This window comes from Streptomyces sp. NBC_01445, from assembly GCF_035918235.1.
Taxonomy (GTDB): Bacteria; Actinomycetota; Actinomycetes; order Streptomycetales; family Streptomycetaceae; genus Streptomyces.
Window position 1 is genome coordinate 5,567,501 of the sequence record NZ_CP109485.1, and the last position, 56,795, is coordinate 5,624,295.

Annotated in this window: 53 protein-coding genes and 2 rRNA genes (2 of these 55 running past the window's edge); 25 read left to right on the forward strand and 30 right to left on the reverse strand. The window is 69.5% G+C overall.

The window, feature by feature from the left end:
• Both OG574_RS25385 and rrf read left to right on the forward strand, forming a co-directional pair.
• Positions 1-2,458, forward strand: a 23S ribosomal RNA gene (locus tag OG574_RS25385); it begins 665 nt to the left of the window's first position.
• 89 nt (positions 2,459-2,547) lie between these two features.
• Positions 2,548-2,664 (forward strand): 5S ribosomal RNA (gene rrf / locus OG574_RS25390).
• An 87-nt stretch (positions 2,665-2,751) separates the two neighbouring features.
• Here rrf and OG574_RS25395 read toward each other — a convergent pair.
• The 4 genes from OG574_RS25395 to OG574_RS25410 are packed head-to-tail and all read right to left on the reverse strand — an operon-like array spanning position 2,752 to position 6,398.
• Positions 2,752-3,414: a response regulator transcription factor gene (locus tag OG574_RS25395; RefSeq protein WP_326775075.1), complete on the reverse strand. Its 663-nt coding sequence runs from the start codon at positions 3,412-3,414 to the stop codon at positions 2,752-2,754.
• Positions 3,411-4,661: a sensor histidine kinase gene (locus OG574_RS25400; RefSeq protein ID WP_326775076.1), complete on the reverse strand. Its 1,251-nt coding sequence runs from the start codon at positions 4,659-4,661 to the stop codon at positions 3,411-3,413. Before OG574_RS25400 ends, OG574_RS25395 begins: the two co-directional genes overlap by 4 nt.
• A 37-nt stretch (positions 4,662-4,698) precedes the next feature.
• The gene (locus tag OG574_RS25405; RefSeq protein ID WP_326775077.1) at positions 4,699-5,472 is read right to left on the reverse strand and encodes an ABC transporter permease; all 774 of its coding nucleotides are present in this window, start codon (positions 5,470-5,472) and stop codon (positions 4,699-4,701) included.
• On the reverse strand, positions 5,469-6,398 hold the full coding sequence (locus tag OG574_RS25410; protein WP_326775078.1) for an ABC transporter ATP-binding protein: 930 nt from the start codon (positions 6,396-6,398) through the stop codon (positions 5,469-5,471). Before OG574_RS25410 ends, OG574_RS25405 begins: the two co-directional genes overlap by 4 nt.
• A gap of 104 nt (positions 6,399-6,502) precedes the next feature.
• Between OG574_RS25410 and OG574_RS25415 the strand changes: the two genes are divergently transcribed.
• Positions 6,503-7,075, forward strand: a complete 573-nt coding sequence (locus OG574_RS25415; protein WP_326775079.1) for a GNAT family N-acetyltransferase — start codon at positions 6,503-6,505, stop codon at positions 7,073-7,075.
• On the opposite strand, the gene OG574_RS25420 is transcribed toward OG574_RS25415, so the two are convergent.
• The 6 genes from OG574_RS25420 to OG574_RS25445 form a co-directional block, all read right to left on the reverse strand.
• Positions 7,072-8,637 (reverse strand): TraM recognition domain-containing protein, encoded by a 1,566-nt coding sequence (locus OG574_RS25420; RefSeq protein ID WP_326778614.1) that lies wholly within the window; start codon positions 8,635-8,637, stop codon positions 7,072-7,074. The two genes, OG574_RS25415 and OG574_RS25420, sit on opposite strands and share 4 nt — an antisense overlap.
• Positions 8,638-8,709: 72 nt before the next feature.
• Positions 8,710-10,140 (reverse strand): ATP-binding protein, encoded by a 1,431-nt coding sequence (locus tag OG574_RS25425; RefSeq protein ID WP_100595584.1) that lies wholly within the window; start codon positions 10,138-10,140, stop codon positions 8,710-8,712.
• Between the two features lie 15 nt (positions 10,141-10,155).
• Complete coding sequence (locus tag OG574_RS25430) at positions 10,156-11,715, reverse strand: SCO6880 family protein (RefSeq protein ID WP_100595585.1); 1,560 nt, start codon at positions 11,713-11,715, stop codon at positions 10,156-10,158.
• On the reverse strand, positions 11,712-13,067 hold the full coding sequence (locus OG574_RS25435) for a hypothetical protein (protein ID WP_326775080.1): 1,356 nt from the start codon (positions 13,065-13,067) through the stop codon (positions 11,712-11,714). The genes OG574_RS25430 and OG574_RS25435 overlap by 4 nt, the downstream gene beginning before the upstream one ends.
• Positions 13,057-13,869, reverse strand: a complete 813-nt coding sequence (locus tag OG574_RS25440) for a hypothetical protein (RefSeq protein WP_326775081.1) — start codon at positions 13,867-13,869, stop codon at positions 13,057-13,059. The genes OG574_RS25435 and OG574_RS25440 overlap by 11 nt, the downstream gene beginning before the upstream one ends.
• Before the next feature lie 144 nt (positions 13,870-14,013).
• Positions 14,014-14,322 (reverse strand): hypothetical protein, encoded by a 309-nt coding sequence (locus OG574_RS25445; RefSeq protein ID WP_100595588.1) that lies wholly within the window; start codon positions 14,320-14,322, stop codon positions 14,014-14,016.
• Positions 14,323-14,798: 476 nt separating this feature from the next.
• On the opposite strand from OG574_RS25445, the gene OG574_RS25450 reads away from it, so the two are divergent.
• The 6 genes from OG574_RS25450 to OG574_RS25475 all read left to right on the forward strand — a co-directional run bounded on the left by OG574_RS25450 (position 14,799) and on the right by OG574_RS25475 (position 20,351).
• A complete protein-coding gene (locus tag OG574_RS25450) occupies positions 14,799-15,236 on the forward strand; it encodes a hypothetical protein (RefSeq protein ID WP_326775082.1) in 438 nt (145 codons plus the stop codon).
• 15 nt (positions 15,237-15,251) lie between these two features.
• Positions 15,252-17,516 carry a hypothetical protein gene (locus OG574_RS25455; RefSeq protein WP_326775083.1) on the forward strand — a complete coding sequence of 755 codons (2,265 nt, stop codon included), beginning with the start codon at positions 15,252-15,254 and terminating at the stop codon, positions 17,514-17,516.
• On the forward strand, positions 17,516-18,043 hold the full coding sequence (locus tag OG574_RS25460; protein ID WP_326775084.1) for a hypothetical protein: 528 nt from the start codon (positions 17,516-17,518) through the stop codon (positions 18,041-18,043). Before OG574_RS25455 ends, OG574_RS25460 begins: the two co-directional genes overlap by 1 nt.
• Positions 18,025-18,174 carry a hypothetical protein gene (locus tag OG574_RS25465; protein WP_326775085.1) on the forward strand — a complete coding sequence of 50 codons (150 nt, stop codon included), beginning with the start codon at positions 18,025-18,027 and terminating at the stop codon, positions 18,172-18,174. Before OG574_RS25460 ends, OG574_RS25465 begins: the two co-directional genes overlap by 19 nt.
• A gap of 199 nt (positions 18,175-18,373) precedes the next feature.
• Positions 18,374-19,396, forward strand: coding sequence for a C40 family peptidase (locus tag OG574_RS25470; protein WP_326775086.1), 1,023 nt, complete (start codon positions 18,374-18,376; stop codon positions 19,394-19,396).
• A 235-nt stretch (positions 19,397-19,631) separates the two neighbouring features.
• Positions 19,632-20,351: a phosphatase PAP2 family protein gene (locus OG574_RS25475; protein WP_326775087.1), complete on the forward strand. Its 720-nt coding sequence runs from the start codon at positions 19,632-19,634 to the stop codon at positions 20,349-20,351.
• A gap of 468 nt (positions 20,352-20,819) precedes the next feature.
• On the opposite strand, the gene OG574_RS25480 is transcribed toward OG574_RS25475, so the two are convergent.
• Both OG574_RS25480 and OG574_RS25485 read right to left on the reverse strand, forming a co-directional pair.
• A complete protein-coding gene (locus OG574_RS25480) occupies positions 20,820-22,388 on the reverse strand; it encodes an FAD-binding oxidoreductase (protein ID WP_326775088.1) in 1,569 nt (522 codons plus the stop codon).
• 72 nt (positions 22,389-22,460) lie between these two features.
• Entirely contained in the window at positions 22,461-22,622 is a 162-nt protein-coding gene (locus OG574_RS25485) for a hypothetical protein (RefSeq protein WP_199841879.1), read from the reverse strand.
• A gap of 100 nt (positions 22,623-22,722) precedes the next feature.
• Here OG574_RS25485 and OG574_RS25490 point away from each other — a divergent pair, with 100 nt between their 5' ends.
• Positions 22,723-23,601, forward strand: a complete 879-nt coding sequence (locus OG574_RS25490; protein ID WP_326775089.1) for a hypothetical protein — start codon at positions 22,723-22,725, stop codon at positions 23,599-23,601.
• Between the two features lie 97 nt (positions 23,602-23,698).
• Complete coding sequence (locus OG574_RS25495) at positions 23,699-23,890, forward strand: hypothetical protein (RefSeq protein ID WP_100595594.1); 192 nt, start codon at positions 23,699-23,701, stop codon at positions 23,888-23,890.
• Between the two features lie 93 nt (positions 23,891-23,983).
• Here the strand turns inward: OG574_RS25495 and OG574_RS25500 are convergent, their stop codons facing one another.
• Positions 23,984-24,334 carry a metal-sensitive transcriptional regulator gene (locus tag OG574_RS25500; protein ID WP_100595595.1) on the reverse strand — a complete coding sequence of 117 codons (351 nt, stop codon included), beginning with the start codon at positions 24,332-24,334 and terminating at the stop codon, positions 23,984-23,986.
• 188 nt (positions 24,335-24,522) lie between these two features.
• Between OG574_RS25500 and OG574_RS25505 the strand changes: the two genes are divergently transcribed.
• Both OG574_RS25505 and OG574_RS25510 read left to right on the forward strand, forming a co-directional pair.
• Positions 24,523-25,143, forward strand: a complete 621-nt coding sequence (locus OG574_RS25505) for a DUF47 domain-containing protein (RefSeq protein WP_100595596.1) — start codon at positions 24,523-24,525, stop codon at positions 25,141-25,143.
• 9 nt (positions 25,144-25,152) lie between these two features.
• Positions 25,153-26,151, forward strand: coding sequence for an inorganic phosphate transporter (locus OG574_RS25510; RefSeq protein ID WP_100595597.1), 999 nt, complete (start codon positions 25,153-25,155; stop codon positions 26,149-26,151).
• Positions 26,152-26,258: 107 nt separating this feature from the next.
• Here OG574_RS25510 and pstB read toward each other — a convergent pair whose 3' ends face one another.
• From pstB to mshD, 12 genes are all read right to left on the reverse strand, one after another.
• The gene (pstB, locus tag OG574_RS25515) at positions 26,259-27,035 is read right to left on the reverse strand and encodes a phosphate ABC transporter ATP-binding protein PstB (RefSeq protein ID WP_100595598.1); all 777 of its coding nucleotides are present in this window, start codon (positions 27,033-27,035) and stop codon (positions 26,259-26,261) included.
• A gap of 25 nt (positions 27,036-27,060) precedes the next feature.
• Positions 27,061-28,131 carry a phosphate ABC transporter permease PstA gene (pstA, locus tag OG574_RS25520; protein WP_326775090.1) on the reverse strand — a complete coding sequence of 357 codons (1,071 nt, stop codon included), beginning with the start codon at positions 28,129-28,131 and terminating at the stop codon, positions 27,061-27,063.
• Positions 28,128-29,129, reverse strand: a complete 1,002-nt coding sequence (pstC, locus tag OG574_RS25525; protein ID WP_326775091.1) for a phosphate ABC transporter permease subunit PstC — start codon at positions 29,127-29,129, stop codon at positions 28,128-28,130. The genes pstA and pstC overlap by 4 nt, the downstream gene beginning before the upstream one ends.
• Before the next feature lie 99 nt (positions 29,130-29,228).
• The gene (gene pstS / locus OG574_RS25530) at positions 29,229-30,359 is read right to left on the reverse strand and encodes a phosphate ABC transporter substrate-binding protein PstS (protein ID WP_100595601.1); all 1,131 of its coding nucleotides are present in this window, start codon (positions 30,357-30,359) and stop codon (positions 29,229-29,231) included.
• A gap of 238 nt (positions 30,360-30,597) precedes the next feature.
• Positions 30,598-31,056 (reverse strand): NUDIX hydrolase, encoded by a 459-nt coding sequence (locus tag OG574_RS25535; protein WP_326775092.1) that lies wholly within the window; start codon positions 31,054-31,056, stop codon positions 30,598-30,600.
• A complete protein-coding gene (locus OG574_RS25540) occupies positions 31,053-32,114 on the reverse strand; it encodes a CHAD domain-containing protein (RefSeq protein WP_326775093.1) in 1,062 nt (353 codons plus the stop codon). The genes OG574_RS25535 and OG574_RS25540 overlap by 4 nt, the downstream gene beginning before the upstream one ends.
• Complete coding sequence (locus tag OG574_RS25545; protein WP_442816849.1) at positions 32,095-34,467, reverse strand: RNA degradosome polyphosphate kinase; 2,373 nt, start codon at positions 34,465-34,467, stop codon at positions 32,095-32,097. The genes OG574_RS25540 and OG574_RS25545 overlap by 20 nt, the downstream gene beginning before the upstream one ends.
• A gap of 112 nt (positions 34,468-34,579) precedes the next feature.
• Entirely contained in the window at positions 34,580-35,527 is a 948-nt protein-coding gene (locus tag OG574_RS25550; protein ID WP_326775095.1) for an ABC transporter permease, read from the reverse strand.
• Positions 35,524-36,534, reverse strand: coding sequence for a hypothetical protein (locus OG574_RS25555; RefSeq protein ID WP_326775096.1), 1,011 nt, complete (start codon positions 36,532-36,534; stop codon positions 35,524-35,526). The genes OG574_RS25550 and OG574_RS25555 overlap by 4 nt, the downstream gene beginning before the upstream one ends.
• Positions 36,531-37,451 carry an ABC transporter ATP-binding protein gene (locus OG574_RS25560; protein WP_326775097.1) on the reverse strand — a complete coding sequence of 307 codons (921 nt, stop codon included), beginning with the start codon at positions 37,449-37,451 and terminating at the stop codon, positions 36,531-36,533. Before OG574_RS25560 ends, OG574_RS25555 begins: the two co-directional genes overlap by 4 nt.
• The gene (locus tag OG574_RS25565) at positions 37,448-37,837 is read right to left on the reverse strand and encodes a GntR family transcriptional regulator (RefSeq protein WP_442816936.1); all 390 of its coding nucleotides are present in this window, start codon (positions 37,835-37,837) and stop codon (positions 37,448-37,450) included. Before OG574_RS25565 ends, OG574_RS25560 begins: the two co-directional genes overlap by 4 nt.
• A gap of 135 nt (positions 37,838-37,972) precedes the next feature.
• Entirely contained in the window at positions 37,973-38,905 is a 933-nt protein-coding gene (mshD, locus tag OG574_RS25570; protein ID WP_326775099.1) for a mycothiol synthase, read from the reverse strand.
• 172 nt (positions 38,906-39,077) lie between these two features.
• Between mshD and OG574_RS25575 the strand changes: the two genes are divergently transcribed.
• Both OG574_RS25575 and OG574_RS25580 read left to right on the forward strand, forming a co-directional pair.
• Positions 39,078-40,889, forward strand: coding sequence for a bifunctional metallophosphatase/5'-nucleotidase (locus tag OG574_RS25575; RefSeq protein WP_326775100.1), 1,812 nt, complete (start codon positions 39,078-39,080; stop codon positions 40,887-40,889).
• Positions 40,890-41,016: 127 nt separating this feature from the next.
• Positions 41,017-42,300: an LmeA family phospholipid-binding protein gene (locus tag OG574_RS25580; protein WP_326775101.1), complete on the forward strand. Its 1,284-nt coding sequence runs from the start codon at positions 41,017-41,019 to the stop codon at positions 42,298-42,300.
• Positions 42,301-42,307: 7 nt separating this feature from the next.
• Here OG574_RS25580 and OG574_RS25585 read toward each other — a convergent pair whose 3' ends face one another.
• The 3 genes from OG574_RS25585 to OG574_RS25595 form a co-directional block, all read right to left on the reverse strand.
• On the reverse strand, positions 42,308-43,744 hold the full coding sequence (locus tag OG574_RS25585) for a HAMP domain-containing sensor histidine kinase (RefSeq protein ID WP_326775102.1): 1,437 nt from the start codon (positions 43,742-43,744) through the stop codon (positions 42,308-42,310).
• The gene (locus OG574_RS25590) at positions 43,741-44,472 is read right to left on the reverse strand and encodes a response regulator transcription factor (protein ID WP_326775103.1); all 732 of its coding nucleotides are present in this window, start codon (positions 44,470-44,472) and stop codon (positions 43,741-43,743) included. The genes OG574_RS25585 and OG574_RS25590 overlap by 4 nt, the downstream gene beginning before the upstream one ends.
• Positions 44,473-44,571: 99 nt before the next feature.
• Positions 44,572-45,663 (reverse strand): S1C family serine protease, encoded by a 1,092-nt coding sequence (locus tag OG574_RS25595; protein WP_100595612.1) that lies wholly within the window; start codon positions 45,661-45,663, stop codon positions 44,572-44,574.
• Positions 45,664-46,001: 338 nt separating this feature from the next.
• Here OG574_RS25595 and OG574_RS25600 point away from each other — a divergent pair, with 338 nt between their 5' ends.
• Positions 46,002-47,756 carry a trypsin-like serine protease gene (locus OG574_RS25600; RefSeq protein ID WP_326775104.1) on the forward strand — a complete coding sequence of 585 codons (1,755 nt, stop codon included), beginning with the start codon at positions 46,002-46,004 and terminating at the stop codon, positions 47,754-47,756.
• A 75-nt stretch (positions 47,757-47,831) separates the two neighbouring features.
• Here the strand turns inward: OG574_RS25600 and OG574_RS25605 are convergent, their stop codons facing one another.
• Positions 47,832-48,854 carry a LacI family DNA-binding transcriptional regulator gene (locus tag OG574_RS25605; RefSeq protein WP_100595614.1) on the reverse strand — a complete coding sequence of 341 codons (1,023 nt, stop codon included), beginning with the start codon at positions 48,852-48,854 and terminating at the stop codon, positions 47,832-47,834.
• Positions 48,855-48,877: 23 nt separating this feature from the next.
• Complete coding sequence (locus OG574_RS25610; protein WP_326775105.1) at positions 48,878-49,741, reverse strand: winged helix-turn-helix transcriptional regulator; 864 nt, start codon at positions 49,739-49,741, stop codon at positions 48,878-48,880.
• A gap of 259 nt (positions 49,742-50,000) precedes the next feature.
• Here OG574_RS25610 and OG574_RS25615 point away from each other — a divergent pair, with 259 nt between their 5' ends.
• From OG574_RS25615 to OG574_RS25650, 9 genes are all read left to right on the forward strand, one after another.
• A complete protein-coding gene (locus tag OG574_RS25615; protein ID WP_100595615.1) occupies positions 50,001-50,834 on the forward strand; it encodes an alpha/beta hydrolase in 834 nt (277 codons plus the stop codon).
• 36 nt (positions 50,835-50,870) lie between these two features.
• Entirely contained in the window at positions 50,871-51,125 is a 255-nt protein-coding gene (locus OG574_RS25620; protein ID WP_100595616.1) for a MoaD/ThiS family protein, read from the forward strand.
• 5 nt (positions 51,126-51,130) lie between these two features.
• The gene (locus OG574_RS25625; RefSeq protein WP_326775106.1) at positions 51,131-52,405 is read left to right on the forward strand and encodes a hypothetical protein; all 1,275 of its coding nucleotides are present in this window, start codon (positions 51,131-51,133) and stop codon (positions 52,403-52,405) included.
• Positions 52,406-52,531: 126 nt separating this feature from the next.
• Entirely contained in the window at positions 52,532-53,260 is a 729-nt protein-coding gene (locus OG574_RS25630; protein WP_326775107.1) for an LmeA family phospholipid-binding protein, read from the forward strand.
• 191 nt (positions 53,261-53,451) lie between these two features.
• A complete protein-coding gene (locus OG574_RS52775) occupies positions 53,452-53,532 on the forward strand; it encodes a putative leader peptide (RefSeq protein WP_351257108.1) in 81 nt (26 codons plus the stop codon).
• Positions 53,533-53,678: 146 nt separating this feature from the next.
• Positions 53,679-54,518: a sulfurtransferase gene (locus OG574_RS25635; protein WP_326775108.1), complete on the forward strand. Its 840-nt coding sequence runs from the start codon at positions 53,679-53,681 to the stop codon at positions 54,516-54,518.
• A gap of 49 nt (positions 54,519-54,567) precedes the next feature.
• Entirely contained in the window at positions 54,568-54,855 is a 288-nt protein-coding gene (locus tag OG574_RS25640; protein WP_100595620.1) for a DUF1416 domain-containing protein, read from the forward strand.
• Positions 54,856-55,086: 231 nt separating this feature from the next.
• Positions 55,087-55,470 (forward strand): hypothetical protein, encoded by a 384-nt coding sequence (locus OG574_RS25645; RefSeq protein ID WP_326775109.1) that lies wholly within the window; start codon positions 55,087-55,089, stop codon positions 55,468-55,470.
• Positions 55,471-55,484: 14 nt separating this feature from the next.
• On the forward strand, positions 55,485-56,795 hold the 5' portion of the coding sequence (locus tag OG574_RS25650; RefSeq protein ID WP_326775110.1) for a peptidoglycan-binding protein. 261 nt of this gene lie beyond the right edge of the window; the window shows 1,311 of its 1,572 coding nt (coding positions 1-1,311); its start codon is at positions 55,485-55,487; its stop codon lies off the right edge, out of view.

Genomic DNA, 56,795 nt, shown 5'->3' on the forward strand with positions numbered 1-56,795 from the left:
CCTTTTGAAGAATGAGCCTGCGAGTTTGCGGTGCGTTGCGAGGTTAACCCGTGTGGGGAAGCCGTAGCGAAAGCGAGTCCGAATAGGGCGATTCAGTAGCGCGCTCAAGACCCGAAGCGGAGTGATCTAGCCATGGGCAGGTTGAAGCGGAGGTAAGACTTCGTGGAGGACCGAACCCACCAGGGTTGAAAACCTGGGGGATGACCTGTGGTTAGGGGTGAAAGGCCAATCAAACTCCGTGATAGCTGGTTCTCCCCGAAATGCATTTAGGTGCAGCGTCGTGTGTTTCTTGCCGGAGGTAGAGCACTGGATAGGCGATGGGCCCTACCGGGTTACTGACCTTAGCCAAACTCCGAATGCCGGTAAGTGAGAGCACGGCAGTGAGACTGTGGGGGATAAGCTCCATGGTCGAGAGGGAAACAGCCCAGAGCATCGACTAAGGCCCCTAAGCGTACGCTAAGTGGGAAAGGATGTGGAGTCGCACAGACAACCAGGAGGTTGGCTTAGAAGCAGCCACCCTTGAAAGAGTGCGTAATAGCTCACTGGTCTAGTGATTCCGCGCCGACAATGTAGCGGGGCTCAAGCGTACCGCCGAAGTCGTGTCATTGCGATATATACCCCCAACGGGGATCGTGATGGGTAGGGGAGCGTCGTGTGCCGGGTGAAGCAGCCGCGGAAGCGAGTTGTGGACGGTTCACGAGTGAGAATGCAGGCATGAGTAGCGATACACACGTGAGAAACGTGTGCGCCGATTGACTAAGGGTTCCTGGGTCAAGCTGATCTGCCCAGGGTAAGTCGGGACCTAAGGCGAGGCCGACAGGCGTAGTCGATGGATAACCGGTTGATATTCCGGTACCCGCTGTGAAGCGTCAAACATTGAATCAGGCGATGCTAAGTCCGTGAAGCCGTTCCGGACCCTTCGGGGAAAGGAAAGTGGTGGAGCCGACGGACCAGACTTGTAGTAGGTGAGTGATGGGGTGACGCAGGAAGGTAGTCCAGCCCGGGCGGTGGTTGTCCCGGGGTAAGGGTGTAGGCCGTGTGATAGGTAAATCCGTCACACATTAAGGCTGAGACCTGATGCCGAGCCGATTGTGGTGAAGTGGATGATCCTATGCTGTCGAGAAAAGCCTCTAGCGAGTTTCATGGCGGCCCGTACCCTAAACCGACTCAGGTGGTCAGGTAGAGAATACCGAGGCGTTCGGGTGAACTATGGTTAAGGAACTCGGCAAAATGCCCCCGTAACTTCGGGAGAAGGGGGCCATCACTGGTGAGGAGACTTGCTCTCCGAGCTGGGGGTGGCCGCAGAGACCAGCGAGAAGCGACTGTTTACTAAAAACACAGGTCCGTGCGAAGCCGTAAGGCGATGTATACGGACTGACGCCTGCCCGGTGCTGGAACGTTAAGGGGACCGGTTAGTGCGCTTTCGGGTGTGCGAAGCTGAGAACTTAAGCGCCAGTAAACGGCGGTGGTAACTATAACCATCCTAAGGTAGCGAAATTCCTTGTCGGGTAAGTTCCGACCTGCACGAATGGCGTAACGACTTCTCGACTGTCTCAACCATAGGCCCGGTGAAATTGCACTACGAGTAAAGATGCTCGTTTCGCGCAGCAGGACGGAAAGACCCCGGGACCTTTACTACAGTTTGATATTGGTGTTCGGTTCGGCTTGTGTAGGATAGGTGGGAGACTTTGAAGCGGCCACGCCAGTGGTTGTGGAGTCGTCGTTGAAATACCACTCTGGTCGTGCTGGATGTCTAACCTGGGTCCGTGATCCGGATCAGGGACAGTGTCTGATGGGTAGTTTAACTGGGGCGGTTGCCTCCTAAAGAGTAACGGAGGCGCCCAAAGGTTCCCTCAGCCTGGTTGGTAATCAGGTGTTGAGTGTAAGTGCACAAGGGAGCTTGACTGTGAGACCGACGGGTCGAGCAGGGACGAAAGTCGGGACTAGTGATCCGGCGGTGGCTTGTGGAAGCGCCGTCGCTCAACGGATAAAAGGTACCCCGGGGATAACAGGCTGATCTTCCCCAAGAGTCCATATCGACGGGATGGTTTGGCACCTCGATGTCGGCTCGTCGCATCCTGGGGCTGGAGTCGGTCCCAAGGGTTGGGCTGTTCGCCCATTAAAGCGGTACGCGAGCTGGGTTTAGAACGTCGTGAGACAGTTCGGTCCCTATCCGCTGTGCGCGTAGGAATATTGAGAAGGGCTGTCCCTAGTACGAGAGGACCGGGACGGACGAACCTCTGGTGTGCCAGTTGTCCTGCCAAGGGCATGGCTGGTTGGCTACGTTCGGAAAGGATAACCGCTGAAAGCATCTAAGCGGGAAGCCTGCTTCGAGATGAGTATTCCCACCCCCTTGAGGGGTTAAGGCTCCCAGTAGACGACTGGGTTGATAGGCCAGATCTGGAAGCCCGGTAACGGGTGGAGGTGACTGGTACTAATAGGCCGAGGGCTTGTCCTCAGTTGCTCGCGTCCACTGTGTTGGTTCTGAAACCACGAACAACCCCACGTTTGTCACAGAGCGTGGTGCGGTTGACAGTTTCATAGTGTTTCGGTGGTCATAGCGTGAGGGAAACGCCCGGTTACATTCCGAACCCGGAAGCTAAGCCTCACAGCGCCGATGGTACTGCAGGGGGGACCCTGTGGGAGAGTAGGACGCCGCCGAACTAATTTTGATAAAAAGCCTCATTCCCCGAGTGAAAACTCGGGGAATGAGGCTTTTTTGCGTTCCCGACCATAAAGCAAGCCGCAGATTCACGCCGGCTCCACCAGCTTCGCGTCGTACGCCACGATCACCGCCTGCACCCGGTCCCTTGCGCCCGTCTTTGCCAGGATGCGACTCACATGGGTCTTCACCGTCGACTCGGCCAGGTGCAGGCGTGCGGCGATCTCCGAATTCGTCCAGCCCTGGGCGATGACCGTGAGGATCTCGCGTTCCCGGTCCGTGAGGGCGGCGATGCGCGGGTCGGGGCCCTGGGGCGCGTTCGTGGCCGGCAAGTGCTGGACGTACGCGTCGAGGAGACGGCGCGTCAGGCTCGGGGCGACCACCGCGTCGCCCGTCGCGACCGCCCGGATCCCGGAGAGGAGTTCCTCCGGCAGCGCGTCCTTGACGAGGAAGCCGGACGCTCCCGCGCGCAGGCCGTCGTACGCGTACTCGTCCAGGTCGAACGTCGTGAGGATCAGGACCCGGGTGCGGGCGCCGGACGCGACGATGCGGCGCGTGGCCTCGATGCCGTCGAGGCCCGGCATGCGGATGTCCATCAGGACGACGTCCGGGTGGAGGCGTGCCGTGAGGCGGACCGCCTCGGCGCCGTCGCCCGCCTCGCCGGCGATGGTCAGGTCGTCCTGGCTCTCCAGCAGCATGCGGAAGCCGAAGCGCTGCATGGGCTGGTCGTCGACGATGAGCACGCTGGTCACGGGGAGGGTTCCTTCGGGAGGTGGAGATGGACGCGCCAGCCGCCCGGGGGCGTGGGCAGCGGGCCTGCCTCAAGTGTGCCGCCGTAGAGGGAAGTTCGCTCGCGCATGCCGGTCAGGCCGCGTCCCGCGCCCGGCTCCGGTGAGCGGCCTCCGCGGCCCGTGTCCGTGACGCTGACGCGCACCCCGTCGTCCCCGTACGTGACGTCGACGGCCGCGGAGGCGCCGGGACCGGCGTGCTTGAGCGTATTGGTGAGCGCCTCCTGCACGACGCGGTACACCGTCAGTTCCTTTCCAGGGGCGAGGGAGTCTGGACGGCCGCGCAGCGCGAGGCGTACGGGCAGGCCGGCCGCGCGTACTCCGTCGACCAGTTGGTCAAGGTCCGTGAGTGCCGGCTGGGGGGCCAACTCGGCTGTGGGCACTGCCTCTTCGCGCAGAACGTCGAGCAGACGGCGCAGTTCCGCGAGGGCCTGGCGGCTCGTCGTCGCGATGGCCTCCAGGGCCTGCCCGGCGCGCTCGGGGCTCTTGGCCGCCGCGTAGGAACCGCCGTCGGCGAGGCCCGTGATGACGGAGAGGTTGTGGCCGATGATGTCGTGCATCTCGCGGGCGATGCGGGTGCGTTCCGCAGCCGCGGCGAGCTGGGCCTGCTGGTCGCGCTCGACCTCCAGGCGGCGGGCGCGCTCGACGAGGGACGACGTGTACTCCTGGCGGCTGCGGACCGCGATGCCGAGCAGGGCCACCAGCGTGATGGCCCACACCTGCGGGACGATCTGCTGGTCCCAACTGCCCTTCGGATAGCGGGCGACGCCCACGACGACCGGCGCGATCGTCAGCGCGCAGGCGGCGGCAAGGAGCTTGAGGGGGCGGCGCAGCGAGACGTTGAACACGACGATGAGCTGGACCAGCGCCGCCTGGAGCAGGGCGCCCGTCCAGCTGTTCACGACACCCGCCGCCATCATCACCGCGAGGGCCGTCATCGGGCGCGCGCGGCGCCATAGCAGGGGCACGGTGAGAACGAGGCTCAGGCACAGGATCAGCGGGCCCGGTACGTCGGTGTTGTGGGCGATGTTGCGCCAGCCGCCGCCCGCGTAGTCGATGACGGCGGCGGTCACGAAGAAGCCCGTCAGGTGCAGATCCCAGACGAGCGGGCGGCGCCGGTCGAAGGCGCGCACCCGCTCGGTGAGCCGCTGGACGTAAGCGGTGAGGGGGAAGGGGGCTCGCTCGGGCCCCTGGGTCCTGTCGTCCGTCACCGCTTCATCCTCGTACGGGAAAGGGTTCCGCGGGGCGTCATACGTCCCGGCGCCTGAGGAACAGGGCCGCGGCCGTGAGGACCGCGGCGGCCCACAGGGTCAGGGAGAGGAGTCCCATGGCGGGCGAGACCGCGTCGGCGAGCCGGGTGGCGGAGCCGAGGGATTCGGCGGACTGGGTCGGGAAGTAGTTGACGGCCCTGTCCACGGCGTCGTACGGGAGCATGCCGAGGATCTCGGGGAGGATCATCACGCCGCCGACGAAGGCGCCGATCGCGGCCGGGACCGAGCGGAGCAGGCCGCCGAGACCGAGGGCGATCAGGCTCATCAGGGTGATGCCGGCGGCGTTGCCCGCGAGGGCGCCGAGGACGCCCGCGTCGGTGAGCGAGGTCGCCTTGTCCCCGTCGGAGAGCCAGATCTGTGCGACGAGGAACGTGACCACGTTCGTCACGAAGCTCAGGGCGAACGCGACGGCTGCGAACACGCCGGCCTTGGACCACAGCACGGGCAGCCGGCGCGGGACCGCCGTCAGCGAGGCGCGGATCATGCCCGTCGAGTACTCGCTCGCCGTGACCAGGATGCCGAGGACGGCGACGCAGATCTGCGAGAGCTGGGTGCCGAGGAGGACGAAGACGACCGTGTCGATCTCGGAGTCGTCGCCGTCGTACGTCGAGCCCATGGTGACGCCGACAGTGAGGACGAGGGCGCTCGCGACGGCGAGGGTGATCCACGTGGAGCGCAGGGTCCAGAACTTGTGCCACTCGGAGCGCAGCACGCGGGGCGTGGTGACGCGGTAGGGGACTGCGGTGGTCATGCTGCTGCTCCCGTCAGGGCGGTGGCCTGGTACTCGACCGAGTCGTGGGTGAGGTCCATGAAGGCCTGCTCCAGCGAGGCGGTCCGCGGGGTGAGTTCGAAGAGGGGGATGCCGTGCGTGGCGGCGGTGCGGCCGATGTCCGGGGCGTCGGTGCCGCGGACATGCAGGGTGTCGGGGGACTCGCCGGTGACGTCGACGCCGGGGGCGCCGGACAGGAGCTCGCGCAGGCGTACGGCTTCGGGCGTGACGACCTTGACGTAGGCCGCGCCTGACTCGCGTACGAGGTCGGAGACGGTGGTGTCGGCGAGGAGGCGGCCGCGGCCGATGATGATGAGGTGGTCCGCGGTCAGGGCCATCTCGCTCATCAGGTGCGAGGAAACGAGGACCGTACGGCCTTCCGCGGCAAGGGACTTGAGGAGGTTGCGGACCCACAGGACGCCCTCCGGGTCGAGGCCGTTGACCGGCTCGTCCAGGATGACGGTGGCCGGGTCGGCGATGAGCGCGGCCGCGATGCCCAGGCGCTGGCCCATGCCGAGGGAGAAGCCCTTCACGCGCTTTCCCGCGACCTCGGTGAGGCCGGTGAGCGCGAGGACATGGTCGACGCGGGAGCGCGGAACGCCGTGTGTGTGGGCGAGCGCCATGAGGTGGTGGAACGCGGTGCGGCCCGGGTGGATCGAGCGGGCTTCCAGGAGGGCGCCGACCTCGTGCAGTGGCGCGGCGTGTGCGGCGTAGGCCCGGCCGCCGACGGTGGAGCGGCCCGAGGTGGGGGCGTCGAGGCCGAGGAGCATGCGCATGGTGGTGGACTTGCCGGCGCCGTTCGGGCCGAGGAAGCCGGTGACGGTGCCCGGGTTGACCGTGAAGGTGAGGTCCTGGACGACGGTCTTGTCGCCGTAGCGTTTGGTGAGTCCGTGTGCCCTGATCGTCATGCTTCGAAGGTAGAAAATGAGGCCGGGACGGGGCGTCCGACCGCGGTCCGGAGCTGCGGAAAACGCGTAGTACCCCGGTACGACGGTCCCGTAGGGTCCGCCCCATGGAGCCTGCCGAGAAGTACGTCGTACGCCCTGTCCGGTCACAGGAGTGGGAGGCGGTGCGGGAGATACGCCTCGCGTCCCTGCGCGATCCGGCGGCTCCGATCGCCTTCCTGGAGACGTACGAGACCGCGCTCGCGCGGCCCGAGGAGTTCTGGCGGGACCGGGCCGGACGGTTCGAACTCGACGGTTCCGGACACCAGTTCGTCGCCGAGGGAGCGGACGGCCGGTGGTGGGGGTCCGTGACCGTGCGGGTGGAGGAGGCCGGGGCGCCGCTCGCGTTCGGCGACACGAGCGACGTGCGGCAGGCGCATCTCGTCGGCGTGTACGTGCGGCCCGAGCACCGGAGGAGCGGCGTGACCGAGGCGCTGTTCCTGGCGGCCGTGGAGTGGGCGCGCTCGCTGGAGGGCCTGGAGCGGGTGCGGCTGTACGTGCACGAGGACAACGCGCGGGCGCAGGCGTTCTACCGGCGGTTCGGCTTCGTCCCCAGCGGGGCGAGTGTGGCGGTGCCGTCGGACCCGTCGAAGTACGAGTACGAGATGGTGCTGGAGGGATCCGGGGGCAACGAGGCCTAGGGAGCCGGGAGTTCGGCGTGTGGCCAGCGGGCCCGGCCCTGTTCCCGGGAGCGGAGGAGGGCCAGGGTCGGCAGACCCCGGTCCGCTCCGGTGGACAGCAGCTCCGGCAGCTGGGGAAGCGGAGCCACCGCGGCGACATCGTCGAGGACGAGCGCCATTGGTGGGTCGAGCCGACCGGCAGATGACCGTTCGGCCATGCGCCGGCCGTGCTCGACCACGCTTGAGGCGAGGGCCGTGAGGAGGGGCATCGCGCCCGGGTCCGCCTTGGGATCCTCGATGGCTTCACCCACCACATAAAGCGTGCCCCCTTCATTCACGAAGGAATCCAGGGTGAGCGCATCAGTTCGGTTTGGGGTGCAGGCCTCGCGGATGTGGACCGAGAACAGCGAGGACAGAGCGCGCGCCGTCAACTCCTGTGCCATGTCCCGGCGTTCGAGATGGGAGGTGAGCGCGGCCTCCAGCTCGCCCGCGGCGCCGGCCGCTGCCTTCGGGCTGGTACGCAGAATGCGTACGGCCTCCTGGACCTGACTGCCCTGCGCCCAGCGGTGCACGTGCCGGAAGGGCTTCGCGTCCACGGCTGCGGCGTGCAGAAAGCTCCGCAGCAGCGTCTCCGCCGTGTCGGCGGTGGCCATGTCGAGTTTGGCGGCAGGCCGGATCGGGGCCAGGAGCGCGGCCGCCCGGGACGCGGCCGTGGGCTTGTCCTCGCAGCCCTGCGCCGGGTTCCAGTGGAGGCGGGCCGGGGTGTCGCACAGGTGGGTGGGGTCGTAGACGAGGACGGGGCCGAGCTTCGACCGGGCGTCCTTGGTCTCGGCCCAGACACTCGCCGACGACGTGACGACGAGGACGGGACCCTCGGCGTCCCGGATGGCCTGAATGGCCCGGGGAGCCCGGGTCTCGGCGGGACCGAGGACGAGGGGCCCGCGGGGGGCGGGGACGGCCATGGGGGCGGCGGCCGGGGTGACGGGACTCGCGAGGTGCTCGAGATGCTCGTGGTGCTGGTCGTGTGCGGGGCGCTGGTCGTGCCGGCCGTGCGCGTGGCTGTCAGGGGGTTCCGCCCCAGCTGCCGGGACGACCTCCGAGACTGTGGCCCGGGGAGCGGGCGTGACCGCAGGCGCCGGTTCGGCCGACGGAGCGGCAGCGGTCTCCGCCCGGTCCCTCCGCCGTACGGCCCGCCACCGCGCCACCGTCCCCGCGACGAACACCGCGAGCACGATCAGCACGAGCACCTGGCCGATGAACAGGCCCCAGAACAGCCCGTACCCGGAAAGCTGCCCGTCGGGGGTGTCCGGCCATGCGCCCGGCAGGTCGTGCGGGCGGCCGATGAGGGAGCGCATCGCCACCGGCGTATGGCGGATCGTCACGCCGTCCGGCCAGGCGCCCTTGGAGAACAGACCCGACAGGCCCGTCGCCGTCCACACCATGACGGTCATGCCGAGCAGGAACGCGAGCACGCCGAGGAGCAGCCCGTCGGGAACGCCGCGTTCCCGTTCCCGCGGGGCAGGGCCACCGCGGCCCCGCTCCCCGTACCTGTCGTCCCGCTCGTAGGCGTCGTGCCGCCGCATCCCGCTCTCGCTCTCGCCGAGCCCCACCAGTAACTTCCGGGGCCTCAGACTTCAGGCCTCAGACCCCAGGTCTCAGGCCACCGTCGACTCCGACGAGTCCTTGTACCGGTCGCCCATGTGCTGTTCCACGAACGCGGCCGCCCGTTCCTCCGCCTCCAGGTCGGCGGCGCGCATCGCGTCGTCGTCACCGAGCGTCTCGGCGGAGGACTCCGTCATGGCGCGGTCGGTGAAGACCAGGGGCCGTTCCGTCTCGGTGATGAGGTGCTTCACGACCTGGACGTTCCCGTTCACGTCCCAGACCGCGATGCCCGGCGTCAGCGAGGGGATGATCTCCACGGCCCAGCGTGGCAGGCCGAGTACGAGACCGGTGGCCCGTGCCTCGTCGGCCTTCTGGGCGTAGATGGTCCTGGTCGACGCCATCTTCAGGATCGCGGCCGCCTCCTTGGCCGCGGCCCCGTCCACCACGTCACTGAGGTGGTGGACGACCGCCACGAACGACAGACCGAGCCGCCGCCCGAACTTCAGGAGCCGCTGGAACAGCTGCGCCACGAAGGGCGAGTTGATGATGTGCCACGCCTCCTCCACCAGGAAGATGCGCTTCTTGCGGTCCGGCCGGATCCAGGTGTGCTCCAGCCACACGCCCACGATCGCCATCAGAATCGGCATCGCGATGGAGTTGCGGTCGATGTGGGAGAGGTCGAAGACGATCAGCGGGGCGTCGAGGTCGATGCCGACCGTCGTCGGACCGTCGAACATGCCGCGCAGGTCACCGTCCACGAGCCGGTCGATGACGAGGGCGACATCGAGTCCCCACGCCCGTACGTCGTCTATGGCCACGTTCATCGCTTCCGCCGACTCGGGTTCCGGGTGGCGGAGCTGCTCGACGATGTCGGTCAGGACGGGCTGGCGGTCGACGATGGTCTCGTTGACGTAGGCGTGCGCGACCTTGAGGGCGAAGCCGGAGCGCTCGTCGAGGCCGTGTCCCATGGCGACCTCGATGATCGTCCGGAGCAGGGCGAGCTGCCCGGTCGTCGTGATCGCCGGGTCGAGCGGGTTGAGCCGGATCCCCATGTCCAGAGCGGCCGTGGGGTCGAGCCGGATGGGAGTGATACCCAGCTCCTGGGCGATGAGGTTCCATTCGCCGACCCCGTCCTCACCCTGCGCGTCGAGGACGACGACCTGGCGGTCCTTGAACCTCAGCTGCCGCAGGACGTACGTCTTCTCCAGCGCGGACTTGCCGTTGCCGGATTCACCGAGGACCAGCCAGTGCGGGGCGGGCAGCTGCTGCCCGTACAGCTGGAAGGGGTCGTAGATGTAGCCCTTGCCGGAGTAGACCTCGCGGCCGATGATGACGCCCGAGTCGCCGAGGCCGGGGGCGGCCGTCGGCAGATAGACCGCCTGGGCCTGGCCCGTCGACGTACGCACAGGGAGCCGGGTCGTCTCCACCTTCCCGAACAGAAAGGAGGTGAAGGCGTCCGTGGCCATGGACAGCGGATCCCGCATCTCAGAGCCCTGCCTCTACCGTCGGATGCCGGTCGCGAACGGCAATGTGTTGACGAAGGCCCGGTGGTGCTCGCGGTCGCACCACTCCAGCTTCAGATAGGACTTGCCGGCGGAGGCGCGGATCGTGCGCTTGTCGCGCGCGAGGCTCTCCGGGGAGCGGGAGGAGACGGTGATGTAGCCGACGAGGTTGACCCCGGCCGCGCCGCTCGCGAGGTCCTCGCCGCGCTGGTCGAGGCGGGTGTTGGCGGCGACGTCGCGCGGGTCGACGGTCCGGTTCATCTTGGCGGCGCGGCTGGCGTCCGCCTCGTCGTTCGTCTTCTCGGTGAGCATCCGCTCGATGGCGACCTCGGTGGGTTCCAGGTCCATCGTGACGGCCACGGTGCGGATGACGTCGGGGGTGTGGACGAGGAGCGGCGCCAGGAAGTTCACGCCGACCGGCGTCATCGGCCACTCCTTCACCCAGGCGGTGGCGTGGCACCAGGGCGCGCGCGTGGACGACTCACGCGTCTTGGCCTGGAGGTAGGTCGGCTCCATCGCGTCCAGCTCGGCCGGCCAGGCGTTGCGCTTGGTCATGGCCTGGATGTGGTCGATCGGATGGTCCGGGTCGTACATGGAGTGCACGAGCGAGGCGAGGCGCCCCTGCCCGAGCGGCTGCCGCACCCGGATGTCGGCCTCCTGGAGGCGCGAGCAGATGTCGGTCAGCTCGCGCGCCATGACGACCGCGAGCCCGGCGTCCCGGTCGACCTTGCGGCCGCTGTGCGGACGGGCCGCGCGCGCCATGGCGTGCGCCTCGGCGGCCAGCTCGCGCGTGAAGTGCATGCAGGCCACGAGGTAGGCGCGGTGCTGCTCACTGCTCGTCGACACCATCGACTGGAGCTGGTTGTACGACTGCTGCAGCCAGCCCGGCGTGCGGTCGTCACCGCGCACGGCGACGTCCTTGGCGTGCGCGTCGGGGTCGGCGGGGAGCGTGCGGGCGAGCATCTGCAGCCGCGTGACGAACCCGTCCCCGTTCGCGACGTGCTTCAGGAGCGTCCCGAACCGGTCGACCAGCGCCTCCTGGTCCTCGCTGTCCCGCAGCCCGACACCCGGGCCCTCGATCTCGATGGCGGCGGTGACGGTCCGCCGGTCGGCGTGCAGCAGCACGGCGATCTCGTCCGGCCCGAACGGCGCGGCCAGCCAGGTCAGCCGGCCGATGCCGGGCGGCGGCCCGATCTCCACCTCGCGCCCGTCGAGCCGCACCCCCGCGTCCATGGCCCGCGACCGGTACGTCGTGCCGCGCTTCAGCTGCCGCCTGTAACTGCGGTTGATCTCGAACCACTTGTAGAAGGTGCGGTGCTTGTACGGGATGTAGACGGCCGCGAGCGCGATCAGCGGGAAGCCCAGGAGCAGCATGATGCGCAGGGACAGGGCGGGGACGAGGAGCCCGCACATCATGCCCAGGAAAGCGCCCCCGATGATGAGGGCGATCTCGCCGGTCTCGCGGTTCCTGCCGACGATGGCGTTCGGCCGGGCACGGCCGATCAGATACGTACGGCGGGGCGTGACCGATGGGGACACATGGGACTGGGTCGTCAACGCCCTGCACCTCCTTGCCGATTGCTGTTGCCGGTGTTCCCGCCATTACGCGTATTGCGCGCGTGCGGCGTGTTCGTGGGACTCGTACGGGGCGGAGGTGCGGCGGAGGGGACAGATCCGCCGCCACCGCCACTGCCCCCGGAGGAGGGGCGTGTGCTGTGTGCGGCCACGCCTCCCGACACGGGGTTCGCGGGGCGGGCCTGGGACTGGCCGCCACCGCTGCCTCCGCCACCGTCCGCACGGGCGCTGTGCGTCTTGATGCCCTGCGAGACGAGTGCGGCGGGTGAACTGATGACTGCGGCGGCCTTGCTCTCGGCGCCGCGCATGATGCGGTTGTTACGGCCGTTGGCGATCTCGTCGCCGAAGCCGGGTACGAAGCGGTAGATCATGCCGCTGGCGAAGATCGCGAGCAGCACGATGGCGAGACCGGAGACGACGGCGGCGAGGGAGTCCGGCCCTTCCGACCCGGACAACGCGCCGGCCAGCCCGAGCACGATGACAATCACCGGTTTCACCAGGATCACGGCGATCATCACGCCCGCCCAGCGGCGCACGTGTCCCCACAGGTTCTTGTCGACGAGCCCTGCGTAGACGACGACCCCGAGCAGCGCGCCCACGTACAGCAGCACGGCCCGCAGATACAGCTCCAGGTACAGCACGCCCGCGGCGAGGATCGACACCAGCGAGACGACGATCAGCATGATCGGCCCGCCTCCTATGTCGTCGCCCTTCTTCAGCGCACCGGAGAACGTCCCGAAGAACGCGTCCGTCTGGTCGCCGGTGGCTTTCGCCAGTACGTCCGACACTCCGTCCGTCGCCGATACGACGGTGTAGAGGATCAGCGGCGTGAACGCGGACGCGATGACCGTGAGCCAGAGGAACCCGATGGCCTCGGAGAGGGCGGTACCGAGGGGGACTCCCCGGACGGCCCTCTTGGCCACGGCGAGCAGCCACAGCAGCAACGTGAGAATCGCCGACGCCGCGAACACGATGGCGTACTGCTGGAGGAACTTCGGGTTGGTGAAGTCGACGTTGGCGGTCTGCTTGATGGACTTGCTGAGCATGTCCACGGTCCAGGACGCGGCGTCGGCACAGCCTCTTGCGAGGCTGGACAGGGGGTCGAGGGGGTTGGTGGTGCCGGGGGGTGTGGCGGGGGTGCCGCCGCCGGATCCGGTCCTTCCGTTGCCGCGTTCGCAGTAGGCCTTGGCGGGGCCGCGGATGAGGTCGCAGGGGTCGCTCGACGACTTGGGGTCGGGGGCCGCGAAGGCACGCGTGGCCAGAAGCACGGCTGCGGTCTGCACCGTAGTCACGGCGGCGGCAAGAGTGAGGGTTCGGCTTCGGCTACCGGGCATACGTGAACCCTCCGTACTGCTGTACAGCCTTCGCCATGTCGTCGGCGGTGGAGGCCCTCTGGTCGCGACCGACCGGCACGGGCCCGTCCTTCTGCTGAAAGTCGGTGACCTTCCAGTCGCCACCGGTCCACTGCAGCTCGTACGTGTTGGTGAACCAGCTCTCGGACACGGGGTTCTTGGTGTCCGTGCCGGCAAGGCCGAAGAGAGACGAGTACCAGATGTCGACGGTGGCGCTGTCACTGCCGAACTTCATGGTCTTGGTTCCGACGGGGATGATCCGCGAGACGAACGTCGAGCCGCTGGGTGCCGATCCGTCAGCGTTCAGGCCGATGCTGGACAGGAAGGCATCCTGGGCATAGACCTTGTCGAGACTGGCCTGGCGCTCCGCCGCGACGTCCGGGGCGTAGACACCATCGACGATTGCGTGACGGCGGCTCTTGTCGAACATCTCGGCGGAGCCGAGAGCCACCGCATAATTCGCCGCAGCGCTCTGCGCCCCCTGCTCGTCATGCGCGAACCCCGAACCAACCGGCTTCGTTCCGGTTGCCGCCGTCGCGGACGCGCCCGGCTTCTTGGCGTCGCCGTCTCCCGAAGAGGACTCGTCCCCGCCACGGTTCGCGAAGGCGATAGCCGCGATGAGGAGCACCACCACCCCGACCACCGTGATGAGGCTGCGCGATGACGACCTGGCGGGTCTGCGCCCGTCGTATCCGTCGCCCGGCCCGCCCTCCGGCAGGCGCGTGCGAGTCTGGCCCGTGCCGCCGTAGAGGCCGTCGTCGTCGTTGCCGTCGCCCGGACTCATCCCGCGTACGCCCCCTCAGGCTCGTGCTGAACCGCCACGTACGACGGTAGCCGCGCTGCTTTCCGCGCGGGCGCGGTGTGGTGACTCGACATCAGGGAGTTGCAACCTCAGTGCAGATGAGACCGGAGCGGGCGGAAACAGGGGCTAGATCGCCATGCCGTACACGATGGTGAAGAGCGTGCCGAGCGAGCCGATGATGAATACGCCGGTCAGGCCCGCGACGATGAGGCCCTTGCCCTGCTCGGCGCTGAATGTGTCGCGCAGGGCCGTCGCGCCGATCCGTTGCTTGGCCGCGCCCCAGATCGCGATGCCCAGGCACAGCAGGATCGCCACCGCCATGACGACCTCGACCATGACCTGGGCTTCCTTGCCGAGGTTCTGGAATGGGCCCCAGTCGGGGGCGATCCCGCCGATGATGGTGTCGATGTTGCCCTTGCCGGCTGCCAGCAGCATGTGTAACTCACCGCCCCATGTGGGTAGTTCTGTCGCCCCCGCCGCAGCGCAGAGGTCAGGCCCATTCTTGCCCAGATCGCCGCGGATGCCTGCCGACTTGGCGCCATTCCTTGGCTGAGTTCCAACGTCTTCACATGGTTGCGTATACGAGGGAACGTATGGTCACTCTGTGTATCACGCTGCGTCACTCCGGGCAATGAACCTCAAGTCTGTGCCGTGACCTGAACGGTGACGGTTCGTTGGCCACTCACTGAACGTCGTGCGGGGGCGCGGGGTGAATTGTCCGCGAAGATCCCTCCGCCGTTCGCGGCGGGCGTCAGGACACCGTCAGAACACCGTCAGGGCAGGTGAAACAGCCCTTCCCCCCTCAGTCGTGTCTGTGAGCGTTGTGGCTTTCCCGTGTGGCGCCCTCTGTCGATCTGACCGAGCGGTGCGGCTGCCGTACGGGACAGCGACCGCACGGGGAGACGGTGGACATGGCGTGGGACGAGTGGGAGCAGCTGAAGGCCGAGGCACTGGCCCGGCGGCAGGGCCATATGCAGCTGAACAGTCTGGCCCCGGCCGGTGGCTCCGGCGGTGGTGACGTCGGCACCCTCAAGTCGAGTACGTCGGGGAAGAAGGCCGCGGTCAAGGTGTTGCAGGAGGACATCAGGCCGGGGACGGCCAAGGCGGGGGGCCACGCCGACGAGTCCTCGGGCTCGACGGTCCGGGAGTTCTCGGGCTGGGACACCGGTTCGGGGCTGAAGGACGCGCACGCCGAGTGGGAGTTACAGGTCGAGGGCCTGAAGGGCCGCCTGGGCCGGGACCAGACGGCGCTGGAGCAGACCAAGCAGCACTTCCAGTACGTCGACCACGGAGTGAAGGGCCGGGCGGACCAGGTCGACACGGGGCGCGCCGGCCGGCGCGAGGTCTAGGGGCGGGGGACGCACATGCTCACGTATCAGGACGTCATCGCGGTCAGTCTGAGGTCGCTGACGACGACGGCCAAGGACTGGGACGACATGGCCGACGGATTCGAGGATCTGGAGACGCTCTACAGGAATCAGGTGGAGTCCGTCGCGAACGACGGCAGTTGGGTGGGGGTGAGCGCGGGCGCCGCCTCCTCGCAGTTCACCGGGACGCGGAAGCAGTACGCGGACGCCCAGGTCGAGGCGCGTGCCGTCGCGTCGATCCTGCGCGACGCCCACGGGCAGTTCTCCCGCCTCATCGGCCATGTCGAAGACCTGGTCGAGCAGGCGAAGAAGGCCGAGATGCCCATCAACAACCAGGGTGAGGCGGTCTACGACTACAGCAAGCTGACGCCCAACCGGCACGACGAGGACTATCCCTCCCTCGTCTCGCAGTACAAGAAGGCCGAGGCGGCCTGGACGAAGAAGATCAAGGATGCCGTGCAGGCTGTCGACGACGCGGACCAGGGCGTGAAGCTCGCGCTCCACGATGCGGCGGGCATCAAGAGCTGGTTCGAGCGGGCCATGGATCCGCTGCACGGCATGGAGCACGGCTTCAACGGCGACGCCGTCGGTGACATCGAGGTCGTCGAGGCGCGTGAGGCCAAGCAGTACGCGGACCGGATCCTCGCAGGCGAGAAACCGGGCGATCTGGAGGAGTGGAAGCGCCTGATGCGCGACAACTCCGGCGACCCGGTGTTCAGCCGGACGTTCCTGGACTCGTTGGGCCCCGACAAGACATTGCAACTGACCAACAAAATAGATGACTTGGCGTATTTCGATGACAAGAGGAACAAGAGCGACTACCTCAACATCAACGGCGGCATAGCCGATTCGCTGGCCACCGCAACCCGCGTACCGGATTTCAAGGACGCGAACGGCAAGCACATTCCGTTCGGCACCGCCGCGTACAACGACGCTTTCAAGGGCTGGCAGAAAACGTCGGATGCCGGCTTCTACAACAAGTGGCGCGACGCTCTGCATGAGCGCGGCGACGACAAGTACGACCTCAAGGCGGCGGGCGAGAACGTCGGCGTCGGTTTCAAGGGCCACGACCAGCAGGTCCGCGGATACCAGAGCCTCGCCACGCTCATGGAGCAGGGCCACAAGGACTTCTCGCCGCAGTTCGTCGCGGATGTCACGGACGACATGATCTCCATGGAGAAGAAGGACCCGGACATCTGGAACCTGTACGGCACCTTCGACGGGAAGGGCGGCGACGGCTGGTTCGCGAACGACCCGGTCGACGGAGCGCTCGGCGTCATGTCGCGCACCCCCGAGGGAGCCGCCGGCTATCTGGACCCCGGCACGGACGAGGGCAAGAACCGCTTCGACTATCTCCTCGGCAAGGGCGAGGGAAGCCGGGACTGGCAGGTCGTCAACGACACCAACTGGCAGGGGCCAGGGGGAAACGTCGAGGTCGACGCGGGCGAGAGCTCGGACACCGACAACCGCAAGGGCCTGGGCGACGCGCTGACCGCGGCGGCGACGGGCATCGATCCGTCCGGAGCGCCACACGGCCCGACCGCACACACGGCCGCCAACGACCGCGTTTTCCAGGCCGCGCTGAGCACGCTGTCCGGACAGGGTGACGACATGCCCTCGGCATTCCGGGACGACATGGCGAAGATCATGACCAGCCATGGAGACGAGGTGTATGCGGCGATGTCCGACGTCAGCGGCAAACACTCGACGCTGGATCAGGAGCAGGTCATGGAGATGACCAAGCAGATATCCCGGAGCGAGAACGCGTACGGAATGCTGCACGAGGGCATGAACTACGCCATCGTCGACAGCTTCCACGACCGCTCAAGAGCGCCGGAGGACACGCTGGACTCGGCGGGCTATGCCGTCGGCTTCATGGAGGAAGCCCGGTACAACGCGCTGAAGGGCGACCAGCACGACTACACCTGGGACAAGGCGTGGAGCTACCACGGCTCTGGAGCGATCCTCAACTTCATCCCCGTCTACGGCGACATCGCGCAACGCGGAGCAGACGTGGTCACCACCGCCTGGGTCATGGACGAGCAGGAGCATCAGGCGCAGCGGCTGACGGACGACAGCACATCGACATACGCCACCCGGCGAAATCAGCTCAACGAGCTGGCTGATCAGTGGTACTCCGTCAATTCGAGCTGGGCTCTGGACGAGACCGGTTACTCCTTCCAGGACGGGGTCTACAAGAAGATCGCCGCAGCAGCGAACGATGGAAACGACATGGCCGACGGAATCGCGGGAGACCATTAGTGAAGACGACGACCCGCTCGGCGCTGCTTCTGGCCGCCCTCGCGATGACGACCACCGGGTGCGGCAGCGGCTATGCCGTCCCCGAGACGTTCTGCGATGCCGCGGTGAAGAAGGACGACCTCTCGCCGCTCCTGCCTGAGGGAGAGAATCTCAAGAACAAGTGGGTGAAAGCGCGGTCGAAACCAGGCGCCTTCTGCTCTCTGAGCGTCGACGGAACCCGCATCCTGTACGTGGCCTATCAGCATGACGACGCCCCACTGCTTCCGGAGAACCGCAGGGCGGTGATCCGAAGACTGGAGCGGGCAGCCGCGCGAAACGTGTCGTTCCCGGGCCAGGCCGTCATCGGGAGCAACGGTGCAGAAGTAAGCGCCAAGTGCGGTGATCCCACGCCCTACTTGACGTTCAACGTCCAGTTCGCAGGGGATCGCGTGGAGGATTCGAGCTCTGGGTACAAGGAGCTGCAGCGCTTCCTGGACGACTTCGTGCCGGCTGTGACGAAGAAGGTGGCGTGCACGGCGGACAGCTGACCGGTCAGGGTCGGACCAGTACGTTCGTCAGGTCGCAGGAGATGGCCGTCGGGCAGCTGCTGGCGTACTTCGACCGGCCGTTGGGGTTCTCGCGCCACCTCGCGGCCGAGCGGATCGTCGCCGACGCGTAGTTGAGCGGGGAGCAGCGGGCCGCGATCGCCGCCGGGCTGGTGCGGGCGATGGTCGGGTCGGGGGGACCTGGTGCCGTGGGGTCCGGCGTGCGTGATTCGGACAATCCGGGGGGTGCGTCCTCGTCATGAGGGCCGGTGAGAACCCTGCCCACCTACACTGAGGCCCGGCGTACTACCGGGCTTCGAGGGGCGGTTGACGGTGCGTAAGGCGTGGGTCGTCGGGGGTGCGCTCGCCGCCGGGGGGACCGGGTTCGTGACGCTGCTCGTCGTCGGTACGTTCATGGCCGCCGGCTCTCTCGCGAGCGGGGTCGGCAAGGGGGCCGTGGGGCTCGCCAAGGGCGCCGTGCCCTCCGCGTACCAGTCGATCGTGCAGGAGTGGGGGAACCTCTGCCCCGCGATCAATCCGGCGCTGCTCGCCGCTCAGCTGTATCAGGAGAGCGGGTTCAACCCGAACGCGAAGAGTCCCGCGAAGGCGCTCGGCATAGCGCAGTTCATCCCGGGGACGTGGGCCGCGCACGGGGTCGACGGTGACGGGGACGGGGACCGGGACATCTGGGATCCGAAGGACGCCATTCCGTCCGCGGCCTCGTACGACTGCTCGCTCGCGAAGTACGTGAAGGACGCGCCGGGCAATCAGACCGAGAACATGCTCGCCGCTTACAACGCGGGCGCGTACGCCGTCATCAAGTACGGAGGCGTACCGCCGTACCGCGAGACGCAGAACTACGTGAAGACGATCATGAACCTGGAGAAGAGCTTCGCGCGGCCGGTCGGGCGTGTGCAGCCGTCGCAGCAGGCGGCGGGCGCCATCTACTACGCGCAGAAGAAGCTCGGGACCGAGTACCTGTGGGGCGGGAACGGGACCGCCGATCAGGGCGGCCGGTTCGACTGCTCGGGTCTGACGCTCGCCGCGTACCGGGAGGTCGGGATCGAGCTGCCGCGGGTCGCGAACGACCAGTACAACGCCGGGCCGCATCCCAAGCGGGACGAGCTGCTGCCGGGGGACCTCGTCTTCTTCTCGGACGACCTCACCGACAGCCGCGCGATCCGGCACGTCGGGATCTATGTGGGCGGCGGCTACATGATCGACGCGCCGCGGCCGGGTGCCGTGATCCGGTTCGACCCGGTCGACACACCCGACTATTTCGGGGCGACGCGGGTGACCGAGGATGGTGCGAAGGCGGTGCCGAGCGAGAGGCCGACCGGGAACTCCGAAGTGTGACGTGGTCGGAACTCTCCGTTAGAGCCCTGCCCTGAGCTGCGGCTTCGTGTCTCTCTTCGATAACGTCTGCGTGATCATTCGGTGGAGTGCGGAACGAAGGAGAGGGGACCGTGCGTTCCTTTTCCTGAGCCGATCGCGGATCGACGAAGACCGCGGATCTATGACCACGGGGGTGGACGAGCGGCGCACGACCGTGTGCGCCCACTGAGCATCAAGACGAAGGGGCCGCGGCGAGATGGCTGGACTGGCTGGACTCTCGGCACTCGGGGCCTTTGGGTCCAACCCCGACGTCGGTCTGCTCTACGACATCAACGGCCTGGCGAAGGACGCCCCCGGCTGGGTCGACAGCGCCATGGCGTTCGTCGGTGAGTACGGTCTGCTGCTCGCGCTCGTGCTGCTCACCCTGTGGTGCTGGTGGGGTGTGCGGAAGCGGGACTCGCTCGACGACGCCGCCTCGTCCGTCGCCTCCGTCGTATGGGCCCCGCTCGCGGCCGGAATCGCCGTCCTGGTGAACGTGCCGATCCGCAGTTTCGTGGAACGGCCCAGACCCTTCACCGACCACGAGGGCCTCGACGTCCTCGTCGACGGCAAGTCGGACTTCTCCTTCGTCAGTGACCACGCGACGCTCGCCATGGCCATCGGCGCCGGCCTCTTCGTCGCCCACCGCAAGTTCGGGCTCATCGGTCTTGGGCTCGCGGTGCTCGAAGGGTTCTGCCGGGTCTTCATGGGCGTGCACTACCCGACCGACGTCGTCGGCGGATTCGCCCTCGGCACGGCGGTGGCACTGCTCCTGTCGCCGCTCGCGTCCGCGCTGCTCACCCCGCTGGCGCGCTCCGTGGGGCGGACGACGCGGCTGCGGTGGCTGGTGTGGTCGCCTAGCCCTGCCTCGTCGGCTCGGGAGACGGTGGAGATTCCGGAGCCGCGGGATTCTGAAGAGCGGGATCTGGCCGCTTAGCCTCTTCTGCCGCACGTCGGCACAGGAGGACGGTGCCGCCGGCCGCGCCGGCGAGTGCCACGGCGCCGGACGTGACCGCGAGGGGGCCCGAAGCGGGGTGGTCCGAGTGGTCGTCGGTGACGGCGGCGGTCGTGACGCCCAGGGCGAACGCGGCGGCGGCGATCGCGAAGACGGCGGCTATGCGGGGTATTCGGGCTATTCGGAGCATGTTCATGGTCCCAGCGGAACGCTGCGCTTCGCTTTGGGCCACTTGAGGGCGTGTTGGCTGAGCCGTATGTGTGGGCTTACCGCTGGAACGGGCGTGCGTTTGCGCAGTTGCCCGCGCCCCTTAAGGGCCTTTCGGCTGCGGGTCCGGTGGGGGCTTGCCGTGCCCACGCGGCGGAGCCGCAGAATGTCACAGCCCCGCGCCCCTCAGAGGCGCGGATCAGGGGCGCGCTCAGATCAGGGCGCGCCCAGATCGGGGCGCGCTCAGAGTGCCTGCGGGAACGTGAAGAACCGGTTCGGGTCGTACTGCTTCTTGACCGTCGCCAGGCGTGTGGCCGCGTCGCCGTAGTACGCCTTGCGCCAGTTCGTCAGCGTCGGGTCCGTGTAGTTCTGGTACGCCGCCCCCGACGCGTACGGGCGCATCGCCGCGTGGGTGGAATCGAGCCACCCGCGGGCCGTGGAGCCGGACGTTCCGGCCCGCCAGGACACGATGTACTGCGCGAGCATCCGGGAGCGCCGGTGCACGAACGCGGTGCCGGTCGGGTCGACGCGGTTGATCGCCCCGCCGAGCGCGGTCAGCGCGATGCTGCCGGCGCCCGAGGTGACGTTCTCCATCTTGGTGAACAGGGCGCGGATGCCGGCCGAGGAGATGGAGCGGTCGAAGAAGTCGGAGTGGGCCGCGTACGTCTCGCGCCCCAGCGCCCCCTGCGTGCTGCGCCCCGGGGTCGTGCCCGGCAGATGGCACATCGCGTCCTCGGCGAACGCCGAGCAGCCCGCGTACACCTCCATCGACTCCTCGTAGGAGCGCCGCTTGAGGGAGACGTTCGACGCGGGGCCGGGGCCGCCGGGGCCGTCGGCGAGACGGTCGACGGCGTTCTGGAGCTCGCGGTACGTGCCGAGGGAGAACGCGGCGACCGAGATGGTCGGCCGGCCGCCCACCGCGTTGGCTATGTGGCAGGACGACCAGATCTCGTCGGGCTGTGAGGGGCCCCACTCCTGCCAGGCCTTCAGGACGGCCGTGGCCTTCGACCAGGGCCAGGTCATGTACGCGGAGACGGCCTGCGGGGCGGGGTGCGTGCGGAAGCGGAGCTCGGTGACCACACCGAAGTTGCCGTTGCCCGCTCCGCGCAGGGCCCAGAACAGGTCCTTGTTCTCGCTCTTGTTCGCGACGACCTGCTTGCCGTCCGCCGTGATCAGCGTGGCCTGGGTGAGGCTGTCGCAGGTCAGGCCGTAGGCGCGGGAGACGACGCCGTGGCCGCCGCCGAGGGTGAGGCCGGAGACGCCGACGGTGGGGCAGGAGCCGGCCGGGATGGTGACGCCCTTCGCGGCGAGCGCGCGGTACACGTCGATGAGCTTGGCGCCCGCGCCCACCACGGCCTCGCTCCCGGAGGCCCTGATCGCGGAGAGCTTGGACACGTCGAGGATCAGGCGGCCGTCGCCGGACGACCAGCCCGCGTACGAGTGGCCGCCGTTGCGGATCGAGACGGGGACGTGGTGCGCCCGCGCGTAGGCGAGCGTGGTGCGAATGTCGTCGGGGTGGGCGACGTAGGCGACGGCGGTCGGCTTCAGGCTGTCGAAGCGGGTGTTGTAGAGCTGGCGCGCGGCCGCCCACTTGGCCTGGCCGGGGGTGACGAGGGTGCCGTCGAGGTCCTTGGCGAGTGCCTTGAGGTTCGCCGCGGCGGAGGCGCTCGCGCTGGTGGTGCGGATGGGCGCGCTGGTCGTCGCGCTGGGCGTGGTCCGCCCGCCGGCCCCCGCTGTGCCGGTGCTGCATGCCGTGGCCGCGCCTGCCGTGACAGTGGCCGCGCCGACTGCGATGAACGTACGCCGATCCATGGACGCCTCCCGTTGTTTCCCGGGGTACGAGACGTCTTTGGGGAGCGCGGGGTTCCACGCCGGGCGGTCGGGTCAGGGGCGGGCCGTGTGCTCCTCGGCGTCGCTTCTCGCCTTCGAGCGGGCTCTGCGGGAGGGGCCGCGCCAGCCGCAGGTGCAGCGGGCCAGGCAGAAACGGCCTTGTTCGGCCGTGGTCGTCTGGTGAGTTTCGGGGAGTTCGGACTGCTCTTGTGCCACACCTCAACGGTACGCGTGACGGGTGCAGGCAACTGTCGTTATCCGGTCGACAGAGGGGCCGCGGACGCTCGGACCGACAGGGCTTGGGGGCAGACAGGCGATGGTGCAGCACGGACGCGCAGCACGGGCGGTCGCAGCGGCCGCGGCGGTCGGAGTGATGGGCCTCACCACCGGTTGTTCGGCCGCCGCCGAGGCGGACAACGAGAGCCCGGCCGACTCCGCCGCCGCCGTCCACGACGCGGCCGACCGCCTGGTCAGGGAGGGCAGTTCCAAGGCCCGTACGTCCATGGAGATGGCGAGCGGCGGCACCCGCGTCACCATCAGGGGCGAGGGCGTCTACGACTACCGGGCGCGCGTCGGGCAGTTGAAGGTGGTGCTTCCGCAGGATCCTTCCGGCGCCGAGGAGCACCGCCCCATCACCGAACTCCTCGCGCCCGGCGCCCTGTACATGAAGAACCGGGGCGCGGGGGTGCCCGCCGACAAGTGGGTGCGGGTCGAGACGGCGTCCATGGCGGACGGGAACCTGGTCACGGGCGGGGCCACGGATCCGCTGGCCGCCGCCGAACTGCTGCGGGGCGCGCGCAAGGTGACGTATGTGGGGGAGAGCGAGCTCGCCGGGACGGACGTGCGGCACTACCGGGGGACCGTCGACATGGCGGCCGCCGCCCACGCCGCCTCCCCGGCCAGCCGGCAGTCCCTGACGGCCGCGGCGAAAGGGTTCGCCAAGGACCAGGTGCCGTTCGACGTGTACCTCGACGACGAGGGCCGGATCAGGAAAGTGCGGCACCGGTTCAGCTTCGTGAATACGACGAAGGTGACGACTGCGGTGAAGGGGAACGGGAAGGGGCAGGGCCAGGGCGGGAAGAGGGACGTCGTCGATGTGGCGTCCACCACTCTGCTCTACGGCTTCGGAGTTACGGCGAATATCGAACTTCCCGACACAAAGGACATCTTCGCCGGGAAGATCGCCGAGAATTAGCCGTCCGGAAATGGTCCGTCCGTGCCATGCGCAGTGCGTAGGCCGCTCCCTACTCTAGGAAGTCGGTTACGGCTACGGCTTACGGCTGGAAGAGGTGATGAACGTGGCTCCGGTGGGCGGCACGGCGGTTCATGACCACGTCGCCCTCGCCGAGATCGAGCTGTGCGGTGAATTGATCATCGCGGCTTCGGCCGCGGATGAGGACCGGCTCAGTGCGGACCGTATCGACGAGGTGCTGAGGGTCGCCGAGGAACGGTGGCCCCGGGGCGAGGGGTTCCGGGAGTCCTGAACCCGTGAGGGGCGCGGCCGGTCGTCCGGCGCGCCCCGGCTCCGGGTCGCGTATCTCACAGGGGCAGGGCGCGCGGTGCGCGTCCCGGGCGTCTCAGGTGCGCAGCATCCTGGCGATCGCCTTCGTCGCCTCCTCGACCTTCGCGTCGATCTCCTCACCGCCCTTGACCGCCGCGTCGGCGACGCAGTGGCGCAGGTGCTCCTCGAGGAGCTGGAGCGCGAAGGACTGGAGAGCCTTCGTGGAAGCGGAGACCTGCGTGAGTATGTCGATGCAGTAGACGTCCTCGTCGACCATGCGCTGCAGGCCCCGGATCTGGCCCTCGATGCGGCGCAGGCGCTTGAGGTGCTCGGCCTTCTGGTGGTGGTACCCGTGGATTCCACGGTCGTGGTCCGTCACTGTCCCGCCGTCGTGGTCGGTCACGATCTCGGTCGCTTCCGTGGTCATCGCGTCCTCCCGTTGTATACCCCTAGTGGGTATATGGTACCGAATTTCGAGGGGGTCCGACGGGTTCGCGGGACCCCGTGCTCATCACAGTGCCCGATGGGCGACACTGGGGTATTGCCGGTTAGCCGTGGCCGGATGATGCGCCTAGCATCAGCCTGACCGAATCCAAAGCACCCCGAGGACCCCACGTGCGCTTTCGTCTGACCCCCAGGGAGACGAGCTTCTACGACATGTTTGCCGCATCCGCGGACAACATCGTCACGGGCTCGAAACTCCTGATGGAACTGCTCGGGGCGGATTCCTCCGCCCGGGCCGAGATCGCGGAGCGGATGCGGGCAGCGGAACACGCCGGTGACGACGCCACCCACGCGATTTTCCACCAGCTGAACTCCTCGTTCATCACGCCCTTCGACCGCGAGGACATCTACAAGCTCGCGTCGTCCCTCGACGACATCATGGACTTCATGGAGGAGGCCGTCGACCTCGTCGTCCTCTACCAGGTCGAAGAGCTTCCCAAGGGTGTGGAGCAGCAGATCGAGGTTCTGGCGCGCGCGGCCGTGCTGACCGCCGAGGCCATGCCGAACCTGCGGACCATGGACAACCTCACCGAGTACTGGATCGAGGTCAACCGGCTCGAGAACCAGGCCGACCAGATCCACCGCAAGCTGCTCGCGCAACTCTTCAATGGCAAGTACGACGCCATGGAGGTCTTGAAGCTCAAGCAGATCGTGGATGTGCTCGAAGAGGCGGCGGATGCCTTCGAGCACGTGGCGAACACGGTGGAGACCATCGCCGTCAAGGAGTCCTGAGGCCTTCTCATGGACACCTTCGCACTGATCGTGACGATTGGCGTCGCGCTCGGATTCACGTATACGAACGGCTTTCACGACTCGGCGAACGCCATCGCCACGTCGGTCTCCACGCGTGCGCTGACGCCTCGGGCGGCGCTCGCGATGGCCGCGGTGATGAACCTCGCCGGTGCCTTCATGGGAAGCGGCGTTGCCAAGACGGTGAGTGAGGGGATCATCGCCACTCCCGAGGGCGGCAAGGGGATGGGCATCCTCTTCGCCGCGCTCGTCGGCGCGATCATCTGGAACCTGGTCACCTGGTACTTCGGCCTGCCGTCCTCGTCGTCGCACGCGCTGTTCGGCGGCATGGTCGGCGCGGCGCTCGCCGGCGGGACGGCCGTCTACTGGTCCGGCGTGCTCGACAAGATCGTCATCCCGATGCTCACCTCGCCGGTGATCGGTCTGATCGTCGGCTATCTCGTCATGTGCGCGATCCTGTGGCTGTTCCGGCGGTCCAACCCGCACAAGGCCAAGCGCGGCTTCCGTATCGCGCAGACCGTGTCGGCGGCCGGCATGGCGCTCGGCCACGGTCTCCAGGACGCGCAGAAGACGATGGGCATCGTGGTGATGGCCCTCGTCATCTCCGGGCACGAGACCTACAGCGACCCGATCCCGGTCTGGGTCAAGCTCGTCTGCGCGCTGATGCTGTCCCTCGGTACGTACGCGGGTGGCTGGCGCATCATGCGGACCCTCGGGCGCAAGATCATCGAGCTGGACCCGCCGCAGGGTTTCGCGGCGGAGACGACCGGTGCGTCGATCATGTTCGGTTCGGCGTTCCTGTTCCACGCGCCGATCTCGACGACGCACGTCATCACCTCGGCGATCATGGGCGTCGGCGCCACCAAGCGCGTGAAGGCGGTCCGCTGGGGCGTCGCCAAGAACATCGTCCTGGGCTGGTTCATCACGATGCCGGCCGCGGCGCTGGTCGCGGCGGGGAGCTTCTGGATCGTGAATCTGGCCTTCGGCTAGTACGCAGTCTTCGTACGAAAAGAGGGCCCGCCCCCCGGGAGCCAGGGGGCGGGCCCTTTTGCCTTGCGGTGGCACCGCCATGCAGCACCGCAAGGAGCTGGTGGTGTCTAGCCGAAGCGGCCCGAGATGTAGTCCTCGGTGGCCTGGACCGACGGGTTGGAGAAGATCCGCTCGGTCTCGTCGATCTCGACGAGCTTGCCGGGCTGGCCGACCGCGGACAGGTTGAAGAACGCCGTGCGGTCCGAGACGCGGGCCGCCTGCTGCATGTTGTGCGTCACGATGACGATCGTGAAGCGCTCCTTGAGCTCGCCGATCAGGTCCTCGATGGCGAGGGTCGAGATCGGGTCGAGGGCCGAGCAGGGCTCGTCCATGAGGAGCACCTGGGGCTCGACCGCGATGGCGCGGGCGATGCACAGACGCTGCTGCTGGCCGCCGGAGAGGCCGGAGCCGGGCTTGTTCAGGCGGTCCTTGACCTCGTTCCAGAGGTTGGCGCCCTTGAGGGACTTCTCGACGACGTCGCCGAGCTCGCTCTTCTTGTACGAGCCGTTCAGACGCAGGCCCGCCGCCACGTTGTCGAAGATCGACATGGTGGGGAACGGGTTCGGGCGCTGGAACACCATGCCGACCGTGCGGCGCACGGCGACCGGGTCGACGTGGGTGCCGTAGAGGTCTTCGTCGTCCAGGAGCACCTTGCCCTCGACGCGGCCACCGGGGGTGACCTCGTGCATGCGGTTCAGGGTGCGCAGGAAGGTGGACTTGCCGCAGCCGGACGGGCCGATGAAGGCCGTCACGGAGCGGGGCTCCACGGTCATCGAGATGTCCTCGATCGCCTTGTGGGAGCCGTAGTACGCGGTGAGGCCGCTGACGTCGATTCGCTTGGCCATAACTAATTCACTTCCAGATGCCGCGTCAGCGGCCGGTCTTGGGGGCCTTCCAGCGGGCGATGCCGCGGGCCACCAGGTTGAGGATCATGATGAAGGCGATGAGGACGAGAGCCGCCGCCCATGCACGGTCGTACGCCGCCGGGCTGCCGCCGCTGTTCTGGTACTGCTGGTAGATGTACAGCGGCAGCGAGGACTGGGGCCCCTGGAACGGGTCCGTGTTGATGAGCGGGTTGCCCCAGACCAGCAGCAGTACGGGCGCGGTCTCACCGGCGATACGGGCGATGGCCAGCATCACACCGGTCGTGATGCCGCCGATCGACGTCGGCAGGACGACCTTGAGGATCGTGCGCCACTTCGGTACGCCGAGCGCGAGGGAGGCCTCGCGCAGCTCGTTCGGGACGAGCTTGAGCATTTCCTCGGTGGAGCGGACGACGACCGGGATCATCAGGATGGACAGCGCCATCGATCCGGCGAAGCCGGAGTAGCTGAAGCCGAGGATCAGGATCCAGAAGCTGAGGATGAACAGGCCCGCGACGATCGACGGGATGCCCGTCATGACGTCGACGAAGAAGGTGACCGCCTTGGCGAGCTTGCCCCGGCCGTACTCGACCAGGTAGATCGCGGTGAGCAGGCCGATCGGCACGGAGATCAGGGTGGCGAGGCCGACCTGCTCCAGGGTGCCGATGATGGCGTGGTAGATGCCGCCGCCCGGCTCGTAGTCGGTGACGACGCCCATCGAGTGCGTCAGGAAGAAGACGTCCAGGACCTTCACGCCGCGCGAGACGGTCTCCCAGATCAGGGAGACCAGCGGGATCACGGCGAGGATGAAGGCGACCCAGACGACGCTGGTCGCGACGCGGTCCTTGGCCTGGCGCTTGCCCTCGACGGCGGTGGCGATGCCGTACGTGCCGAGCACGAACAGGACCGCGGCGATCAGACCCCACTGGATCTGGCTGTCGAGTCCGGCGCCCAGGCCGATCGCGCAGCCGACCGCGACGGCGCCGGCGGCGATGGCGTACGGGGCCCAGCGCGGCAGGCGCGCGGCGCTGAGGGAGTTGGTGCCGGGGGCCGGCGGGGTGATGGTTGCGTTGCTCATGCGTTGGCCCCCGAGTACTCCTTGCGGCGGGCGATGATCGCGCGGGCCGCACCGTTCACGACCAGCGTGATGATGAACAGGACCAGACCGGAGGCGATGAGCGCGTCACGGCCCTGCTCGGTGGCCTCGCTGAACTTCGCGGCGATGTTCTGCGCGAAGGTGCCGCCGCCCGGGTCGAGCAGGCTGGCGTTGATCTCGAAGCTGGGGGAGAGGACCGTGGCGACGGCCATGGTCTCGCCGAGCGCGCGGCCGAGGCCGAGCATCGAGGCGGAGATGACGCCGGAGCGGCCGAAGGGGATCACCGACATGCGGATGACCTCCCAGCGGGTGGCGCCGAGCGCGAGCGCGGCCTCCTGGTGCATCAGGGGCGCCTGCCGGAAGACTTCACGGCTGACGTTCGTGATGATCGGGAGGATCATGATCGCGAGCAGGATGCCGACGGCGAGGAGGGTGCGCGGGGCGCCGCCCTGCCACTCGAGGATGCCGGTCCAGCCGAAGTAGTCGTTGAGCCAGCTGTAGAAGCCGGTGAGGTGCGGCACCAGGAAGAGGGCGCCCCACAGGCCGTACACGATGGACGGTACGGCGGCGAGCAGGTCGACGACGTACGCGATCACGCCGCCGATCTTCTTCGGCGCGTAGTGCGTGATGAACAGCGCGATGCCGACGGCGATCGGGACGGCGATCGCCATGGCGATGACCGAGGACACGATCGTGCCGAAGGCGAGGACCGCGATGCCGAAGACCGGCGGAGTGGCGTTGGCGTTCCACTCGAAGGTCGTGAGGAAGTTGCCGTCGTTCTTGGACAGCACCAACGAGGCGCGGTAGGTGAGGAAGGCCGCGATGGCGGCCATGATCACCAGAAGCAGGATGCCGGAGCCGCGCGAGAGACCGAGGAAGATCCGGTCACCGGGGCGGGTGGCGCCGCGGGCCGCGCGCTTTTGCAGCGTGGGCGGGTCGGCGGGGGCGGGTGGAGCAGTCGTCTTCGTGGATATATCCATGGGGTTCTCCGGTCTGCGGAGCCGCGGTCGGGCGGCTCCAGGCGGCGATGCACCGGACGGTGCGGCCCGCCCCCGATCGGGGACGGGCCGCACACTGGGTCAGCTCAGGCTCGCGACGGTCTCGCGGACCTTGGCGTTGATCTCGGCGGGGATGGGCGCGTAGCCGAGGGCCGCCAGGGAGTCCTGGCCGTCCTGGCTCGCGATGTAGGTGAGGAAGGACTTGGTGGCCTTGAAGGTGTCGGCCTTGTTGCCCTTGTCGCAGACGATCTCGTAGGTGACGAGGGTGATCGGGTAGGCGCCGTCGGCCTTCGTCGCGTAGTTCAGCTCGAGGGCGAGGTCCTTGCCGGTGCCCACGGTCTTGGCCTCGGAGATCGCCTTGGTGGCGTTCTCGACGGTGGCCTTGACCGGCGCGGAGGCGCCCGTGTCGAGGTCGACCGTCTTGATGCCGTCCTTGGCGTAGGAGAGCTCGAAGTAGGAGATCGCGCCGGCGGTCTGCTTGACCTGCTGGGCGAGGCCGGAGGAGCCCTGCGCCGACTGGCCGCCCTTGGCCTGCCAGGCCTTGCCGCCCGAGTACTTCCAGTCCGCCGGGGAGGCGGCCTTGAGGTACTTGGTGAAGTTGTCCGTGGTGCCGGACTCGTCCGAGCGGTGGAACGCCTGGATCTTGGTCTTGGGCAGCTTCGCCTTGGGGTTCAGCTTGGCGATGGCCGCGTCGTCCCAGGTGCTGATCTTGCCGTCGAAGATCTGGGCGAGGGTCTTGGCGTCCAGGACCAGGTTGTCGACACCCGGGACGTTGTAACCGACCGCGATCGGGCCGCCGACCATCGGGAGGTCGATGCCCTGGCCGCCGGAGCAGACCTTCTTGGAGGCGGTGACCTCTTCGGGCTTCAGCGCGGAGTCCGAGCCGGCGAAGGCGACCTGGCCCTGGGTGAACGCCGTGACACCGGCGCCCGAACCCTCGGGCTTGTAGTTGATCTGAACGTCCTTGCACTCGGCGGTGTACGCCTTGACCCAGGCCTGGATGGCGTTGGCCTGCGCGGAGGAGCCGTTCGCGAGGAGCTGGCCCTTGGCGTCGTCGCACTTGATGCTGCCGGCCTTGGCCGTCGGGCCGCTGCTCGAACCGCCGTTGGCACTCGTGTCGTCCGAGCCGCACGCCGTGAGGGCCAGGGCGCCGGAGACGGCGATGGCGCCGAGGGAGAGGGCGCGGAGCCGGTTCTTGCGCTGAAGCTTCACTTTCGGATGTTCCTTCCAGGAGCCGCCGGTCGGAGATCCGGGACGGCGTGCGAAGTCTGTTCGTTCCAGGTAGGCGGTGCGGTGTTCGCCCTTGTGGGCGACTCGCACCGTGTACGGCCGAAATTAGGCAGGACAGGTGAAGCGACCGATGGGCATGAGTGAACGGCGGGTGAACCTCGGCGGTCGGTGCGGTGAGGTAATGTGTGACGTTTTGTGACGGCGCGGATACTTATTGCGACTATGCCAGGTGGAGGGCGTTGAGCAGCGCGTCGACGAGCGTCTTGTCGCGGGGCTGGGACAGACGGTGACGGGCGGCGGCCGGGGCGAGCCAGGCGACGCGGTCGACCTCGCGGTTCGGCGTGAACCCGCCGTCCGTCGCCTCGGCGGCCCAGTAGTCGACCCGCTTGGGCCGGCCCCTCGCGATGTAGCGGGTGGTGGGGAGGCGGGCGCCGGGAGCGCACTGGAAGCCGGTCTCCTCCGCCACCTCGCGCAGCGCGGCCGCGAGGGCCTCCTCGCCGCGCTTCAGCTTGCCCTTGGGGTGCGACCAGTCGTCGTACTTGGGCCGGTGCACGAGGCAGATTTCGATGGGGGCCTCCCCTGCTCGCTCGAAGTCGAGAGCTTGGGGAACGTCGTCGTAGGAGGAGCGGCGCCACAGCACGCAGCCGGCCGCGTGGATCGTGTCGTCGCCGCTGCTCATGTGGTGTGGACCGTCTCCTTCAGCCAGGCCCGCTGGAACGCGAAACGGGCCGCTTCCACCTCGTGGCGCTGGTCGGCGTGCAGGACGCCGAGCGCGTAGGCCGTCGCCGGGGCGATGCGCGGGGTGCGGGCCGCGTGGGCCGCGGCGGCCGCGGCCTCGGCGGCGTCCCGGTGCCGGTCGAGCGAGGCGGCCGCCTCGGTCTCCGCGTCGGTCGGCCCGCCGCCGGGTCCGCACGGCACGACCTCCCGGGCATAGCGGTGCAGCCGCAGCAGGAGGCGTACGTGGTGCCAGGGCGCGTCCTGGGACGGGGGCGCCGTGTCGGCGGTGAGGCCCTGGACGAGTGCCTCCGCGTTGTAGGGGTGGCCCGCCCGGTGGAGGGGGAGCGCGGCGACGGCCTCGGCGAGGCGGGACTCCGCGGTGGCGGCCAGCGCGTCGAGGTCGGCCGGGGCGGCGCGCAGCGGGACCTCGCTGGCGAGTACGGCGACGTTGTCCGCGACCGCGTGGAAGCGGGACGAGCCGAGTGCTTGCAGCGCCGTCGAGTGGGCCCGGGTCCGGGCGAGGGTGAGCTGGCGCTCCAGGAGGGCGCCCGCCTTCGCCGCGCCCACGGTCAGATTCCCCGAGGCCGTGTTCTCGTTGCGCGGCAGCTGGGCCGTGCCCACCCGCCCGGCGAGAGCCGCGGGGGCCTGGGCCGGGACCGCGTGCGCGCCGGAGAGCCGGTGCAGCGCGGAGAGCAGGCGCTCCAGGCGGCCCGCGTACGCGTGTTCCTGCGCCAGCGTGCCCGACAGCCACGCCAGTTCGGGGCGCAGCGCGTCGGACCACTCGGGGTCGAGGAGGGGACGGAACGTGTGGAGCGTGCCGCTGATGCGGCGGGCCGAGCGGCGCAGGGCGCGCGCCGCGTCGGCCGCCTCCTCGGCGGTTCCCCCGGATGCGGCGCCGCCGCTCTCGCGGTGCTGCCGCAGGGAGCGCAGGAACTCCGTGGCCTGCTCGCGCAGATGGGCCGCGACGACCTCGCCCGCGGAACCCTCCGCTCCCGTTGTCTCAAGGTGTTGCTGTGCCACGCCGGCGCCTCCGGGCGTCTATGAGCATCTCCTGTACGTTCCGCAGGGGCCGGCCCTCCGCGTCCTTGGCGTGCCGGACCCAGTTCCCGTCCGGTCCCAGATGCCAGGAGGCGGTGGTGTCGGACATCCCCGTCTCCAGGAGCCGGTTCAGGGCGCCGCGGTGAGCCGGGTCGGAGACCCGGACCAGGGCCTCGATGCGGCGGTCGAGGTTGCGGTGCATCATGTCCGCGCTGCCGAACCAGACCTCGGGCTCGCCGCCGTTGCCGAAGGCGAAGACCCGGGAGTGCTCCAGGAAGCGGCCGAGCACGGACCGTACGCGGATGTTCTCCGACAGGCCCGCGACGCCCGGCCGCACGGCGCAGATGCCGCGGACCCACACGTCGACGGGTACGCCGGCCTGCGCCGCCCGGTACATCGCGTCGATGACGGCCTCGTCGACCATCGAGTTGACCTTGAAGCGGACGTAGGCGGGGCGGCCGGCGCGGTGGTGCTGGACCTCGTTGTTGATCCTCGAAATGAGGCCGTCGCGAAGGGACTTGGGGGCGACGAGGAGACGGCGGTACGTCTCGCGGCGCGAGTAGCCCGACAGCCGGTTGAAGAGGTCGGAGAGGTCGGCGCCCACCTGGGAGTCGGCGGTGAGCAGGCCCAGGTCCTCGTAGAGGCGGGCCGTCTTCGGGTGGTAGTTGCCCGTGCCGACGTGGCAGTAGCGCCGCAGCGTTTCGCCCTCCTGGCGCACGACGAGCGACAGCTTGCAGTGCGTCTTCAGGCCGACGAGGCCGTATACGACATGGCAGCCGGCCTCCTCCAGCTTGCGCGCCCACTTGATGTTGGCCTGCTCGTCGAAGCGGGCCTTGATCTCGACGAGGACGAGGACCTGCTTGCCGGACTCCGCGGCGTCTATCAGCGCGTCGACGATCGGCGAGTCGCCCGAGGTCCGGTACAGCGTCTGCTTGATCGCGAGGACGTCCGGGTCCGAGGCGGCCTGCTCCAGGAACGCCTGCACGGACGTGGAGAACGAGTCGTACGGGTGGTGGAGCAGCACGTCCCGCTCGCGCAGGGCGGCGAAGATGTCGGGCGCGGACGCGGACTCGACCTCGGCCAGGTCGCGGTGGGTGCCCGCGATGAACTTGGGGTACTTCAGCTCGGGCCGGTCGAGGCTCGAGATGCCGAAGAGGCCCGTGAGGTCCAGGGGGCCCGGCAGCGGGTACACCTCGGACTCGCTGATCTTCAGCTCGCGCACGAGGAGGTCGAGGACGTAGCGGTCGATGGTCTCCTCGACCTCGAGCCGCACCGGCGGGCCGAAGCGGCGCCGCATGAGCTCCTTCTCCAGCGCCTTGAGGAGGTTCTCGGCGTCGTCCTCCTCGACCTCCAGGTCCTCGTTCCGGGTCAGCCGGAACATGTGGTGCTCCAGGACCTCCATGCCGGGGAACAGTTCGCCCAGGTGCTTGGGCGCCGAGATGACGTCCTCGATGGGGACGTAGCGCTGCGGCGAGGCCTCCAGGAAGCGGGAGAGCAGCGGCGGCACCTTGACGCGCGCGAAGTGGCGGTGCCCGGAGACCGGATTGCGCACGACGACGGCGAGGTTCAGGGACAGGCCGGAGATGTAGGGGAACGGGTGCGCGGGGTCCACCGCCAGCGGAGTGAGCACCGGGAAGATCTGCTGCTTGAACAGCGTGAAGAGCCGGGACTGCTCCTTGTCGGTGAGCTCCTCCCAGCGCACCAGGTGGATGCCCTCGTCGGCGAGCGCGGGGGCGACGTCCTCCTGGAAACAGGCGGCGTGCCGGGCCATGAGCTCGCGCGAGCGGTTCCAGATCAGCTCGAGAACCTCACGGGGCTGGAGCCCTGAGGCCGAACGGGTGGCGACGCCTGTCGCGATACGGCGCTTGAGTCCGGCCACGCGGACCATGAAGAACTCGTCCAGGTTCGACGCGAAGATCGCCAGGAAGTTCGCCCGCTCCAGGAGCGGGGTGTCCGGGTCCTCGGCCAGTTCGAGCACGCGCTCGTTGAAGGCGAGCCAGCTGCGCTCCCGGTCCAGGAAGCGGCCCTGGGGCAGCTCGGCGCTGTAGTCCTCGAACTCGTCGGGGTCGGCGTCGATGTCGGACGTGAGCTCGGGGAGATCGGGTTTGAAGTCACCGCCTGCCACGGTGTGCGGGCGGTGCGCGGCTATCGAGCCGACAGACGGCTGCGCCTGCCGGTCGGAGGCCTGGTCCTGGGCGTTCTGCTGGCTCATGGCCCCATTCTTCCGCGCCTGGACCACGATGGGCGCGTCGGAGAGCGCGGGCGTGAGGCGGAGTCTCCCGTTCGGGGAGCGCTCCGCCGGTGCCCCGGTGGGGTCGGGCGCGGCGGGCTGCATTCTGTGAGGGTGGCAAGCCCGTCTGAATGGTTGGTTACGGCGACATGACGTGCGGGGCATGGCGGGGCGTCCCGGGGACGTCCACAGACGCCCCGACAGGCCCCGCGGTCGCCTACGGCCGCAGATTCCTGCGCAGGAGGGCGAAGACCGCCGTCACCGTGAGTGCCGTCAGGCCGAGGAGGATGCCCGTTTCGACGAGCTGGAGCGGCCAGAAGTGGGACGACGGCTGGAACTCGCGGTAGAAGCCGGTGACATTGTGCCGGGCGAGGCAGCTCGTGCTGTCGCGGCACAGGGGATCGGCGATGTGGGCGCCGCTCGCGGTGACCGCGCCCTCGTCGAGGAAGAGGCCGGTGAAGCCCCGGTAGCCCTCGCGGACATTCCCGGTGACGGTGGCGGCGGGCCACAGGCGGCCCCGGATCTCGCCGAGCGCGGTGATCACGATGCCGGTGAGGGCGAGCGAGACACACATCGACGTGATCACGCGCCGGGAGATGAACGCGACCAGGGCGCCGAGTGCCAGGCCGAGCAGCGGGAGCGCGACGGCGGTCGGGCCGAGGACGCCGTAGATGCCCTCGGTGAACCACTGGTTCGAGGGGAGGCTGCTCGCTCCCGACGCCACCAGGCGGCGCAGGGCCACGAGGATGCCGGTGCCGACGACGAGGAACGCGGCCGGGACGGTGAGCTTCGTCGTCAGCCAGCGGGCCGGGGAGACGGACTGCGTCCACGCGAGGGCGGCGGTGCCGCGCTCCAGCTCGCGGCCGAAGAGCACCCCGCCCGCGAAGGCGGCCGCGATCGCGGGCACGAACATGATCAGGCTCGTGGTGAGCATGAGCACGTACTCGTACGTGCCCGCTCCAGGACCCGTGACCGTGCAGGTGTTCGTGACGCCCGCGACGCACCTGCCGGCGATGTGCAGCCCGGAGAAGCCCGGCCCCCACAGCCACAGCAGCATCGCGGCGGTGATCGCGACGTAGGCGACCCACAGCCACAGGGCGAGCCGGTGCACCTTCAGCACGGTCCAGGTCAGCCCGGTCGAGGGGGAGAAGGTGGCGGTGCTCATGCTGCGGTCTCCTTCTTCGGCTGGTGCGTGCGCGCCTGGTACCTGCGCAGGACGAGGAACGCGCCGACGACGGCGAGCGCGGTCAGGGCGAGCAGGATGCCCGTCTCCGCGAGCTGGCGGGGCCAGTAGTCGGGCGAGTGGAGGTAGGTGCGGGTGAAGCCGGTGATGTCGTGGCGGTCGAGGCACTTCTGGCTCAGGTAGCAGCCGGGGTCGGAGACCTTGGCGCCCGAGGACGTGATCGCCTTGCTGTGGACGGGGAGTTCGGGCTGAAGACGCGAGAACGGCGAGTGCTGGAACGGCCAGTTGTTGCCGCGCAGCGCGCCGGCCAGGAGCTGCACGACACCCGCGACCACCAGGGCCGGCAGCGTACGGCGCAGGACGAGGGCGGCGAGCACGCCGACCGCGAGGCCGAACAGGGCGGTCGCGACGGTGGCGGGGCCGATGGAGAAGTAGAACGAGCGGGGGCCGATGCCCGCGACCAGCAGGTGGTTGTGCGCGTTCCACACGAGCCGGTACAGGACGACGATCAGACCCGTTCCGACGCCGACGAACACCGCGGGCACGGCCAGCTTCGCGGCCAGCCAGCGGGCGGGCGACACGGACTGGGTCCACGCCAACTGGGCGGTCCCCAGCTCCAGTTCGCGCGCGATGAGCGGTCCCGCGGCGAACACGGCGATCGCGCACGAGGCGATGCCTATCAGCGAGGACGGCTCGTAGAAGAGCGAGTCGAACGAGCCGCCGATGAGGATGACCGGGGCCGACCCCTGGAACGCGTTGTCCTGTGCCCCGGAGTAGCCGAACACGTCGAACGCCTTCTGCGCCGCGCTCGCGCCAGGTCCCCACAGCCACAGCAGCAGGCCCGCGGTGAGGGCGACATACGCCGTCCACACCCACAGCGCGGTGCGGTGCAGGCGCAGCACGGTCCAGACGAGGCCGTCGGGGCCGGGGAGGGTGCGGCGCGCGGTGGGGCGGCCGGTGCTGCCCGCGTTGTCGATGAGTGTCGTCATGCCGTCACCGCCACGGCGGACGCGGCCGTGCCCGGGGTGATCAGCGCCGGGGCGCCGGGGTTGCGCAGATGGGCGAGGATCAGCTCCTCCATGGACGGCTCCTGCGCCTCCCACGCGCTGTCGAGCGGCCCGTCGCGGCGGATCAGGGCGGTCAGTCCGCGGCCGGCGGCGCGGGACTCGACCACGGTGTGCGGAGCGAGGTCGGCGGCCGTGCCGCGCCCGGTGACCAGGCTGTGCGCGGCCGTCAGGTCGTCGATGCCGCCGCCGAGCCGGATGCGGCCGGCGCCCAGGAGCAGCAAGTGGTCGCAGGCGTCGGCCAGTTCGGCGACGATGTGCGAAGACATCAGGATGGTGGTGCCGTGTTCGGCGGCGTCCGCCATCAGCGTGCCCATCAGCTCGTGGCGGGCCAGCGGGTCGAGGTCCGCCATCGGCTCGTCGAGGAGCATCAGCTGGGGGCGCTTGCCGAGCGCGAGGGCGAGCGCGACGCGGGTGCGCTGTCCGCCGGAGAGTGAGCGGACCCGGGCCGCGGGGTCGAGGTCGCCCTGCTCGATGATCCTGTCGGCGTACGCGGCGTCCCAGTGGCCCGGGTTCAGCTCGGCGCCCATGCGCAGGGTGTCCGCGATGGAGAGCTGCGGGTACAGCGGCTTGTCCTGCGAGAGGTAGGCGACGCGGTCGCGGTGCACGCCGGGGGCGGCGCCGAGGACGGTGAGGTGCCCCGAGCTGGGGCGCAGGAGCCCCGCGGCGATGGCGAGGAGGGTGGACTTTCCCGCCCCGTTGGGCCCGACCAGGGCGCTGACCCGCCCGGCGGGCAGCCGGAAGGAACACAGGTCGAGCGCGGCGTGGCCGTGACGGCCGTAGCGCTTGCCGAGCCCTGTCGCCTCGATGGCGACGGCCGGGGTGGTGCTGGTGGAACTCACTGTTCCCCCTTCGGGAAGTTTTCGTCCAGTACGGCGCCGAACAGGGCGGCCGCGTCCTCGCGGTCGAGGCCCGCGGCGCGGGCGCGGCGGGCCCAGCCGGCGAGTTCGGCCCGCAGCGGGGAGTCGGCCGGGGCCACCGCGCCGAGCGTCCTGCGGACGAACGTGCCGAGACCGCGGCGGGCCTCGACCAGGCCCTCGCGCTCCAGCTCGCGGTACGCCTTGAGCACGGTGTTCGGGTTGATCGCGGTGGCTTCGACGACCTCGCGGGCCGTGGGCAGCTTGTCGCCGGGCGCCAGCAGGCCGAGGCGCAGGGCCTGCTGGGTCTGCTGGACGATCTGCAGATAGGTGGCGACGCCGCTGCGCCGGTCGATCCGGTACTCGACCACGTTCTTCAACACCACCCTTTCACTAATCAAGTAGTGAAAGGGTGGTGCAAGAGAGGGGCAGTGTCAAGTGACGACTGCCCCTCGGGTGCTGCTCGCCCGTGTTCTGTTGTTCTGTGACCGTTGTTCTGCGACCGGCTACGACTCCGTGCGGTACATCAGGTCCGTCTCGTGCGTGACGAAGCCGAGGCGCTCGTAGACCGTGACCGCCGGCTTGTTGTCGGCGTCCACGTAGAGCATCGCCGTCGGCATGCCCGACGCGGCCAGATGCCGCAGGCCCACCGCCGTGAGCGCCTTGCCGAGGCCGCCGCCCTGGTTGCCGGGCGCGACCCCGACGACGTACACCTCGCCGAGCTGCTCCTCGGCGTGGACCTTGGTCCAGTGGAAGCCGATGACCTCGCCGTCGCCCTCCCGTACGGCGAGGAAGAAGCCGGCCGGGTCGAACCACGGCTCGGCCTTGCGGTCGTCCAGGTCGCGCTGGGTCAGCGAGCCCTGCTCGGGGTGGTGGGCGAACGCCGCCGCGTTCACCGCGAGCCAGGCCGCGTCGTCCTCGCCGGGCACGAAGGTCCGGATGGCGACGCCCTCGGGCAGCACCGGCTCGGCGAGCGGGGGCCCCTCGGCCAACGGGCGCCGCATCTGGCGCAGTTCACGGAACAGGGTCAGGCCGAGGACCTGCGAGAGGTGCCGGGCCGCCGAGTGGCCGCCGTGCGCCCAGACCCGCAGCCGCTTGCCGGACGCGCCGAGCAGCGCCGAGCCGAGCGCCCGCCCGTGCCCGTGCCCGCGGTGCGCGGGGTGCACGACGAGTTCGGCGGCCGGCGCCTCGATCGGGTCGGTGTCCTCCAGCTGGCCGTACCCGATCAGCTCGCGGTCGACCTTCAGCAGGAAGTGGCGCACGCCCTCCCTGGGGCCGCCGCGCAGTTGCAGCCTGCCCTGCTCCGACACCGCCTGCTGCCCGTCGGCACGGGCGGCGTCGACGAGGATCTCCAGGACGGCTTCCGCCTGGTCGGGAGTGAGGGCGGTGAGCGTCTCGATCTGGCGGTCGGGGGCGGTGGGCACGGCATCGCTGGTCATGCACAAGAGGGTACGGCGACGGGCCCGTGCCGGGCTTGCGGCGGGTGATGGCAACCAGCCCGTAACCGGCAAACACCTGTTGTGCTACGCGCGTTGACCCTAGGCTGCCGACTTGGTCACGGCACACCGCCACCACCGCCGCCTCACAGCACCCACACAGGGGGACGTACCCATGACTCCGCTGACACCACACAGGCCCGGGCGCCGCGCCGCATCGCGGCTACTCGCCGCCGCGGCCGGGTTCGCCACCGTCGGCGCGCTCGTCGCGGCGCTGCCCGCGAACGCCACGCAGGACCGGCACCACGGGGACGAGCACCGCCGCACGGTCGACGTGCAGCTGCTCTCCTTCAACGACTTCCACGGCAACCTGGAGCCGCCGGCCGGCTCCTCGGGCCAGGTCACGGAGAACCTGCCGGACGGCACGACGAGGAAGGTCGACGCGGGCGGCGTCGAGTACCTCGCGACGTCCCTGCGGACGGCCAGGAAGAGCCACCCGTACAGCGTCACCGCCGCGGCCGGCGACCTGATCGGGGCCAGCCCGCTGCTGTCGGGGCTCTTCCACGACGAGCCCACCGTCGAGGCGATGAACAAGCTCGACCTGGACGTCACGAGCGTGGGCAACCACGAGTTCGACGAGGGCGCCACGGAGCTGGCGCGCATGCAGAACGGCGGCTGCCACCCCAAGGACGGCTGTTTCGAGGACGGCAAGAAGTTCAAGGGTGCCGACTACCCCTACCTCGCCGCCAATGTGACGAACGAGAAGACCGGCAAGCCGATCCTCGCCCCCTACTGGGTGTGGAAGCACAACGGCGTGAAGATCGGATTCATCGGCGTGACCCTTGAGGGCACCCCCGACATCGTCTCCGCGGACGGCGTCAAGGGCCTGAAGTTCCACGACGAGATCGAGACCGTCAACAAGTACGCCAAGATCCTCGACAAGCAGGGCGTGAAGTCGATCGTCACGCTCATCCACGAGGGCGGCGTGCCGGCCTCCGGCTCGTACAACTACGACTGCGACTCCCCGAGCGGTGGCGCGGGCATCTCCGGCCCGATCGTCGACATCGCCAAGGGCATCTCGCCGAAGGTCGACGCGCTGGTCACCGGCCACACGCACAACGCGTACGTCTGTACGATCCCTGACCCGTCCGGCAAGCCCCGCCTGGTCACTTCGGCGTCCTCGTACGGGAAGCTCTACACGGACACGACGCTGACGTACGACCGCCGCACCAAGGACATCGTGCGTACGTCGGTGAAGTCGGCCAACCACGTGGTGAGCCGCACGCAGCCGAAGGCCGCGGACATGACCGCGCTCATCGGCCGCTGGAACAAGATGGCCGCGCCCGTCGCGGGCCAGCCCGTCGGATACATCTCGGCGGACATCCCGGGCCGCGGCGCCGCCTCGCCGGAGGCGCCGCTCGGCGATCTGATCGCGGACGCGCAGCTCGCGCACGCCAAGACCCTCGACCCGAAGACCTCGCTGGCCCTGATGAACCCCGGCGGCGTGCGCTCCGACCTCGTGTACAAGGCGAGCGGCAGCGAGGGAGACGGTGTCGTCACCTACGGCGAGGGCTTCACCGTGCAGCCCTTCAGCAACACCGTGAACCTGGCCGACCTGACCGGCGCGCAGGTCATCGCCGCGCTCCAGCAGCAGGTCAGCGGTTCCAACGAGTCCTCGCCGAAGATCCTCCAGCCGTCGGCGGGCCTGACGTACACGCTCGACATGACGAAGACGGGCGCGGCCCGGGTCGTCGTCGACTCCATCAAGCTGAACGGCGCCGCGATCGATCCGGCGGCGACCTACCGCGTCGCGATGAACTCGTTCCTCGCGGGCGGCGGCGACGGCTTCGCGGCGCTCGGCCAGGGCAAGAACCCGCTGGTCGGCAGCGACGACCTGAAGGCGTTCAACGACTATCTGACGGCCAACTCGTCGGCCACGTCGCCGATCGCGCCCCCGAAGGCGGACCGGATCACGATCGTGAAGTGATGGCTGTTACGTGAGGGTTGTGACGATCCTGAAGTGACGTATCGCACGGTCCGGTGGGCGGCCGAAACCGGTGCTTACTGGGAGTAAAGCTTAGCGGTGGGGTCGGTTCGTATGGTGAAATCTCACGATGCGTTCCCCCCACCGCATAGCCATGTCCACCGACCCGTCAGATGCGTGGACGGAGGAATCCGTTCCATCCGGCACCGTTTCATCACGCACCGCTCCGTCCGGCACCGCCCCGCCGAATCCCTACGACGAGCTGGGCACCCTCGCGGACAACCCGCTCGACGAGTTCCTGCACGAGGACGACCCCGAGGCAGGCCTCGACGACCAGCCCTGGTCCAGGCCCAACCACCGCCGCGGCAGCCGCCGCCGCAACCGGTTCGCCGGACTCCCGCTCGCCACGAAGGCCGTCGTCGGGATCCTCGTCCTCGCCGCCTTCCTCACCCTCGCAGACCGCTGGGCCCTCCTCTACGCGGAGCACCGCGCAGCCGACCGGCTCAAGGACCAGCTGCACCTGAGCGCCGCGCCCGAGGTCGACATCGAGGGCTTCCCGTTCCTCACGCAGCTCGCCGACCGGCGCCTGGACGAGGTGAAGGTGACCGTCCCCGACGTCGCCGCGAGCCGCGTCTCCCTCGCCAAGGTCTCCGCGACCATCCGCGACGTGACGATCGACGGCGACGGACTCACCGATGTGCGCGGCGCCCGCATCGGCGGCATGACCGGCGAGGTCCTGCTCTCCTTCGACGACCTGAACCGCGAACTCGGCGCCTCCCAGGTCACGTTCAGCGGACAGGGCCGCGACCGGGTCCTCGCGCGCGGCACGCTGCCCGTCGCCGGACACGACCTGAAGGTGCGCGCCGACGCCACGATCCGGCGCATCGGTGACACCGGCATCGCCACCGACATCGGCGGCATGCGGCTCGACATCGGCGACCTCGCCACGTACCGGCCCGGCACCCGCCCGTCCGAGGGCCTGCACCTGAGCCGCCGCTCGGTGACGCGCCTCGCGACCGAGACCGCCAAGGCGAAGGCCCTGCTGTCCGTGCCGTCGCTCGTGCACCGGCTCGGCGTGCCCGACTCGGCCGTACGCGCGGCGCTGCGCAGCGACCGGCGCCTGAGCGAGCTCACCGGCTCACCGCGCTTCGTGCACCAGCTCATGTCCCTGAACCTGGTCGACCTCGCGCTCGCGCACCCGGCGCTCCTGAAGAGGTTCGGCCTCGACCCGGCGCTGCTCCAGGGCCTCACCCGGCTCACCCGCCCCGAACTCGCCGACCGCCTCTCCCTGGCGTTCCGCCTGCCGAAACTGCCGGGCGACGGGATGGGCGACGTCCGGCTGAGCGACGTGAAGGTCGAGAAGGACGGGATCCGGGTCGGGCTCACCGGGGAGGGGCTGGGCTTCGAGCGCTAGGGGCCCCCTAGGGCGTGTCCAGCGCGCCTTCGGGGACCTCCGGCGGAGGCGTCGGGGCCCCCGGCAGCTGCACCGTAGCGACCGTGCCGCCGCCCTCCGCGGCCCCGAGCGCGACGGTGCCGCCGCAGCTCTCCACCGTGCGCGCCACGATCGACAGGCCCAGACCCGAACCCGGCAGCGCCCGCGCGCTCTGCGAGCGCCAGAACCGGTCGAAGACGTACGGGAGTTCATCGGCCGGGATGCCGGGACCGTGATCGCGCACGGTCAGCCGGCCGCGCATGAGGTGGACCTCGATCGTGCCCTCGGGCGGGCTGAACTTGACCGCGTTGTCGAGGAGGTTCACGATTGCGCGCTCCAGGGACGCGGGCTCGGCCCGTACGTACCAGGGCGCCAGCTCGGAGGTGATCGTCAGCTCGGGCCCGCGCAGCGCGGCGCGCTCCAGCGCGGTGCGGACCGTGTCGTGCAGGGCGACGACCTTGAGGGGCGCGTCGCCGGCCGTCAGGCCCGTACGGGACAGCTCCTGCAAGTCCCCGATGAGCGCGGCCAGTTCGCTCATCTGCGCCTTGAGCGAGGCCATCAGCGCCTTGCGGTCGTCCGGCGGGATCGCGCGGCCCGTCTCGTCGCTGCGGGTGAGCAGCTCGATGTTGGTGCGCATCGAGGTGAGGGGCGTGCGCAGCTCGTGCCCGGCGTCGGCGATGAGCTGCTGCTGGAGGTCCCGCGACGAGGCGAGCGAGGCGGTCATGGAGTTGAAGGACGCGGACAGCCGCGCGATCTCGTCGTCTCCCTCCACGGGGATGCGCACGGTGAGGTCTTCGGTACGGGCCACGTGCTCGACGGTGTCGGTGAGTTCGTCGACGGGGCGGAGCCCGGACCGGGCGACCCAGAGTCCGGCGGCACCGGCACCGACGACACCGATGCCGGCGACCAGAGCAAGGACCAGCCCGAGTTTGCCGAGTGTGTCGTCGACTTCGCTGAGCGGCCGGGCCACGGACACCGCGGCCCGGTACTCGGGCAGAGGGTACGTGTAGACCCGGTACTTGGAGCCGTTGCCGGCCGTCGCGTCGTGGGTGGTGTCCGGTGCCTTGCTGTTGGCGACGTCGACGTCCGCCGGGGTCACCTCGACGGACTGCTTGCCGTAGATGACGCAGCTGTTGCCGTCCCGGTCGACGATCTGGATGACCTGCTTGAAGAGCCCGGGGTCGTCCGGGTTCAGAACGACGCGGCGGCAGTTCCCGTCGGGGTCGATAAGGCGGGCGACGACGTCAGGACTCAGACGGGCCGTGCCCTTCAGAGCGTCGTCCAGCGAATTGACCAGCGCGCTCTGCACGACGAACCAGCACACCGTCGCTGCCACAGCCACCGCCACTGCCACTGCCGTGGTCACCAGCAGCGCCAGCCGCGACCGCAGGGGAAGCCTTCGCAGCCGCTGTGCCACCCGGGTCACTCCCCACCGCCCCGCAGCACATACCCCACACCCCGCACGGTATGAACGAGCCGCGGCTCCCCGCCCGCCTCCGTCTTCCGGCGCAGGTACATCACGTACACGTCCAGGGAGTTGGAGCTCGGCTCGAAGTCGAAGCCCCAGACCGCCTTGAGGATCTGTTCGCGGGTGAGGACCTGGCGCGGGTGGGCGAGGAACATCTCCAGGAGCGTGAACTCCGTGCGGGTCAGCTCGACGGTGCGCGCGCCGCGCGTGACCTCGCGGGTCGCGAGATCCATGCGCAGGTCGGCGAAGGACAGGACGTCACCCGCGTCGTCCGCCGGGCCCGCCGCCGAGGCGTAGGCGCTGCGTCGCAGCAGCGCCCGTACGCGCGCGAACAGCTCGTCCAGTTCGAACGGCTTGACCAGGTAGTCGTCGGCGCCCGCGTCGAGCCCGGTCACGCGGTCGCCGACGGTGTCGCGGGCCGTGAGCATCAGGATCGGCGTCCTGGACCCGCCGGCCCGCAGCCGCCGGGCGGCCGTGAGGCCGTCCATGCGCGGCATCTGGATGTCGAGGACGACCAGGTCGGGCTGGTACGCGGCCGCCTTGCCGAGAGCGTCCGCGCCGTCGACGGCGACCTCCGTGCCGTAGCCCTCGAAGGCGAGGCTGCGCTGGAGCGCCTCGCGGACGGCGGGTTCGTCGTCGACGATGAGAATGCGCTGGGGTTCGCGGTCGCCTTCGGCGGGGCTCATGGGCGGGCTTCCTCGGTGGTGGGGACGGTGGTGGGGGCCGGTATCAGCCTCGCACGGTGGCGCTGCGGGTGGGCGCGGCGCGGCGGCGCGCGGCCGGGGTCAGCTGCCGGAGGTGCCCCCGCTGCGCAGCGAGTCGAGGTCGGCCTTGACGGTGTTGACGGGGATGGCGAAGCCGAGACCGACGCTGCCCGCGCCGGACGATCCGGACCCGCTGTCCGAACTGGCCGAGTACATCGCGGAGTTGATGCCGATGATGTTGCCGTTCATGTCGATGAGCGCGCCGCCGGAGTTGCCGGGGTTGAGGGAGGCGTCGGTCTGGAGGGCCTTGTACGTCGTCTTGGACGAGCCGGTGTCGCCGTTGAACTGCTGCCCGCCGAACTCGAACGGCCACTGGCCGTCGCTGCCGCCGCCCTGTTGCTGCTGCTGTTCCTCGTCCGTGGAGACGGTGACGTCCCGGTCGAGCGCGGAGACGATGCCGCTGGTGACGGTGCCGGTCAGGCCCTCGGGGGAGCCGATGGCGACGACCTCGTCACCGACCTTCACGTTGTCGGAGTCACCGAGGGACGCGGTCTTGAGGCCGGACGCGTTCTTCAGCTTGATGAGGGCGAGGTCCTTCTTGGCGTCGGTGCCGACGACGTCGGCGGTGTAGGTCTTGCCGTCGTTCGTGCGCACCTTGACCGTCGAGGCGCCCGAGACGACGTGGTTGTTGGTGACGATCTCGCCGTCGCTCGTGATGACGACGCCGGAGCCGGTCGAGCTGCCCGCGTTCGAAGTCGCGCTGATCTCCACGATGGCGGGGCTGACGGCCTCGGCGACACCGGCGACGGTGCCCTTCTTGCTGGTCGGCACGACGCTCGCGCCGGCGCTGGTGGACGTGGAGTCCTTGCCGGTCAGCTCCTGGAAGGCGTACGCGGTGCCGCCGCCCACGGCCGCGGCGGCGATGGCGACCGCGGCGAGAAGCCCGAGCGGGCCCTTCACCCGCCGCCGCCGTGCGGGCGGCGCGGGGGAGCCCTCCGGTACCGGAGCGGGCCACATCGCCGAACCCGGGGCGGCGTTCACCGGCTGCGGCGGGTCGTACGCGGGCGGGGGCGGGAACGCGCCGCCCGCCTCGGGGGTCCCCGGATACGAGGACTGCGAGTGCTGCTGCTGGCCCTGGGGGTACTCGCCGCTTCGGCGGAAGCTCTCGGTCATGGCAGTAAGCCTGTGCCGCGTTCATGAGAGCCACCTGAGCGTGCCCTGAGAGTCCCGCGAGAACCCTGTTTGCCCGAAATAAAGGCACCCTCGGGAAACGGCGGGTTGACGGCGGGTGAGATACGGGAGGGCGCCGGAACAACTCTCACCTGCCTGCTGTGGAGGTCGTGTGTTCAGGGGCCCGTGAGATCTACGATCCGTGCGCCGGAGGGGGGTCTGCGGCGGTGCTCGGGGCTGAGCCCGATTCTTCGTGTGCTCTGTGTCCGGTACCGGCCGTGGTGTGCGTCGCAACGCCCCTTCTCGGGCCCTGAAGCCACTCTTCACACCAGGAGCCCTGAGTGATACCTGCCCTGCGCGACCGCTGGAGACGCCCCGCCACGGCGTTGTCCACGGCCGCTCTCGCGCTGGCGCTGAGCTGCGCCGGCGCCCTCGTGGCGCACCCTGCCACCGCGGCCGACGATCCGCCCGTACTGCCCGACGCGAGCGTCGCCCGTACCGCGAATCCGGCCCCTTCCGCCTCCGACGCCGAACTGCGCAAGCGGGTCGTCGAGGCCGCGAAGACCCAGGCGACCCCGGAGACGAATCCCAAGAGGACGCCGTTCATCATCGGCGGCACCGAGACGGCGATCTCCTCGGCGCCGTGGATGGTCCAGCTCTCGTACTACGACGCCGCGTCCGGCGACGGCTACTTCTGCGGCGGCACCCTCGTCGCCCCGAACAAGGTCCTCACCGCGGCGCACTGCGTCGCCGGTCTGGACTGGGTGAACAACGGCGCGGTCGTGGCCGGCACCGCCGGCCTGCTCGACAGCGCCCAGGGCACCGTCGCGGGCGTCTGGCGCCAGTGGAACCACCCGCGCTACAACGCCGACACCATCCAGAACGACATCGCGGTGCTCACCTTGGACCGTCCGCTGGAGGACCAGTGGGCGAAGGTGGTCCAGAGCAACGACACCGCCTCCTACAAGGCGGGCACCTCCGCCACCGTCTACGGCTGGGGCCTGACCTCCGGCGCCGAGGACGCCGATCTGTCGGCGACCCTGCGCAAGGCGACCCTGCCGATGGTCTCCGACTCCACCTGCAACACCGCGATGCAGTCGGTCCTCGGCGAGGACGACTTCATCGAGGGCTCGATGTTCTGCGCGGGCACCCCGGCGACGGGCGCCGACGAGGGCACCAAGAGCCCCTGCAGTGGTGACTCCGGCGGCCCGGTGGTCGTCGGCGGCCGCGTCGTCGGCATCGTCTCGTGGGGCGTCTCCGGCTGCACCGCGAAGGGCGCCTACCCCGTCTTCACCAAGGTCTCCTCGTACGTCTGGGCGGCCCAGCCGCGCATCGACGACACGGACCTGAGCTTCGACGGCCGGGCCGACCTGCTGGCGCGCACCCCCTCCGGGGGCCTGTTCGAGCAGGACAGCAAGGGCACCTCGCTCACCACGCGCGCCTACCAGAGCGCCGGCTGGCAGACCGCGAGCTGGGCCCTCCAGGCCGACCTGGACCGGGACTTCTTCCAGGACCTGATCATCCGCGACAGCACCGACGGCAAGCTGTACCGCAGCTACTACAACCACGCGTCGGACGCCTTCGAGTGGATGCAGATCACCTCGGTGTGGGGCGGCTACAAGTCGTACGCCATCCCCGGCGACATGACCGGTGACTCCCGCCCCGACCTGGTCGCGGTGGACGCCGACGGCTCGACGTACCTCTACCCGGGCAAGGGCAACGGCGAGTTCTACGGCAAGGTCAAGGTCGTCGACAAGGCCTGGAAGGGCGTCAAGATCTTCGGCCGCGGAGACCTGACCGGCGACGGCAAGGCGGACCTCCTGGTCCGCAACAGCTCCGGCGTCCTGTACCTCTACCGGGGCACGCAGGTCGAGAAGACCCCGTTCGCCGCGCGCATCCAGGCGCGTACGGGCTGGAACTTCACCTCGTACGTGACGAACGGCGACGTGACCGGCGACGGTATCGCCGACGTCATGGCCCGCGACTCGGGCGGCACGCTCTGGCTCTACCCGGGCACCAACAAGGCGTCCGCGGACGTCTTCGGCGCGCGCAAGAGTCTCGGCACCGGGTTCAACCAGTACAACCTGATGTTCTGAGCACGTGTTCCGAGTGACACGCAGCACGCGCGCGTCGGTCCCGCGGTTCGGGGGCCGGCGCGCGTTTCTGTGCGGTCAGGGGCAGCCGCAGGACTGGCGGACGACCAGCCGCGAGGGGAACACCTTCAGGCGCTCACGCCGGGACCCGGCGACGCGCAGCGAGTCGTCGAGGACGAGGTCGACGGCGGACCGCGCCATCGCCGAGCGGTCCGATGCGACCGTCGTCAGCGGCGGATCCGTCAGACCCGCCTCCTTCACGTCGTCGAAGCCGGCGACGGCCAGCTCGCCCGGCACATCTATCCGCAGCTCGCGCGCGGCCCGCAGGATGCCGAAGGCCTGGTCGTCCGTGGAGCAGAAGATCGCCGGCGGCCGCTGGGGCCCGGCGAGCAGCTCGAGCCCGATCTTGTACGCGTCGTAGCGGTTGTACGGCGCCTCGAACAGCCGGCCCTCGGTGGGGAGTCCCGCCTCGTGCATGGCCCGGCGCCAGCCCTCGACGTGGTCGGAGACCGGGTCGCCGACGGACGGCGTCTCGGCGGTGCCGCCGAGACAGGCGACGTACGGGTGGCCGTGCTCGAGGAGATGGCGGGTGGCGAGCTGGGCGCCGCCGATGTCGTCGATCACGACCGCGACGTCGTCGATCGCCTCGGGCCGCTCGTGGAGCAGGACCACGCGCGCGTCCCAGGCCTCGATCTCGGCCGCGGCCGAGTCGTTCAGGCCGTGGCTGACGAGGATGAGGCCGGACACCCGCATGCCGAGGAAGGCCCGCAGATAGTGGACCTCGCGCTCCTCGACGTAGTCGGAGTTGCCGACGAGGACCATCTTTCCGCGCTCGGACGCCGCCTGTTCGACGGCGTGCGCCATCTCCGCGAAGAACGGCTGGCGCGCGTCCGGCACGATCATGCCTATGAGGTCGGTCCGCCGCGACGCCATGGCCTGGGCGACCCGGTCGGGCCGGTACCCCAGCTCCTTGATCGCGGCGAGTACACGCTCGCGCGTGGCCGGGGCAACCGGCCTAGGTCCGTTGTTGATGACGTAGCTCACGACCGCGGTCGAAGTACCCGCCAGTCGCGCCACATCATCCCGAGTCACCTTGGCCACGCGCGGAGTCTACGCGGATGGACCTACCGCTGGGCAGGGCGTCCGGCGGCGGCCTGGTGAGCGCCCGCCCGGGGCTGGTCGCCCGGCTCCCGCACGGCACGGGAATCGGCCCCGGAGTCCGCGCTGTCGGCCTTTTCCGCGTGTGCTGCCTGCTCTGCTGAGTCCGGCTTCGGGGCGGCCGCCTTGGCCTTCGCCGCGTCCGCCGCCCGCTCGACCTTCTCCGGCGTCACGAAGCGGTAGCCGACGTTGCGCACGGTGCCGATCAGCGACTCGTGCTCGGGCCCGAGCTTCGCGCGCAGGCGCCGCACATGGACGTCGACGGTGCGGGTCCCGCCGAAGTAGTCGTAGCCCCACACCTCCTGGAGCAGCTGGGCGCGGGTGAAAACACGGCCCGGGTGCTGCGCGAGGTACTTGAGGAGCTCGAACTCCTTGAAGGTCAGGTCGAGGACCCGCCCCTTCAGCTTCGCGCTGTAGGTGGCCTCGTCGACCGACAGATCGCCGTTGCGGATCTCCATCGGGGAGTCGTCGGCGACGATCTGCTGGCGGCCCATCGCGAGCCGCAGCCGCGCCTCGACCTCGGCGGGTCCCGCCGTGTCGAGAAGTACGTCGTCGATGCCCCAGTCGGCGGTGACCGCCGCGAGGCCGCCCTCCGTCACGACGAGGACCAGCGGACAGCCGGGCCCGGTGGAGCGGAGAAGCTGGCACAGGCTGCGTACCTGCGGGAGGTCGCGGCGCCCGTCGATGAGGATGACGTCGGCACCGGGGGTGTCGACGAGAGCGGGGCCCTCGGCGGGGGCGACCCGCACGTTGTGCAGCAGCAGGCCGAGAGCGGGGAGCACCTCCGTCGACGGCTGAAGGGCATTGGTCAGGAGCAGCAAAGAACTCATCGCGCCCCACCTGCCTGGGTCGTCCTGCGGTCGTGCACGTTTCGCTCGCCCATAACGTCTGGTTCCTCCTCGGTCCCTGCGAGGACGTTTACGGCACTGCTTCGTACTGCGTTGTTCGTACTGCTTTGCACTGCTTCGGGCCCCGCGCCCCGGGGCCCTGCGCGCCGTGCGGTCCGCGTTCGTATACAACGCGGTCCGAAAGCACAAAAGGACCCGGGGGCTTCGCTGCCCGGATCCTCTGCCAAGGAGAATAGCCCACATGAGTTCCGGTCGGGCAGGTCAAGACGCAGGATCTTCTGTGCAGCCGATCACTGCGCGCTCACGGCGCGTGATGCTGCGCACGCGGGACGGTGTGCCGATCGAGGCCGCCTACGACCCCGGGCCAGGGCCCGCCGGGGGCCCGGTGATCGTGGTCGCGCACGGGTTCACGGGCGATCTGGAACGGCCGCATGTCCGGCGTGCGGCGGGGGTGTTCGCGCAGCGTGCCGCCGTGGTCACGTTCTCGTTCCGGGGGCACGGGCGGTCGGGCGGGCGGTCCACCGTCGGCGACCGGGAGGTACTCGACCTGGTGGCCGCCGTGGAGTGGGCGAGGTCACTCGGTCATGAACAGGTGGTGACGGTCGGATTCTCGATGGGCGGGTCCGTCGTCCTGCGGCACGCCGCGTTGCACAGGGGGCGCACGGAAGCGCGGTCCGACGCCGTCGTCGCGGTCAGTGCCCCGGCCCGCTGGTACTACCGCGGGACCGCGCCGATGCGGCGCCTGCACTGGCTGGTGACGCGGCCCGCCGGCCGGATCGTGGGCCGTATCGGGCTCCGCACCCGCATTCACCCACACGAGTGGGACCCGGTGCCGCTCTCGCCGGTCGAGTCCGTGCCGCTGATCGCGCCGACACCGCTGCTGATCGTGCACGGCGACCTGGATCCGTACTTCCCCCTCGACCACCCGCGCATGCTGGCCTCGGCCGCGCCCGGCGGGGCCGAGCTGTGGCTGGAACCGGGCATGGGCCATGCCGAGCACGCGGCGGACGACGGGCTCCTCGCGCGGATCGGCGGCTGGGCCACGGCATCATGGACGACGGCAACCGCCGAATAGACCGTATGGACAGACCGCATGGGAGGAACGCCGCACATGGCCAACGGAACCATCCGCTACTGGGCCGCGGCCAAGGCGGCCGCCGGTGTCGCCGAGGAGCCGTACGAGGCCGAGACGCTGGCCGACGCGCTGGAGGGCGTGCGTACGCGACACCCCGGTGACCTGGTGCGCGTCCTGCAGCGTTCCTCGTTCCTCATCGACGGTGACCCCGTCGGCAAGCGCGGGCATGAGACGGTACGGCTTGCCGAGGGCGGCACGGTCGAGGTGCTCCCGCCGTTCGCAGGAGGGTGACCGCGATGAGTAACGAGCCGTACGAAGACGAGTACGGGCAGCAGCAGCCGCCCCAGCAGACCCAGCACTGGCAGGGCCAGACCTGGGACACCCAGGCCCAGTCGACGTATCCGCCGCCCCAGGGATTCGAGCCCGGCCAGGCCGCATACGGGCAGGCCGAGTACGGCCAGGCCGCGTACGGGCAGGGTCCGGTGAGCCAGACCGGCGGTGAGCAGCACGCCTACGGCGACCAGCAGGCGTACGGCGGTGAGCAGCACGCGTACGGCGGTGACCAGCAGTCCTACGGCGGTGACCAGCAGTCCTACGGCTACGGGCAGGTGCCGTACGGGCAGGGGCCCGCGGTTCAGACGCCCGGTGGCCAGACTCCGCCGCCCGCGCATGCCGCGTACGGCCAGGCGCCCCAAGCCCCCGGTGCCGATCAGCAGACGCCGGTCTTCGGGACGGTGGCGGCGGCCCAGCCGCTGCCCGTGGCCGAGCCGGAGGCCGCCGGTTACGGGCCCGCCACCGTCACCGGCAACGCCCGCGTCACCGACGCGCAGCGCGCCCGTGCCGAGGGGCGGTCGCCGATCATAGAGCCGGGGATGCAGCCCGCCGCGCTGACCGCGCTGCTCGGGCTGCTGCTCGCGGGCGGCGCCGCGGTGGGCCAGTACGCGCTGCTCGTGCCGCTCGTGCTGCTCCAGGCCGTCACGGCCGCCGGCTGGTTCCGGCTCAACGGCATGTGGCCCGCCCGGCAGGGCATCGCGCTCGCCTTCGCGGGCGGCCTCGCCGCCGACGCCGCGCTGCTCGTCACCGGCCGGGAGCACGCGCCCGCCGCGATCCTCGGCACCCTCGGCGTGTGGGTCCTGCTCACCCTCGTCCTCCAGCTCCGCAGCCACGCGGCCCCGGACGAGCGCATGTACGGCCTGATGGCGACGGTCGCCTCCGCGGCGCTCGCCATCGTCGCGACCGGACACCTCGCGGCCGACCCGGACGCCGTGACCGTCGGCGCCGTGGCCGTCGCCGTCGCCGTCCTCGCGCGGGCGCTCCCGCTGCCGACGCCCGCCTCCGTGGCCGTCGCGCTGCTCGCCGCCGCGGGCGCCGGCATCGCCGCCGGCGGCATGACGGACATGGGATCCAAGGGCGCGCTCCTCGGCCTCGGCGCCGGTGTCTGCGCGCTGATCGGCCACCGCGTCGCGAGTTACGACTATCCGTCCCGCTTCGTGCACATGACGGCGGGCGTGGCCCTGCCGCTGGCCGCCGCGGCCCCGGCCGTCTATCTGCTCGGGCGGGTCGTGGGCTGAGCGTCCGGCGGGCACACGGCCTGTCACAGCTGATCGACAAGAATCGGGCCGGGCCCCCTTCGTGGGGGTCCGGCCCGTACTCTCGCGATCAGGAACTGTCGTCCAGGTGGGGGGAAACACCGGGCCATGCGTGCTCTGCGGATACTTCTGATCGTCGTCGTGATCCTGGGCGGCCTGTTCGTCATCGCCGACCGGGTCGCGGTGAACTACGCGGAGGGCGAGGCGGCCGACCGCGTGCGCACCAGCGAGGGCCTGGCCAGTACGCCCGACGTCTCCATCAACGGCTTCCCGTTCCTGACCCAGGCCGCGGGCGGCACCCTGGACGACGTGGAGATCGGCATCAAGGACTACGACGCGAAGAGCGGCGGCGAGTCGATCCGGATCGCCGATCTGAACGCCGAGATGCACGGCGTTCGGTTCGACAGCAGCTTCAGCTCCGCCACCGCCGACTCGGCCACCGGCACCGCCCGCATCTCCTACGCCGAGCTGCTCAAGGCCGTCAAGAAGCAGGACGCCGCCCAGGTCGCCCCGGGCGTGACGGCCCGGATCGAGGGCCTCTCCTACGGCGGCGGCGACAAGGTCAAGGTCACGATCACCGTGCACACGCCGGTGGGCACCCTGCACCCCACCGTCCTCAGCTCGGTCAAGGTCACCGACGGCAAGGTCTCGGCGCGTGCCGACAGCCTGCCCAAGGCCGGCGCGCTCGACCTGGCCGAGGGCCGGATCCGCGCCGTCACCGACTTCCAGCAGGCGATCGACGACCTGCCGGCCGGGATCGAGCTGGACCGGGTCGAGGCGGTCAAGGACGGCGTCGAGATCTCGGTGAAGGGTTCGAAACTCGACCTCGTCGGGTAGTCACCCGGAAACGGCGCGTCCGCACTGCGAGACGACGCCGTCCGCACAGCAGTGATCGGCGGAGCCGCAGCGGCCCCGGAGCCCGAGGTGAGCGGCTCCGGGGCCGCACTCATCTCGTATCGTGGACGATCGCGTCTCAGGATGCGACACGCCGGTGACACGGCCGCCCGTGCGTACCTACGATCGGTGGCATGAAGCGACAGGCGGATCTCACGAAGCGGCGGGCAGTAGACCTGTGCCGCGTCGCCGCCATGCTCTGTCGCACCGCCTGAGCGGGACGGCAACTCCCGCTTCCCCAGGCCCCTTTGAGGCCTCCCCTCGCGCGCGTCGAATGCCGTCCCTGTCCGCATGCAGGGACCGTGCCCGCGCCGCACCCGCACTCCCGCACCCCGCCGCAACTGCCCCGGAGGAGAAAAACATGAGCCGCAGCGACGTCCTGGTAGACGCCGACTGGGTCGAGGCGAACCTCGACAACCCGAAGGTCGTCATCGTCGAGGTCGACGAGGACGCTTCGGCGTACGACAAGAACCACATCAAGAACGCCATCAAGGTCGACTGGCAGCAGGACCTCCAGGACCCGGTCCGCCGCGACTTCATCGACCAGGCCGGCTTCGAGAAGCTTCTGTCCGCGCGCGGCATCGCCAACGACGACACGGTCGTCCTCTACGGCGGCAACAACAACTGGTTCGCGTCCTACGCCTACTGGTACTTCAAGCTCTACGGCCACGACAGCGTCAAGCTGCTCGACGGCGGCCGCAAGAAGTGGGAGCTCGACTCGCGCGACCTCGTCGCCGAGATCGTCCAGCGCCCCGCCACGGAGTACAAGGCCAAGGCCCAGGACACCTCGATCCGAGCCTTCCGTGACGACGTCGTCGCCGCGATCGGCAGCCTGAACCTCGTCGACGTGCGCTCGCCCGACGAGTTCTCCGGCAAGCTCCTCGCCCCGGCGCACCTCCCGCAGGAGCAGTCGCAGCGTCCGGGCCACGTCCCGTCCGCGCGCAACATCCCGTGGTCGAAGAACGCCAACGACGACGGCACGTTCAAGTCGGACGACGAGCTCAAGGCCCTCTACGAGGACGAGCAGGTCGACCTGGCCAAGGACACCATCGCGTACTGCCGCATCGGTGAGCGCTCGGCCCTGACGTGGTTCGTCCTGCACGAGCTGCTCGGCCAGGCCAACGTCAAGAACTACGACGGCTCGTGGACCGAGTACGGCTCGCTCGTCGGCGTGCCGATCGAGCTCGGCGCCAACAAGTAACCCCGCCCGACCCCCCTGACAGACCTGACCGACCTTTTTGGAGAAGCACATGTGTGGAGCGAAGGCCGGCGGCCCCGACGCCTCGACGATCAAGCCCGGTGAGACCACCATCCAGGGCCAGGTGACCCGCGACGGCGAGCCCGTCACCGGTTACGTGCGCCTGCTGGACTCGACCGGCGAGTTCACGGCCGAGGTCCCCACCTCGGCGACGGGACAGTTCCGTTTCTACGCGGCCGAGGGCACGTGGACGCTGCGCGCCCTGGTCCCGGGCGGCTCGGCGGACCGTACGGTCGTCGCCCAGACCGGTGGTCTCTCCGAGGTCGCCATCGCCGTCTGACGCGGCTCGCCGTGTGACGGCGGCGCAGATACGGCCGAGGGGCCGCACCTCCGGGGGTTGGACGCCTACGGAATCGGGGTGCGGTCCCTCGGCTTTGTGCGGAGCCCGTGCTGACGGGCGTGTACATGGCGCTGTTCTGCTAATTTTTCTTGACAGGCTGTGACCTGACTCAACTTCCCTGATCCGGAAGGCGCGTCGAGGTCGTGGACTCAAGAAATCGGGGGAAGAGCCATGGCCTCTCCGGAGGGGTACCAGGTCGGGCACAAGGGCATGTCGGGCCAGGCCGGCGAACTCGACGGCGCGGGCCGCGACGTCGGCAAGATCGGCAAGGCGATCGCCGGCACGATGTGCTACTCGCAGGACGCGCTCGGCGGCTCCGACACCGCTCCCGCGTTCAACACGTTCGCGGCCGCCTGGGAGGCCGAGACCAAGGTCCTCGAAGCGGCCCTGCACGAACTCGCCGACAAGGTCCGCCTGTCCAGCCGCGCCTACTCCGGCTCCGACATCGGCGTACGCAACGGAGCGAAGTCCGTGTCCGTGGGCTCCGCGGGCGGGGAGGGCGTCAGCACGATGCCGACGTACGCCGAGCGCCCGTCCGCGCTGTCCGGCTACTGACGGGGCCTGCGACCGTGACGGAATCCACGAACGACCGCAGGCAGAAGCTCAACGGCCTGCGCGACAGGATCTCTTCGGCCGGCAGCAAGAACGACCTGATCGACGCGATCGACGACGCCCTCGGCGTCTCGGGGCCGGTGGGCGAGCCGAAGGTGATCGAAGCGCTGGGCAAGCGCTACACCGGCCAGACCGACGAGGCCGACGCCGTGAGCGACCGGATCGACAAGATCGCCCGCAAGGGCCTGCCGCAGGTCTGGGTCGGCGACACGAGCGTCCTTGCCTCCGACGTGGTGGGCGCCGCCTCCCGCGACGCCCAGCAGATGATCGAGGCGTTCCAGGGCGGCGGCAAGGCCCTGATCGCGCTGTCCGACGCGCTGGAGACGGCGCAGACCCTGGACGGCACCGGCCGCGGCAAGCTGCGCGACGCCCGCGGCATGCTCGGCGGCAAGGACGGCTGGTTCGACGACTGGCACGAGGACGACGACGAGGAAGCCCTCCGTCTGAAGGCTCGCTCCCTGGCCTCGCACGGCGTCGACGACCTGCACAAGGCGGCCGCCGACGCCGACGACGCCGCCCGCGTCGCGGCCCGCGACCTCAACAAGTTCGCCGCCGAGGCCCGCGCCGGCCAGATGGGCACCGACGAACTGACCGCCGCCGACCGGCTCGCCCTCGCCGACACCGCCAACCCGGGCGGCGACCCCGAGCTGAACGAGATCCTCAGCGCCAACGACCTCGAACGCTCCGGCCGCGCCATGGAGAACATGTCGCCCGCCGAACGGGCCCGTATGGAACGGCTGTTGGCGAACGCGTCGAGCCCGCAGGAGAAGGCGTACCTCATGAAGGCCCTCGCCTCGGGCCACGACGTCGGCGAGGTCGAGAAGTTCGGCGGGAAGATCCACGGCAAGGACGCGGCGTGGCTCTCGGAGCACCTGACGCCGGTCACCACTAATTCCGTCGCCTCCGGCAAGGAGCAGCAGGATTTCCGTGGCGAGCTCTGGGACCAGGACGACGAGACCTGCGTTCCGTCCTCGACGGTCACGGCCCGCGCCCTCGTCGACCCGGTGTACGCGCTCGAACTCACCGGCGGCCCCGACGGCACCGACGACGACCCCGACCACTTCCGCAAGCGCCTGCACGACGAGCAGTTCCGGATGAACGAGGAGGGCGACGGCGAGATGGACGGCTGGTGGTGGGACCAGCACCCGGCCGGCATGGACGGCGACGGGCAGGAGGAGATCTCCAACAAGGAGCTCGGCCCGCACACCGGCGACAAGTACGACCAGAAGGAGATGGACGGCGCCGACGACCGGCGCGGCGTCCTGCCC

Excerpts from the sequence above, each read along its gene's own strand:
- OG574_RS25405 (WP_326775077.1), bottom strand. The coding sequence starts at position 5,472 with ATGACCACCGCAGTCCCCTACCGCGTCACCACGCCCCGCGTGCTGCGC.
- OG574_RS25410 (WP_326775078.1), bottom strand. The coding sequence starts at position 6,398 with ATGACGATCAGGGCACACGGACTCACCAAACGCTACGGCGACAAGACC.
- OG574_RS25415 (WP_326775079.1), top strand. The coding sequence starts at position 6,503 with ATGGAGCCTGCCGAGAAGTACGTCGTACGCCCTGTCCGGTCACAGGAG.
- OG574_RS25420 (WP_326778614.1), bottom strand. The coding sequence starts at position 8,637 with ATGCGGCGGCACGACGCCTACGAGCGGGACGACAGGTACGGGGAGCGG.
- OG574_RS25425 (WP_100595584.1), bottom strand. The coding sequence starts at position 10,140 with ATGCGGGATCCGCTGTCCATGGCCACGGACGCCTTCACCTCCTTTCTG.
- OG574_RS25435 (WP_326775080.1), bottom strand. The coding sequence starts at position 13,067 with ATGCCCGGTAGCCGAAGCCGAACCCTCACTCTTGCCGCCGCCGTGACT.
- OG574_RS25440 (WP_326775081.1), bottom strand. The coding sequence starts at position 13,869 with ATGAGTCCGGGCGACGGCAACGACGACGACGGCCTCTACGGCGGCACG.
- OG574_RS25445 (WP_100595588.1), bottom strand. The coding sequence starts at position 14,322 with ATGCTGCTGGCAGCCGGCAAGGGCAACATCGACACCATCATCGGCGGG.
- OG574_RS25450 (WP_326775082.1), top strand. The coding sequence starts at position 14,799 with ATGGCGTGGGACGAGTGGGAGCAGCTGAAGGCCGAGGCACTGGCCCGG.
- OG574_RS25455 (WP_326775083.1), top strand. The coding sequence starts at position 15,252 with ATGCTCACGTATCAGGACGTCATCGCGGTCAGTCTGAGGTCGCTGACG.
- OG574_RS25475 (WP_326775087.1), top strand. The coding sequence starts at position 19,632 with ATGGCTGGACTGGCTGGACTCTCGGCACTCGGGGCCTTTGGGTCCAAC.
- OG574_RS25480 (WP_326775088.1), bottom strand. The coding sequence starts at position 22,388 with ATGGATCGGCGTACGTTCATCGCAGTCGGCGCGGCCACTGTCACGGCA.
- OG574_RS25490 (WP_326775089.1), top strand. The coding sequence starts at position 22,723 with ATGGTGCAGCACGGACGCGCAGCACGGGCGGTCGCAGCGGCCGCGGCG.
- OG574_RS25495 (WP_100595594.1), top strand. The coding sequence starts at position 23,699 with ATGAACGTGGCTCCGGTGGGCGGCACGGCGGTTCATGACCACGTCGCC.
- OG574_RS25500 (WP_100595595.1), bottom strand. The coding sequence starts at position 24,334 with ATGACCACGGAAGCGACCGAGATCGTGACCGACCACGACGGCGGGACA.
- OG574_RS25510 (WP_100595597.1), top strand. The coding sequence starts at position 25,153 with ATGGACACCTTCGCACTGATCGTGACGATTGGCGTCGCGCTCGGATTC.
- pstB (WP_100595598.1), bottom strand. The coding sequence starts at position 27,035 with ATGGCCAAGCGAATCGACGTCAGCGGCCTCACCGCGTACTACGGCTCC.
- pstA (WP_326775090.1), bottom strand. The coding sequence starts at position 28,131 with ATGAGCAACGCAACCATCACCCCGCCGGCCCCCGGCACCAACTCCCTC.
- pstC (WP_326775091.1), bottom strand. The coding sequence starts at position 29,129 with ATGGATATATCCACGAAGACGACTGCTCCACCCGCCCCCGCCGACCCG.
- OG574_RS25535 (WP_326775092.1), bottom strand. The coding sequence starts at position 31,056 with ATGAGCAGCGGCGACGACACGATCCACGCGGCCGGCTGCGTGCTGTGG.
- OG574_RS25545 (WP_442816849.1), bottom strand. The coding sequence starts at position 34,467 with ATGCAGCCCGCCGCGCCCGACCCCACCGGGGCACCGGCGGAGCGCTCC.
- OG574_RS25550 (WP_326775095.1), bottom strand. The coding sequence starts at position 35,527 with ATGAGCACCGCCACCTTCTCCCCCTCGACCGGGCTGACCTGGACCGTG.
- OG574_RS25555 (WP_326775096.1), bottom strand. The coding sequence starts at position 36,534 with ATGACGACACTCATCGACAACGCGGGCAGCACCGGCCGCCCCACCGCG.
- mshD (WP_326775099.1), bottom strand. The coding sequence starts at position 38,905 with ATGACCAGCGATGCCGTGCCCACCGCCCCCGACCGCCAGATCGAGACG.
- OG574_RS25575 (WP_326775100.1), top strand. The coding sequence starts at position 39,078 with ATGACTCCGCTGACACCACACAGGCCCGGGCGCCGCGCCGCATCGCGG.
- OG574_RS25580 (WP_326775101.1), top strand. The coding sequence starts at position 41,017 with ATGCGTTCCCCCCACCGCATAGCCATGTCCACCGACCCGTCAGATGCG.
- OG574_RS25590 (WP_326775103.1), bottom strand. The coding sequence starts at position 44,472 with ATGAGCCCCGCCGAAGGCGACCGCGAACCCCAGCGCATTCTCATCGTC.
- OG574_RS25595 (WP_100595612.1), bottom strand. The coding sequence starts at position 45,663 with ATGACCGAGAGCTTCCGCCGAAGCGGCGAGTACCCCCAGGGCCAGCAG.
- OG574_RS25610 (WP_326775105.1), bottom strand. The coding sequence starts at position 49,741 with ATGAGTTCTTTGCTGCTCCTGACCAATGCCCTTCAGCCGTCGACGGAG.
- OG574_RS25615 (WP_100595615.1), top strand. The coding sequence starts at position 50,001 with ATGAGTTCCGGTCGGGCAGGTCAAGACGCAGGATCTTCTGTGCAGCCG.
- OG574_RS25620 (WP_100595616.1), top strand. The coding sequence starts at position 50,871 with ATGGCCAACGGAACCATCCGCTACTGGGCCGCGGCCAAGGCGGCCGCC.
- OG574_RS25625 (WP_326775106.1), top strand. The coding sequence starts at position 51,131 with ATGAGTAACGAGCCGTACGAAGACGAGTACGGGCAGCAGCAGCCGCCC.
- OG574_RS25630 (WP_326775107.1), top strand. The coding sequence starts at position 52,532 with ATGCGTGCTCTGCGGATACTTCTGATCGTCGTCGTGATCCTGGGCGGC.
- OG574_RS52775 (WP_351257108.1), top strand. The coding sequence starts at position 53,452 with ATGAAGCGACAGGCGGATCTCACGAAGCGGCGGGCAGTAGACCTGTGC.
- OG574_RS25635 (WP_326775108.1), top strand. The coding sequence starts at position 53,679 with ATGAGCCGCAGCGACGTCCTGGTAGACGCCGACTGGGTCGAGGCGAAC.
- OG574_RS25640 (WP_100595620.1), top strand. The coding sequence starts at position 54,568 with ATGTGTGGAGCGAAGGCCGGCGGCCCCGACGCCTCGACGATCAAGCCC.
- OG574_RS25645 (WP_326775109.1), top strand. The coding sequence starts at position 55,087 with ATGGCCTCTCCGGAGGGGTACCAGGTCGGGCACAAGGGCATGTCGGGC.